The organism is Paenibacillus sp. FSL H7-0331 (assembly GCF_001956045.1).
The window spans coordinates 1-57,671 of sequence record NZ_MRTH01000024.1 but is presented as its reverse complement, the minus strand read 5'-3'; the positions used below and the strand labels follow the sequence as shown (position 1 = coordinate 57,671).

The window sequence follows — 57,671 nt, the reverse complement described above, 5'->3', positions numbered from 1 at the left end:
CCGATACATGTACTACAAGGAGTGGATGGACATTCCGGAGTCGTTCCTGCAGGATGACGGTCATCCCGTATTGCAAAAGCTTCGTCAAAATCACCAGCTTACCTTAGAAAATGTAACGAAGCTGCGTGCCGCTTATTTGGGAATGATCGAAACGATTGACAGCCAGGTTGGGGAGGTAAGGAGCGCTTGGAACCGTTACCTGGAACGCAGCGCTCGTCCAGGTTTGTTTGTGTACATGTCCGATCACGGTGAGCAAGCAGGAGAGCATGGATTGATCGGAAAAAGCACCTTCTACGAAGGGTCGTCTAAAATACCGATGGTCCTTGCAGGAGAGGGAGTTGTAGCTGGGAGAAACATCTCGCAGCCGGTAAGTATCATGGATCTGGGTCCGACGTTATGCGCCTTTGCAGGAGCGGAAACGCCGCCAAGGCAGGACGGTATGAACTTGAAGCTGCTGCTGAATGGAGGAGCGGAGGATGCCGAGCGAATCGTCATAAGCGAATGCATGGAAACGCTTGAAGGCAAGCACATTCCAGGACGCATGCTGCGGAAGGGAAATTGGAAGTTTGTAGCTTACGCCTACTATGAGCAGCACAATCAATTGTTCGATTTGAGCTCGGACCCGAAGGAGCTTCACAACTTAGTTCATGAAAGAGCCGATATTGCCGAGCAATTCCAAGCTCAGTTGGATGCATCATGGAATATTCCTGCGATCATTGAGAAGCATCAGCAGAAGCTGGAGCATCATCAGTTACTGGCTAAATGGGGGAAAGCCGTCGACGTGTCGGAGCATGAGAGGTGGCCAGTGCCGGAAGAGGCAACCAAGCTCCCGGTCGTCGAATAGTAATGAGGAAGCATAGGCGAGGTTAATTTTACAGTATTGATACCAGGGGACATCTCGATCATTATATCCTATCAGGCCTTTCCGTCTTGCGATCTATAGTTAGTCTATTATCAGGGGGACATTCTTCGTGGAAAATAAACCGTCGTGCTGTTCAGCCTCAAGACTTGGTTCTTCGGGTATAATCGTCTCACCCGAAGCTTCGTTATCGGTAACAAAGAAGAGTAATGCTGATCCAAGTGAAGGGATGATTCTGCTGGAAGGCGGCACCTTTCTGATGGGTACGGATGATGCGGAAGGGTTTCCTTCGGACGGCGAGGGACCGATTCGTAGCGTAACGGTTAGTCCGTTTCATATATCGCCTTACACGGTGACAAATGCCGAGTACAAGCAATTTGTTGACGCGACTGGCTATAAAACGGAAGCTGAGCAATTCGGCTGGTCCTTTGTTTTCCATCTTTTAATTTCGAAGGAGACAGCGAGCAAGGTCAAGCAGATGGTTCAGAAAACGCCATGGTGGTGGTCGGTGGAAGGTGCTTATTGGCTGCAGCCGGAGGGCCCGGACTCTACCATTGAGGATCGCTTGGATCATCCTGTGGTGCATGTGTCTTGGAACGATGCGACGGCTTACTGTCAATGGACAGGCAAACGCCTACTGACGGAAGCGGAGTGGGAGTATGCCGCACGAGGCGGGCTCGTGCAGAAGAAATATGCATGGGGAGACATCCTCAAGCCGGACGGCAAGCATATGTGTAATATTTGGCAGGGGAAATTTCCGGATAAAAACAATGCCAGCGACGGCTATATCGGGACGGCACCCGTGAATGCCTTCCCGCCCAACGGATATGGCTTGTATCAAACCGCAGGAAACGTGTGGGAGTGGTGTAAGGATTGGTTCAGTAAGGATTTTCATTTGAGGGAGACGCGGGTCAACCCTAAGGGTCCGACCACTGGGCAGGCCAGAGTGATGCGCGGGGGCTCGTACTTATGCCATAAGTCATATTGCAATCGTTACCGCGTTGCCGCCAGAACGGGCAACACACCAGACAGCTCATCGGGCAATACGGGATTCCGCTGCGCCGCTGACTATACCGAATCCAAGAATGCTGGATGAAAGGTCTAAGTAATCATAAATCGTTGAGATAAGATATCATGCGATTGTGCAACGAAATTATCCACAAATTAAACGGAAAGAAGCTGAATTCAAATGAAGGTTAAACAAATCATTATCCCCGCTGCAAATCAGGTAGAGGTTCGAGAAATGGAGCTGGAATTTCATTTGGCAGCGGATGACATTCTTATTGAAACCGAAGCATCGTTTATTAGTCCGGGGACGGAGCTGGCCATCTTCCAAGCGAAGACAGAACGTGTTTATCAAAAAGGCGCTTGGTGCGAATACCCATGGAAGGCGGGTTACGCGAATGTAGGAACGATCGTCAAAGTAGGCAGCGGCGTGACGAAATTCAATCCGGGCCAGCGGGTATTTACTCACGGTGAGCATGCCTCCATGATCGTAGTGCAGCAAGATAAGATGATCGTTCAGGTTCCCGAGTCGCTCGATTCAGGTACTGCTGCTGCGTCAAGGCTGGCCAGTATCTCAGCCACATCTCTTTACGTTTCTGACATTCCCACCAATGCTTGGGTTGCCGTCTACGGACTCGGGGTTATCGGCAACATGGCCTCTCAAATTTTTCGACTGATGGGCTGCAAAGTTATCGGAATCGACCCTAATGGATCGAGAAGAGCGCTTGCTGAGAAATGCGGAGTCCAATATACCGTTGGCGGCAGCGAGTCGGAGGTATTGGAGCAGATCAAGAAGATTACGAACGGCCAGCTGTGCCACATCTCGATTGATGCTGTCGGACATAGTAAGGTCATCCAACAGGCAGTCAAATCTACGACCAACCAAGGTCAGGTTATTCTGCTCGGGACGCCGCGTGTGCCAGTGGAAGGAAATGTGACCGACATTCTGGCTGAGGTTCATTTGCGTTGGCTAACCCTGCGCGGGGCGCTAAACTTCATGGATACACCGAGACTGCTGGACATTCAAAAAAATACGTTCGATTGGGTAAGTACCGGAAGATTGACGCTGGATCCGATCATTTCCCATCGTCTACAGCCGGAGCAGGTGGCCGAAGCTTATGATGGCTTGCTTCATAAGCAGGAGGAGTACACTGGTGTCGTATTGAGTTGGAAGTAGTAATGGTCATGATATGATCATGATATTTTGAAAAAACAGATGAGGAGAGAAGCGCAATGATTACTTACGCTATAGTGGGAACGGGTCGCATGGCGACACACCATGCAGGGAAGTTAAGCCAACTTGAGGACGCCCAATTAATCGGGGTTTGTGGAACGAGTATAGATAAAGCAGCAGTCTTTACTGACAAATTTGGAGGAACACCCTTTGCAGACCTGGAAGTTATGCTGGAGCAATTGAAACCGGACGCCGTTTACTTAACGACGCCGGCTCGCGGACGAGCAGCTCAGGTCCGTGCCATTGCTTCGCGAGGCATCCATCTGTACATCGAGAAGCCGATAGAGGCAAGCGTTGAAGAAGCCATGGAGATCGTGGACCTGGTTAAGCAGGCAGGGGTCGTTGCTACTGTCGGCTATCATTGGCGCAGTATGGACTTTGTAAAGAAAGCGGCTGAACTCGTAAGCGAGAAGCCAGTCTCGATGGCCGTCGGCCGCTTTTATTGGACGCTTCCACAAGTAGAATGGATCCGCGAAAGACATTTGGGCGGCGGTCAAATGTTTGATCAGACGGCCCACATGATTGATCTGGCGATTCATTTCCTCGGGGATGTCGACCATCTGTTTGCCTCTTACACGCAGGTGGCCACAAAGGGCGAAATGAACAACTGGGACGCTTACAGCATAACCTCGACTTTCAAAAGCGGTGCTGTCGGCAATTTCTATTCGACCTATGCCCTATTCCCAAAATCCGGAGAAGAGCCTTTTCTTGATCTGATTCAAAAAAATCGATTGCTCCGGATTACGAACGGACGCCTCACTATCAAAACGCCTGATGGCGAGGAGGTTTTTATAAGTCAGGATGAGGGGATGGGAGCTGCGCTAGATTTTCATAAGGCCGTTCTGGAGAAAGCCCCCGAACTTTGCCCATGTCCTCTACAAGATGCCATTCGAAGCCATAAGTTTACATTGGCAGCGAGCAGCTCAGCCTTATCCGGCCAGGTTGTGAAACTGGATGATTTCAACCATTTTGGATTGGATCAGCTGCGTAGTGTAGAATGAAAAAAACTATCTCTAGTTAATAAATCAGAGAATCGTGTAACGCTTATTCTATTCCAATCGCCTATGATAGGGATGTAAATATAATTATTGTAAAAATGAAAGGGGAAAAATATGAAAAAGAAGCTACTGGTTTTGTGTGCTCTTATGCTTTCGATAGGCAGTGTCATTGGCTGCTCCAAGCAGGATGCTGGAAGCGCTTCACCACAAAAGACAGACGATAAAACTGCTGCGTCTAACGGTATGGGTGAGAAGCTGACCATCACCTGGATGGCGCGTTCCTTCCAAGGCGGAGGTTGGCCGGACGATAACCCGATGATTAAAGAACTAAACAAAAAGTTCAATGTGGACATTAAAATGCAATGGGTGCCTGCCTCAAACTACAAAGAGAAGCTTAATGTGCTGGCTGCTTCTAATGATTTCCCCGATGTGTTCTTCGTGCTTAATCCGGAGTTCAATAAATGGAAGAAGCAAGGAATCTTTATGGACGTTCAACCTGTGCTGAGCGAATATCCAAACTTGGCGAAAATCCCGAAGGAACCGTTATACTCGCTTAATCCGAAAGGAAAGCTGCTCGGATTCCCTTATTACGTGACTGAAACCAGAGATACGTTATCCGTACGCGAGGATTGGCTAAAAAAGCTCAATTTATCAGCTCCCAAAACGATTGATGAGTTTTACGAGGTAGCGAAAGCGTTTGCAACCAAAGATCCGGACGGCAATGGGCAGCAGGATACAACCGGGTTTTCGTTCTACTATGATCAAACCAACAATACGATTCAAGATGCTCAATTTATTATGGCCGGCTTCGGACTATACAATCAGTGGAAAGACATTAACGGCAAATTGGTTCCTTATCAAACACAAGTGGAGGAATGGAAAAATTTCCTAACCTTTATGAACAAAGCCTTTACAGAAGGAGTCCTTGATAAGGATTTTGCCGTAAATAAAATCAGATCAACTGTAGAGAAGTTCGAAGCAAATAAAGTTGGTTTTGCTTATTTGAACCCGAATGATTGGAACAACCATAAAGCCGCCATTAAAAAGTTGGTCCCTGACGCGGTGCCTACAGCATTGGAGCCTCCGAAAGGGCCGACAGGCTTGACCGGAACCTCAACCTTTGACATGCTCGATAAAAACGTGATCAATTCGAAGATTGACCCTAAAAAGCAGCAGCGTATTCTGAAGATTCTGGATTATTTCCTTTCCCCGGAGGGCTCTGACTTCATTAAGCATGGCATCGAAGGAGTTCATTATCAGAAAGTCACCAATGACAAATATGAGAAACTGGAAGCTGCGGACAAGGATCGTCAAAACCTGCTAAACAATTGGGTATTCCGCCCGTTTGATCCTGGTATTCAAATGTACAAATGGGAGGACCCGTCCTATCACCAACTGATGAGAAATATGTTCACACAAAACGAAAAGAACTCGTGGAAAAATAAGGGCGCGGGCCTTGAATCCGAAACGATGACTCGAGCCGGCAGCAATCTCAATATTAAATTTATGGAATCGGTCTCGAAAATTATCATGGGACGCGATCCCGTTTCTTCCATTGAGAAAGCATCGGCAGACTGGCTGGCCGGCGGCGGTAATAAAATCATTGAAGAAATCAACAAATCTTATACGGAATAAAGGACCAGCTTGATCAGCGATTTGTGCCGAAAATCAGAGAATTGGATAACGACTTCTGTCGGTTCAACTATTATGATTAACCAACATGAACATTAATTTAACGGATGGAGCTGAGACAAAGAATGAGGATGTTGTTTTTGGATTTAGATTCAACAAGTCCGGATCACCTAGGATGCTATGGCTATCATCGGAATACTTCGCCGAATATAGATCGAATCGCAGCGGAGGGCGTTCGATTTACTAATTACTATACCTCCGATGCTCCATGCGCTCCATCTCGAACGGCGCTTATGAGTGGTAAATTCGGTATTGTCAACGGTTTGGTAGGCCACGGTGGTACGGCGGGCGATATGAAGCTTGAAGGAACAGAACGCGAGCTTATGGGGAAATTAACGCGTGGAGGCTCGCTCCCCTCTTACTTGGGTCTAGCGGCCGATATGAACACCGCCTTGATTAGCCCCTTTGCCCAAAGACATTCGACCTTCCATTTTTATGCGGGATTTAATGAGATCTTGAATACTGGCAGATACGGCAACGAATCGGCCGAGCATGTTACACCGGTGGCGATCGATTGGGTTAAACGCAACGCAAGTCAGGATAATTGGTTCCTGTATATCAACTATTGGGATCCGCATACGCCATACCGCGCGCCAATGGAATTCGGCAATCCGTTTGAGTCGGAACCGCTGCCCGAATGGTTGACTGAGGAAGTGCTGGATAGGCATAAGCAAATGGTCGGCTCGCATTGCGTTCATGAGCTGCACATTGATCATAGAGGGAAAAATTACACAAACGAAACAAGCCCTAACTTCCCCCGGCATCCAGGTGAAATTCAATCCATGGATGATATGAGGAAGATGATTGACGGATACGATTGCGGTATTCGATATATGGATGATCATCTGGGTCGGTTATTTGCAGCCTTGGAGGAGCAAGGGGTCATGGACGAACTGATCATTATTATTTCCGCAGACCATGGCGAAAACATGGGACAGCTCGGGATTTACGGGGAACATGCGACAGCGGATCAAGGTACTTGCCGCATTCCGATGATTATCCGTTGGCCGGGCATGAAAAAGGGCGTTGTGGACGAAGGGTTGCATTACCATCTTGATCTGCTGCCGACCTTGGCGGAGATGCTGGATAGCCCTGCCGTACCCGATTGGCACGGCGAGAGCTACGCTCCTGCTCTCAAGGAAGGAGCTGACTGCGGACGCGATTACCTGGTCGTTTCTCAATGTGCACATGTTGTCCAGCGAGCCGTTCGTTTCAAGGATTGGATTTATATTCGCAGCTATCATGACGGCTTTCATTTGTTCGATGAAGAGATGCTGTACAATCTTGCCGAAGATCCGAAAGAGCAGCATAACCTTGCGGCAGAGCGAAGAGACATTTGCTTTGAAGCGGTCTACTATTTAAACGAATGGCATGACGGAATGATGCGGAGAAACAGTGACGCTGTCGATCCATTGTGGACCGTTATGAAAGAGGGCGGACCCTTCCACGCCAAGGGGTATTTGAAAAAGTATATCGATCGGTTAAAGGAAACGGGCAGAGGCCATCTTGTGCCGGAACTGGTCCGCAGGCATCCTGGCGAGTTTCCGACTGAACCGAGCAACGTTTTAGCAAGCTTACAAGCCAAGATTGGTGCCAAGATGACAGGGAAATAAGAACTGTCAAGAATGATTTTGCAGCTTATCTCCCCCAAGAGTCCTCATTGATGGGGGAGATTTTCTTAGGAGCTGCCTGGATAACTAATGTAAGGGGATGAAACCAATGAAAGCGACCACAGACCGACCTAATATCTTGTGGATTTCTTTAGAGGATACGAGTCCGAGATTCGGCTGCTATGGTGATACGCTTGCGCGGACTCCATTTATCGACGAGCTGGCGGCTGCGGGCACCGTCTATTCTAACGCATTTGCTGTGGCGGGCGTGTGTTCTCCCAGCCGATCCGCTATCATTACCAGCATGTACCCGACGGCAATCGGAGCGCATCACATGCGCACAGAGCACGTCAATAAATTTACGCCGGAACTACCGACGCCTTATTTTGCGGTACCTCCGGCACATGTGAAAACGTTTACGGAGTATATGCGAGCCGAAGGGTATTTCTGTACGAACAATTGGAAGACGGACTATCAATTCCCTTCTCCCTTAACCGCATGGGACGAAGATGGAAGGGAAGCACATTGGCGGCATAGGGAGACAGGGCAGCCATTCTTTGCCGTATTCAATCACGTGCTAACGCACGAAAGCAGCATGTGGGGAGATATGATTCGAAAGGCTTATTATCCCGATATGGCGACGGATCGACCGCTCATTACCGATCCTGATCAGGTAAAGCTGCCCCCTTACTTGCCGGATACACCGAAAATCCGTGAATCAATTGCCAGGTACTATGATCTGATTGCCGAGGCAGACAAGTTTGTGGGTGCCCTTCTTCGGCAACTGGAGGAAGACGGTCTCGCCGATAACACGATCGTATTTTTGTGGAGCGACCATGGCGAAGGCCTGCCTCGAGCCAAGCGTTGGCCGTATGACGCGGGAATCCGCGTGCCTCTCATTGTTCGTTGGCCAGGCGTGATGGAACCGGGTCAAGTGAACGATACGTTGGTCAGCCTGATCGATCTGGGGCCAACGGTTCTTTCATTAGCGGGTGCAGCCATGCCAAGCCATCTGCAAGGGCAGCCTTTCTTGGGCGCACACGCAAAATCGAGGGATTATATATTTGCGACCCGCGATCGTTATGACGAATCGTATGACATGGTACGTGCTGCGCGTGACAAGCGATATAAGTATATTCGGAATTACTACCCGGAGAAGCCTTACCTGCAATGGATTCAATTCAGTCACCAGCATCCGGCTTTCCAGGAGTTGTGGAGACTGGAGCTTTCGGGCCAGCTTGAAGGAGATCAGCGATTATTGATGCAGAACACGAGGCCTGTTGAAGAATTATACGATTGCGTGAATGACCCTTACGAAATGCGTAATTTAGCAGTCGATCCCAGTTATCGGGTTGATTTGGAAAGATTGCGCACGGTACTGGACGACTGGCGCGACAAATACGATGTATGGGGCGACATACCGGAAGAACGAATGGTAGCTCAGATGTGGCCCGGCGGTGTTCAGCCGCAAACCGCCGCACCGATCTTCATCCCGATTAATAGCGAGCTGCCAGGTCGATCCGGCGTAACCCAAGGCGAGTATGGGGAGCCGACAGCGATCCTGCTGCACTCCGCGACCCAAGGCGCTTCCATTGCCTACACGACGGAGGAGGGAACGAACCCATCCTGGAAGCTTTATACGAAACCGATTATCCTGTCGAAGGGAACCTTACTCATTCGTGCAAAGGCGGTTCGCATCGGATATAAGGATAGCGGGGAAACAACTGCTTCATTTGTTATTATTGCGTTGTAACTGGGGGGAAAGAGAATAACTACACTCCCTGATTGGGTGCGGGATCTTTTCCTGTCATGAAATGCGAAAAAAAGGATTCGATGCATGCGTTATCCAGGCAGGTTGCTTTGCGAGAGTGGCTGCCCCTTTAACGCCGAATGCTTCTAAACGCGTGTTATACGCCTGGGACGTATACTGGAAGCCTTGATCCGAATGGAGAACAGCTTCCGCTACGTCTCTTTTTCTTGTCCACTGTTCAACAGTGTCAAGTACAAGTTAGATACCTAGTTACTTTATGAGTCGCCATACTTCCTTATGATTGACGAGATGACGCCTGTACCCCTACCTTCAACTGAGCACAGCTTCTAATGTCTAACTTTTCAGCTACTCCTCTATAGCTGGCTAATCCCTTCATACATTCCTCGGAGCAAAGGAACCCCCCATTGTATTTTGTTTGGTGTCGTTGTTTATGTACAATATTTCCCTTCATCGTGCAAAAGAGTAAGAAATGACATTAAAAACATAGTTATAGTTGACGATACTGTGATTGTTCGGCGATTATTAAGATGTGTAGCTAAAATTGATAGAAGCTTTTCAAACCGTTGATGGCCATATCGTTTTGCTGCAGGCGATTATCTGCAATTATTCCTGGATGAGTTTTCGCGTTAAGCGTGTGTTTCAGCTTCATGTAATGCTGTCCCCATCTACTAAACATAAGGATGATTGAGACTATGACTTTTAACATGAACCGACTAATCCGTAAGATCAAGATTCAAAACAGGCTGCTCATCTCCTTTGCTGTTCTTTCCTTGCTCCCCATGTTCATTATTGGAATATTTTCTTATTACATATCAAGCGATGCGATAAGAACGAAAATCAGCACGGCCTCCATCCAGCTGATGGACCAAGTCAGCGAAAATATAGTAAATGAACTTATAAAGCTTGAAAATGACAGCGTTGACATTGCATTCTCCGATCTCGTTCAACAGACGATGGGCGGCTTCAATACAATGAGCGAATGGGAAAGGAACGTGGCGCAAATCAAGATACAGGAAATGCTGGCTAAACGATTTTCTTTTTTTCACAGTGTGTCCGATGTTCTGGTTTATACAAGAAATAAGGAGAAAGTGATTGCCTACGGGGATATTAGCTTCAAATTTAATTTGAAATCCGATTATCTAAACGAACTATTCGAAGAAACGATGATTAAAAACGGCGTTCCCGTCTGGTCAATTCAAAATCAGGATAACGAAGAGCTGGCACGGAATTCTAGCTCTCGCTTCAGTAATTACGGGGAAGCGGGTATTTTGTTGTCCAGAAGCTTTAAGTCGTTTGAAGGACTTCCGATTGGGTATATGATCATGAGAATTGACGTGAAGTATATATTCAATAAGTTCAGAGACATTACTCTGGGAGCTGGTTCCCATATATTTATAGTGAACGGGAAAGGAACCGTTATATCGAGTCAAAATCCGCAGCTTAAGGTCGCCACGCCTTACCCCGATGACACGCTGATTGAAGAGCTTAAGCAGAATAGGGATACCGAAACGTACTCATTCAACACCACGATTGCCGGTAAGCGTCATTTGATCGCGTATACATATATACCACGTGCCGATTGGTATGTAGTAAGCACCATACCCTTTTCCTATTTGGACCATGAATCGGTAAAAATAAGCTTCTATATATTGGTACTCGGTGTTAGTTGTTTTGTGCTCGCGCTGCTTCTGTCTTACTACGTATCCAAGAGCATCTCCTCTCCTCTAAAGCGTCTTATCGATTCGATGAATAACGTGAAGCTGGGCAATTTAGTCGTCCAGATTGACGATAGAAGCAGCGATGAATTGGGGAAAGTGACGACAAACTTCAATCAAATGGTCAGTGAGCTGCAATACTTGATTGATGAAGTCAAAATGAAGGAAAAATTGAAAAGGTTTGCAGAACTAAAATCGTTACAAGCGCAAATCAATCCGCATTTTTTATCGAATTCCTTGAATACCGTCAGATGGCTGGCCAATGTCCAGAAGGCCGACAATATATCCAACCTGCTCACTTCCCTGATCAGCTTGCTTCACGGTTCTATGGGAAAAGGCAGCGAGTTGATCAATATTAGAGAGGAGATCGAATATGTCAAAAACTATTTAAACATTATGGCTTACCGGTATTATGACAAGTTCATGGTGCATTTTGAGATTGAGGAAGATATTCTGGATTGTCATATATTGAAGTTCGCGTTGCAGCCGATTGTGGAAAATTGTCTGCTGCACGGAATTGAGCCTATGGAAGGACAGGGCTTGATTATTATAAAAGGATATCGGGTCCAGAATGAATTAAAAATAACGGTTACCGATAATGGTGTCGGGATGGACGGACATACGTTGAACAGTCTGCTGCAGCAAACAACAACGATTAATCAATCCGGATTCAGTGGTATAGGGATTCGGAATGTTGACGAAAGAATAAAGCTGTATTTCGGTGAAAAATTCGGACTTTCGATTCATTGCGTGCCTAATCTGTTTACGACTGTTGAAATAACAATTCCTGCTGCAGGAGGTGAAGACGATGTCAAATAGGCTGAAGGTGCTCATAGTTGATGACGATGCGGTTTCCAGAACCGTATTGAAGACGATGATCCATTGGGAGAACGCAGGGTTTTATATAATGGAGGATGCCCATAACGGAAACCATGCCGTTCAGCTTATCGAAAAAGAAACTCCCGATATTGTTATTACGGATATCAATATGCCTGGATTAAACGGCATAGGTTTGATCGAGCATTTGGAAAAAAACTTCCCGCAGATCAGTATTATTGCGCTGAGTGCTTATGATGATTTCGATTATGTAAGACAAAGCATGAAGAATGGCGCTATGGACTACGTGCTAAAGCATCGTTTAGATGCGCCATTTTTATTGAATATTTTGAATACGGCGCGGAGCTCCATTCATTCGTATCGGAATGAACGCGACAGACAGAGCGATATCGATAAGGAGCTGACGACCAGCAAGGCTGTTTTACGTCAAACGTTTATCCGAAAGCTGCTAGAGGGGAGCCTGTCGGATGTGGAGGAGATCACAGGGAGGGTACGTGCTCTCGACATGAAGCTGGATACGGAAAACTTGATGGTGACGATAGCCGAAATTGACGATTTCCGATTGCTTGAAGAAAAATTTTCTTCTCAAGAAGTGGACGTAGTGCTCCATACCTTCATGGAAATATCGAAGGAAATACTTAAGGATTGGGAAAAGTCCGTCATCGTGCATATGGCTAAAGGGAAGTTTGCGATGATTTTCTCATTAGGCCCGTTGAAGAGCACAATGTATATCTACAATACCATGTATACGATTTTAAACCGAATGAGATCTGAAATCAAAAAACATTTGAATATAACGGTATGCTTTGGCGTAAGCAAGGTTTGCACGGAATTGACCAAACTGCCTCAGGCTTACAACTACGCGGAGACCCTATTGAGGGACAAGTTTTACAAAGGCAAAAACAGTATTTTTATCGAGAGTACTCCTCATAAAAAGGAGGAAAGCTTCTTCTGCTTGGATATAAAAGATGAAAAAGCCATTTATGCCGCGCTGAAAAACCAGGATGACAAGGAGGTGAAAAGCAGGTTGGATGACATTTTTGGCAAAATCTCGAGTATGAGGCTGGGTAGCAAATCTACCCAGATGATTTGTGCCGAATTGATCAATATTGTAAACAAAATTTGCAAGGATACGGGAATTGAGATAGCCAAGCTGTATACGGCAGAGGACATTCCTTACAATCTGATACAGAAGTACGAAACCCTTATGGATATTAAAGCTTGGGTCGTGAATTTATACGATAAACTGATATCGATGCTAAAGCTAATGAAATTAGAGAGCGGGCTAAGCAATATAACGAAGAAAGCTGTCGAGTATATACATCGCAACTACAGCAGCGACTTTTCCTTGAAGGATGTCGCTGATTTCGCGGGTGCAAGCAGCTCCTATATCAGCAGACTGTTTAAGGAAGAATGCGGAATAGGCTTTGCTGAATATTTGAATCATGTCAGGGTTGAGCAAGCTAAGCAGTGTATCGAGAACGGCGAGCTTAAGCTAAAGGAAATTGTCAGCAGCGTCGGGTTTAACAACTATAATTATTTCTTTAAAGTATTCAGGGAGGTAACGGGCATGACACCGCTTGAATACGAGCAGAGCTGTAGGGAGTGATACAGAAATAAACGGATGCACATATCAAAAATTTATAGTTTATTATAAAAAAATGGAGTTCGACAAAGTGATGTTTGATTTTATAATTAGTTACAGGTAAACAAACGTATTTCGTTTACTTAACAACATCTTTTTTAAGGGGGAACGATTCTATGAGAAAAGCAACTTCTATTGCAGCGGTATCCGCGGTTCTGTTGACAACCATTCTGTCGGGCTGCAGCAGTGACGGGGCCAATCAGGCCAAGGATAGTAATCCGGGTGCGCCGAAACCGGTTCAACTGTCATTGTGGACCTTCCAGGAGCTTCATAAGAAATATTATGAGAAAACGGCGGAGCTTTGGAATAAAAGTAATCCCAATCAGCCGATTGAACTGACGATTGATACGTACCCCAATGCGGAAATGCACAATAAGCTGCTCATCGCCCTTCAATCCGGAGTAGGAGCACCGGACATTAGCGATATCAACATTAACTATTTTCAAAACTTTCTTAAAGGTGATATCCAGCTGGTAGAATTGAACAACATTATCGAGCCTGAGAAAGATAAGTTCATTCAATCCCGATTCGATATCTACAGTAAAAACGGAAAATATTACGGGATCGACTTCCATGTCGGCGCTACAGTTGTGTATTACAACAAGCAACTTCTGGATAAGGCTGGCGTCAATGTGGATGCCATAAAAACCTGGAACGATTATATCGAAGCTGGTAAAAAGGTGCTGACTGCAACCGGCAAGCCGATGACCTCCTTCGAGGTAACAGGCCAAAGACCGTTCTGGCCTATGATCATTCAGCGAGGCTCCGACTATTTGGATAAAAAAGGCGACGTTACGCTTGACAACGAAATCAATATCAAGACGCTGCAGACGATGAAGGATATGATTGATAAAGACAAAATCGCAGTCCCGATGCCGGGCGGCAATACGGGTGCGGAAGAATTTTTTACATTTATGAATAAGGGAGAAGCGGCTTCACTAATCATGCCAATGTGGTACATGAGCAGATTTTTGGAATACATGCCTGATTTGAAGGGGAAAATTTTGGTTAGACCGATGCCTGTTTGGGAAAATGGCAACGTAAGATCCGCAGGTATGGGAGGAACCGGCACAGCCGTTACGAAGCAGAGTAAAAACCAGGACGCAGCCACAAAGTTCCTTGCGTATGCGAAGCTGACCAAGGAATCGAATGTGAGGATTTGGCAGGAGTTGAAGTTCGATCCGATCAGATGGGATGTCTGGAATGATCCGGAGCTGCAGAAGCCCGATCCCTATTTCAGCAATGAGGTTATATTCAATGTACTTCTGGGCATAAAGGACGAGATCAAATCGCCAAATATGAGCGAGCTGAGCTCCGCCGCCCAGGACTTGGTCAATTCCAATGTCATGTTCAAGTCGTTGAAGGACCAATCGCAAACTCCCGAACAGGCATTAAAAGCTGCTGCAGCCGAGCTCCGCAAACAGAAGAAGTAGCCATTCGGCAGATTGTAATGCTGACGGCTGCACAAACGGGGATGTGCAACTGCTTACGGCAGCCGTCATGCTTATGGAGGTGAAATAGTTGAATAAAGAAGCTGTTCGGCAGGCATATGGCCAAAATCCCAAGGCGAAGAAAGCATTCAGCTTGAGAAGAATATTTTTTTCGGAAAAGTTTGCTCCTTATCTCTTCGTAGCGCCGTTTCTTTTATCGTTTCTCATCTTTTTTTTATACCCGACAGCATCCACGATCAGCATGAGCTTTCAAGAGGTGCACGGGCTTAGCAGCAGCAAATTTATAGGTCTCGATAACTACCGGAGAATGTTTGACGAGCATTTTTTCAATGCTCTGCAAACGAATACGATCTACACGATTTTATCGCTCCTGTTATTGATTCCGATCCCGATTGTGTTCGCCGTTTTTCTGAATTCCAAATTGATCAAAGGAAAAACATTGTTTAAGTCGGTCATTTTCATCCCGGCCTTAACCTCTGTTATCGTAGCCGGTGTTTCCTTCAGGCTTATGTTTGGGGAAGCCGATACGGCATTCATTAATTCCGTTATCGCCAAGTTCGGTATTTCTCCCCAAAATTGGATACTTAACTATAGTACGGGAATGATGCTGATGGTCATTCTCAATACATGGAGAACTGCTGGTATTAATATGGTGTATTACCTGGCCGGTCTTCAAAGCATCCCCGAGGAATTATACGAATCGGCTGAAATGGACGGAGCCAGTGTGTTTTCCAAGTTTTACTGGATAACGCTGCCACTCCTAAAGCCAATTATCATCTACACCTTGACGATAGGCATTTTTGAAGGATACAGAATGTTCGGAGAAAGCTATGTCTTCTGGAACGAAGGCATGCCGGGAGATATCGGGCTTACTATCGTCAGGTTTATTTACCAGCAAGCATTTCAACGAAATGATATGGGAATGGGATCAGCAATTGGCATTACCCTGCTCCTGATCGTGCTGACGGTTAATCTGATACAGTTGAAAATGTTCGGACTGTTTAAAAAGGAGAGTGACTGACAATGAATACTAATATTAGAAGAAAGTTATTAATGGTATTAATGATTTCTTTCTTCCTCATCGTATGCTTTATTGTCTTATTTCCTCTCTACTACATGTTTATGGCATCTTTTAAGAGCTCCAAGGAGCTATTCCGAAGTGGTATGGATTTCAGGATTATCCCGAGCCTGATGAGTCTTGACAACTATAAGCTTTTATTCTCAGGCAAGGGCAGCGTTTATTTATTCTGGTACAGAAATAGTCTTGGCATAACTGCGCTTCATACCGTATTCTCTCTGTTGCTTTCTTCATTGGTTGGCTACGGCTTAGGGGCATATAACTTCAAGGGGAAAAACTTGATTTTTATGCTGGTGCTGTTTGTTATGATGGTACCACTTGAAATTTTGATGCTGCCTCTCTATAAGCTCACGGTGAAGATGGGCATAATCAATACGTATTATGGAGTTATCTTGCCGTTTGTCGTTTCACCTATGGCGATCTTTTTCTTCCGGCAGTACGTAACGGGTATTTCCAAGGACTTTATGGATGCGGGAAGGATCGACGGATGCTCGGAGTTCGGGATATTTTTCCGAATTATGGCACCCTTAATGCAGCCGGCGTTCGGCGCAATGGGGATATTGCTGGCGATGCAGAGCTGGAACAGCTTTATATGGCCTTTGATCGTGCTCCGTACCAATACGATGTTTACAATTCCTATAGGTCTTGCTTCGCTGATGTCGCCTTACGGCAACAATTATGACATGCTGATTGCCGGAGCTGTGCTCGCGATTATCCCTATTATTGTTTTGTTCCTGTTAAATCAGAGGGCTTTTATTTCAGGCTTGTCCACTGGCGGCGTTAAAGGCTAAACCATCATAAATCATTTCAATCAGGAGGCTAACAATATGAAAAGCAGCATTAAAATCAAAACGCAAGCGGCAGTTCACAAAATCGATCGAAACATTTACGGACACTTTGCCGAGCATCTGGGACGTTGTATATATGAGGGGATTTGGGTCGGCGAGGATTCCGGCATTCCCCATACGCGAGGAATCCGAAATGATGTTGTTCAGGCTTTGAAGGATTTGAGCATTCCGATGCTGCGTTGGCCGGGTGGGTGTTTCGCCGATGAATATCATTGGAAGGAAGGAATTGGGCCTAAGGAATCGAGAGCCCGAATGATTAACAACCATTGGGGCGGCGTCGTTGAGAATAACCATTTCGGTACCCACGAATTTTTCGATTTGTGCGAGCTGCTGGAGACCGAGCCGTATATTTGCGGGAATGTCGGAAGCGGAACGGTCTATGAGATGCAGCAGTGGGTCGAATATATGACCTTCGACGGTGAATCGCCGATGGCGAACCTGCGGCAAGCAAACGGAAGAGAAAAGCCCTGGAAGTTGACATATTTCGGTATAGGCAACGAAAACTGGGGCTGCGGCGGCCGAATGAGAGCGGAATATTATGCGGATCTTTACCGGCAATACAGCACGTATGTAAGGGATTATGGAGACAATTCCATCTATAAAATCGCTGCAGGCCCAAGGGGGGACAATTACCACTGGACGGAGGTGCTCATGCGGGAAGCGGGACATTTCATGGATGGACTGGCGCTCCATTATTACACGAGATTAAGAGATCACAGCATCGTAATCGAAAATCCCGACGGCAACCGAATTTATTTGAAAAAACCGGATGCGGTGAGAGGACAAGCCGTCGACTTCGACGAAAGCGAATGGTTTGGCATTATGAAGGCGGCCTATTTCACAGAGGAGCTTGTGGTGAAGCACTCGGCAATTATGGATAAATATGATCCCGAGAAGAAGGTGGCGCTGATCATCGACGAATGGGGTACATGGTTCGACGTTGAGCCCGGCACCAATCCCGGCTTTCTGTACCAGCAAAATACGATGAGAGACGCAGTTTCCGCGGCGATCAGCCTGAATATTTTCAACAATCACTGTGACCGCGTAAGAATGGCGAATATTGCGCAGACGATCAATGTGCTGCAGGCCGTTATTTTAACAGAAGGGGAAAAAATGATCCTGACCCCTACCTATCATGTGTTTGAAATGTTTAAGGTACACATGGATGCCATTATGCAGCCGATCGAGATTCAGAGCGGTACCTACACGTTCAATGGGGAAGAAGTTCCGCAGCTAAGCGTATCCGCTTCCATGGATGCGGTAGGCAAGCTGAATATAACCATTTGTAATACGGACCCAAAACAAGCCGCGCCGCTGGATGGCTATACGGAAGGATTCGTCGGCAAGCAAGTTACGGGTAGAGTACTGGTATCATCCTTGATGAACAGCCATAATACGTTTGAACAACCAGATGAAGTCAAGCCCGAGTTGTTCACGGGCGTACAGTTGAACGAAGAAGGATTCCATGCGGATATTCCGCCGATGTCTGTTGTCGTGCTGACAATCTCTTAATCGGGAGGAGGTACCCCGATGACCAGACAGGGGCCATGCAAGGACTGTTCGGAAACGATACATGTCACACCGGAGAAAATAAAGGCTATGCTGCAAATGCTGATTGATTCTCGTCATGTAGAGCTTGCCGACGACGTAACAAGCGCAGGGCGGCTTGCTCAATGTGTCAGTTGCACCGGTTATACACTCGGAGGGACGTGCAAATATTGCGGCTGTCTTGTACAAATTCGGACTAAAATAAAGGATAGGGGATGCCCCTATCCTTCGACTCCTAAATGGTAAGGGCAGGAGAATGAGGATGACTACAATTGACATTAGACTGGGAGAACAGATAGGGCTCATTAATCCTGACATTTACGGACACTTCGTAGAGCATTTGGGAGGAGTCGTATACGACGGAATCTGGGTAGGCGAGAACTCCGAGGTCCCTCATATCCAAGGCTTTAGACAAGAGCTTGTTGAGAAATTGAAGGCTATACAACCGTCTGTTATTCGCTGGCCGGGCGGCTGTTTTGCGGAGACCTACAACTGGAGAGACGGCATCGGTCCGAAAGAGCAGCGTCCGACAACCGTGAACTGGTGGTATATGAACGACGGAAAGTTTGAATCCAACCAGGTCGGCACTCATGAGTTTATCGAGTTTTGCAGGCTTGTGAATGCTGAGCCATATTTGGCTGTAAACGCTACGACAACAACTGTATTGGAAGCCAGAAACTGGATTGAATACTGCAATATGCCGAGAGGAACAACCACACTTGCGATGGAACGCGAGAAGAACGGAAGTCCGGAGCCGTTCAACATCAAATACTGGGGACTTGGCAACGAAAATTGGGGTGGCGGCGGCTGCATGACACCCGAGGATTACTGCCATATTTACCGAAAGTACGGTATTATCAGCAAAAGTGTCGGACCGGAGCTTCAGTACATAGCATGCGGGCCGTACGAAAATATTCCGGAGTGGACGGAAAAGTTTTTTGACAAGTATAAGGAGATGTATACAGTGGGGCGGGTTTCTCCCATGTTTGGATACTCTCTCCACTATTATGTGATCAATACGGGTAAAATGGGCACGGAGTTGGAATATACCGATGCGCAGTGGTATGAAATGATGCGTGTCGGGCTGGAGATGGAGCCGTTTATCCAATCCCAGTATGACATGATTCAAGCTGCAATGCCCGGAGCGTCCATTGGACTCATCGTCGATGAGTGGGGTGTATGGCATTTGCAGAACGGCAGGCATCCACTACCGGGCAAATACTTGTTCGAGCAGCCGAGTACGATGCGAGAAGCAGTTCTGGCTGCGCTTTCCTTGAATATTTTCAACAACCACTGCGATAAGGTTGTCATGGCCAACGTGGCGCAGCTCGTAAACTGCATCCATTCTCTGTTTCTTGCCAAGGGTGATAACTGTGTGGCCACTACAAGCTACTACGTGTTTGATATGTATAAAATTCATCAGCATGGAATGAGCCTTAAAACGGCAGTCGATTGCAGTGACATCACCTATACCATAAAGGGCGAGACGCATTACGTTCCAAGCATCTCCTGCTCGGCATCGGTCAAAGACGGCATACTGGCGGTTACAGTTGCTAACTTAGCCGTCGATGAGGATCAGGAGGTTAAGCTTGATCTGCACGGTGGCGAGTATGCAGGTACAGGGACAATGGTCGTATTGTCTTCATCCAGCCACAAGGATGGCAACAGCTTTGATGAGCCATACAAGGTTACGCCGATGGAACAGCCCGTATCGGCAGCAGGCTCGGAGCTTACGGTGACAATTCCGAAAGCGTCTGTAGTTTTGGTAAGGCTGAACGTTTCAGACGCATTGGGGCGACGTTAGGCCAGCTATTCGACAGAAGACTCCCTTAATTTAAACACTTGACGACTCGCCTCTGTTGGCGGGTCTTTTTATTGCATGCATGGCAAACAAATGTTGGGCCAATCTCAATCCTTGTGAAATTGGCTCCATGATTTGGATGATACGTAAAATTCGCCGTGGCCAGTCGCTAAGTTCATTTAAGACAGTGAGGGTTCGTAGATACAACAACGTTATAGGAAATTGGCGCAAATAAATAATTAGAAGAAGGTGATGTTTTGCTATCGAAGCTAATAAACATACTACCTCGTGATTGGCTTGTTTACATGTATAAACATGTGCCATTTAAGTAATTTAAGGACTGGGTTGTGTACAGAGCTCAAAATAAGTTCCTTGTAACAGTATTGGGAATTATTACGAATGAAACAGGTCAAGTTTTATTATTAAGACATGTATATCGTACAGAGCCGTGGGGAGTTCCAGGCGGTTGGATGGAATTAGAGAAACCTGAAGTTGCTTTAGAAAGAGAAATATCTGAATAACAAAACTGAAAGTAGAAATTACTGGACTAGCTAAAGCCATATTTGGACAAAACCCAGTAAGAATAGATCTAATTTTTAAAGGTAGAATTGTTAATGGAATATTTACACCGAGTGCTGAGATTTCAGAAATGATTTATTGTGATATTGACGATTGGCCAGAGAGGATGCCAAATGAACAAAAAAGGCTAATTAACTACATGAGAAACGAATGGAGACGTTATATTTCAAGCCTTCAATTTCAGAACAACCTATCTTATATATCGATGCAAATGAGGTGACAACTGTAATCGAACTAGTCCAACTCATGCTAAAAATGGAGTTATTTAGTGATATTGCAGAATTAACTGAGAGGGATAAAGATAATTTGATTTGGTTATTTGAAGCATTAGAAAATGAAAATAAAAGAAATTGGATTTGGTCTCAAAGAACCTTAACAGTGTGGAGTAATCAAGGAAGTTCTCGAGACTGGATTGGATGGCTTCGGAATGAGTTTAATAGTTGGGAGAAAGAAAGTAATGAGTTACTTCATAATGAACTGACTCGTTCATTATCCGAGGCTGAATCACAGGATATTAAGTATAAATATAAAATTAGGATTTTTACTAATTCTCATAGTATCCGCCAGAAGCACTTGAACTGGTTCAACGAATTATCGCACTTCACGAAGATGAATTTAGCAGGTAGTAAAAAGAATGAGTTGAGTATAGAACTATCCTTACCTAAGAGAATTACCCCAAGCCACTTCTGGGGGGCTTCGTTGAATTGGAGCAAAAGATTTGTTGTAGCATTAAACATTGCAAGTAAAGGATTTTTTTGGTGGCAACTACCTAAAGATATTTCCGAATTTCATGAGTCAATACGAGATATTGAAAATAATTGTTTAGTAGAAATAGAGCTTTCTCCTGCGTTAAGGATTGATTGGGGTAAAAATAGAGTATTGGATGAGAACGTCTTAGGTAACACTGCAATGATTTTTTTCTTGATGCCTGTGTCAAATGGTAGTGATTCTAATATGCCTTTTGATCACTATGCTACAGCGCTAGCACTACTTGCTAAAAATGATGTACACTTTCAATTTGATAAGAATATATTTTATAATTTTTATAATGCGTTGCTATTAGGAATGCGGTTCTATGGTGATTATAATTACCAATTAAACATTGCTGATAATTTATCCAATATCCTCGCTCCACACGTGCCTAGCTTTGATGAATATGAACATTATGTAAGTTTAGGGGAATGGTCGTCTAAAGTTCATAGCTCTGATGAATTAAAAATTACTTTGTCTGAAGTGGGAATGATGAAAATTATGTGTGATATCTATTTTATACACGTTTTGAATGAGCTTTCTTCAAAAAGGAATGGATGAGACTATAGTGTGGTCTTTTTCAGTTACTTTTATAAAAGACCATCCGTGTCATCTGAGATCCAGATTGAGCGTACGGAGCGAAAACCGCTTTGAAACGGACGCAGTTAGCAAGCAACAGAGCAAAAATCATTACTACGGAACGATTGTATCCCGACATTGAATCGGGAGTAGCCATTTTTTGTATTGATTATTGTCATGAGGGGGGGTTACAAGTACAATTGAAAAAAAGCGGTATCAGCTAATTAGAAAGCGTTACCAGGGAGTGGTTAAATGAAAAGAAGAAAGTTTCTCTTTAAAATTTTTTACGCATACACGGCGATCGTCCTGTTGTATACGTTTGTGGCGACAGGTGTTTTCTTTCAGAAAACCAATCAATTCATGAATTATCAATTGTTAAACAGCCATAAGGAATTTCTGCAGCAGGTTCGTGATAAGAGCGATACGCAAATGAGCGTTGCGCTGAATATCGTACAGCAATTGAAATGGAATCCGAAAATTATGAAGTACTCACAAGATAATGAAAAAAATTTTTATGAGATTACGAAGCTAAGCGAGGACCTGGCAACGACCGTCAATTCATTTTCCAACTATGGACTTATTCTGGGCGTTCAAAAGGCAACCGATAATTTCATTATTACCTCCCAGTTTACGGATGTGGAGGATCATTATTTCCAAACCTTAGGGTGGAGTCCAACCAACTATCTGGAAAGGGAAGCCTATTTGAGCAACAAAACCAAGTATCCGATTTTACTTGTTCATCACTATCAGAATGATACAAATACCAGCAGCAGATACGTCACTTTAGTGAAGAAAGAAGTGACCTCTACAGGTGGGGAAATCATTTTTTATATTTCATTTTATGAAAACATGATGATTCCTAGGCTGGACACCAATGAACAAAGAGGCTTCGCCGTATTGGATGCCAATGGGATTGTCACGATGTCTTCCCCCGACCCCCTGTCCGTTGAAAACGCCATTCTCGGGGAAAAGCTGATGGAAATGAAGTCCTCCTTTGAATACCGGAACATCAAGCGGGGACAGCAGGTGATCCATTTCGTCAGTTCATTGGTTCTGCCGGATACGAAATACGTGTACGTGACGGATATGCATTCCCTGCAGGAGCAGGTTGCCGCTTTGCTGGGAGATTCCATGCTCATTTTTTTAATTCTGCTTTTACTTGGTGCGGTGATCCTGCCTATCGTGTCCATTAGCACGTACCGCCCTTATTCGACCATCGTGCAGGCCAATGAAAAACTGCTGGAAATCGCCGAGAAAAGCAAGCTTTCTTTAAAAGAAAAATATTTGAGAGATCTCCTCTTTGGATACATATCGAGCGATCAAATTGAGCAGCGCAGCAAAGAATTCAGTATGGAGAGAATCAAGCTTCCGGTTACGGTGGTTATTCTGGAGGTATCCCAAAATGAGGATTGGGCAGAGCAGTTTTCGCGGGAAGGGATTCGCAAGATGATTGCGCAGCTGCAAATTATGATCAAGGATAACTTGAACGGAGCGGAGCATGAGCTGCTGGAAATGGATTCATCACGCTTTACCATCATCACCTTTGGCTTACATACGGAGGAACTGGAAGCCGTAATCAAACAAATGGTCTCTTCCTTCCAGCAGCTTGTTCATCTTGATTTGACGGCTCTGATCGGAAAGCCCGCCGAATCTTTATCGGGCGTGCAGGAATCGTATCAAGCGGCTCTGGAGCTGTTGGAATTGCGTTATATGACAACCGTCCATCAGCCGGTTATGACCGTGGAAAGTATCGGAAGTATAGCGGATACAAGCTATTATTACCCCCTGGATATGGAGCGGGAGCTTATTTCCTGTGTGGTTCGTGGAAGGCAGGACCAGGTCATCAGCTTGACGAAGCAGTTGACCCAGGAAAATCTGTTTAAACGAAATTTGACAAAGAGCAGAATATCCGAATTATTATTCGCATTAGCGGCAACGGCGAATCGGATTTTGCAGCAACTGAAGCGGGACCCGAACGATGTATTTGTGAAAGGGTATAATATTTATACCGAGCTTTCCGCCTATGAATCTCATCAAGAGCTTGAAATGAAGATCGAGGGTGTATTTTGCCGCATCGTCAATTATCAGTGCGAGCTTTTGAAGCCGGACGAGCCTGTGTTGGCAGATCAAATGTTAGCTTTTATCCATGGAAATTATCATAAGGATCTGTCCTTAAACGATGTTGCGACCCATTTCAAATTATCGGAAGGCTACACAGGAAGATTGTTCAAAGACCGTACCGGTGAGAATTTTAAGAGCTATCTGAACATGTATCGTGTGCAGGTTGCCAAAAAGCTGCTGGACGAAAAAAATATTAAAATTGATGACTTGGCCAAAATGGTCGGCTGCAACAATGCCATTACGTTTACCCGCATGTTTAAAAAATATGAAGGCATCTCCCCCTCACAGTACGGAAAACAATCGGCGGGGGATTAATTCGGACCAACGAATCTTTCTGAACACGGAAAGGTTCGTTTTTGTTAGATGTACGAAATTGATAAGAGGAGGAGCGAATATCCGTTATTGTTAAGGACGCAGAAAACGATTGTTTTAAACGTAAAAGGGCTATGCTAGAATGCAGTCATCGGGCTCGATACCTATAAATGATTAGATAAAGGATTGAGGGAAGTGTTGCAGCCATGCTAAGACAAATTCGAAGAGATTACCTGTTATATGTATTTCTGATTCCATTTTTACTCTGGTACGCGTTATTTATTTTCAAACCTATGTATGGCCTGCAAATTGCATTTAAGGATTTTTTGCTGTTTCGCGGCATTGCCGACAGTCCATGGGTTGGTCTGGAGCATTTTAAAGTATTTCTTGGAAGCCCTTACTTCACCCGAGTTTTAGTCAATACCTTGATGCTTAGCTTGTACAGTCTCTTGTTTGCATTTCCAATACCGATTGTTCTTGCTCTTTTGATGAATGAAGCGAAGAATGTCATTTTTCGGAGAACCGTACAGACCTTTACGTATTTACCCCATTTTATTTCGGTGGTGATTGTGGCGGGAATTGTAACTAATTTCTTGGCGCCCAACAACGGTGTGATTAACCTTATCATGGATAAATTAGGCGGGTCAAAGGTTTACTTTTTAACTGTTCCGGAGTATTTTCGGTCGATTTTCGTGCTGACCTTTGATATTTGGAAGGAAGCGGGCTTTAGCTCCATTGTCTATTTCGCAGCGTTGTCGGGAATTAATCCCCAACTGTATGAAGCCGCAGTAATCGATGGCGCTAATAAGGGCCGCCAGATGTGGCATATCACCCTTCCAGGCATCCTGCCTACGATCATGATTTTGTTGATCATGAAGGTCGGTCACATTATGGACGTCAGCTATGAAGCCATTATTCTCTTGTATCAACCCGTTACGTATGAAACCTCCGATGTTATTAGCACCTATACGTATCGCGCCGGGCTTCAGGAGGGGCATTATGATTTGGCTACTGCAATCGGTTTGTTTAATGCCGCGATTGCCTTTATTCTCGTCATTGGCGCCAACAAGCTGAGCAAGACATTTACGAATACTGGATTATGGTAGGTGAAACAGCATGAAGCTAACTCGTGGTGAAAAATGGTTTTCTGGATTTAATTATGTCTTATTAAGCTTGACCGCAGTAGCCGCTTTGTATCCATTTCTCTATGTGCTGTCGGCCTCCATCAGTAGTCCTGAGCAGGTTGTGAAGGGAAATGTGCTTCTTTTTCCGAAGGACGTGACGTTCACAGCCTATCGGACCGTTCTGGCCGAGAATGGGATTTGGCTCGGATATGCCAATACGATTTTCTATACGTTGGTCGGAACGATGGTCAGCTTGATGCTGACGATTCTGGGAGCCTATTCCTTATCAAAGAAGCGTTTGATTGGCGTTACCGTTATTAATTTCATTATTGCTTTTACCATGTGGATCAATATGAGCGGGGCCGCCGGCATGATTCCGTATTACCTGAATCTGCGGGATTTGGGCTTGTTGAACAGCCGGTTCGGGATTATCATCGCTTTTGCGATCACTACCTTTAACGTATTTCTGCTCCGCACCTTTTTCACTAGTGTGCCGGACTCGCTGGAGGAGGCGGCAAGGGTGGACGGCGCCAACGACTGGGGCATTATGTGTAGGATTTACATTCCGTTATCTGTTCCGGCTCTGATTACCGTAGGTCTCTTTTATGCGGTGGGGAGATGGAACGCGTATTTCTGGTCGATGATTTTGCTCACAGACCAAAGCAAGATACCTCTGCAGGTGCTGCTCAAGAAGATGATTGTCGAAATGAATGTGAACAGTATGCTGGACAACGGCGGGCCAGTGGATATAGCGAAGGAAACGATTATATATGCCACGATTATCGTTGCCATTTTGCCGATGGTACTTGTATATCCGTACATTCAGAAGTTTTTTGTCCAGGGAATTATGGTCGGTTCAATTAAAGAATAAACATACGGAAGGAAAGATGTACTTTGATGCACGGAAAAAAGCTTGCAAAAATCGCACTTTGTTCAACGCTAGTAGCAGCGCTGGCAGCAGGCTGCTCCAACAGCCCTAAACAGCAAGGCATAGCGGAGGCAGACACCGACAATTCGGGAGCAACCAGTAAAACTCCGTTGGAGCTAAAAATTCATTTGCATTATAACGACTCCCGTGTTTTTGATAATAACTCCCCTGTTTTCGCCAAAGCAGCAGAACTGACCCATGTGACATTGAAGGGAACCGCTTCCCCAACAGCGACAAACAGCAAGGAAACCTTCAATATCATGCTGGTTTCAGGCAATCTGCCTGATATCATTCACGGAAGTAAGGATGACATGAACAAAGCGGCGCTTCAGGGAGCTTTAGTGCCTCTGGATGACTTGATCAAACAGCATGCGCCGCATTTGAAGAAATTTTTGGACGACAATGACTGGGTCAGAAAAGGCTCCGTTGCGTCGGATGGCAAGCTGTACTATATCCCGTTTGTTGCAGATGGCGAAGCATCCAGCGGATTTTTTATCCGCAAGGATTGGCTTGATAAGCTCGGATTGCCGTTTCCTAAAACAGTGGATGAGTATTACAAAACATTAACCGCATTTAAAAACCAGGACCCGAATGGCAACGGATTGAAGGATGAAATTCCTTATTTTAACCGGAATAAGGCCGGTGTTATCGAACTGGCCCAATTGTTCGGAGCCCGATCGGTCTGGTATGAACAGGACGGAAAAGTTCATTTCGGTAAATACGAGAAAGAATACAAGACAGCCATGAGCAACATTGCCAAATGGTACAAAGAAGGGCTCATCGATAACGAAATTTATACCCGTGGCTCCAAAGCAAGGGATGTTCTTCTGGGCAACAACACGGGAGGTTCGACTCACGATTGGTTTGGCAGCACGGCTTCCTACAATGATACGGTCAAAAAGAGCGTGCCGTCGATTCAATTCGTTCCGTTTATGCCGCCAGCGGATATAAACGGAAAGGTGAAAGAAGAACAAAGCCGACCGCTGCTTGTCGCTCGTGGCTGGGGGATTTCGTCTGCTAACAAGCATGCGATAGAAACCATGAAATATTTCGACTTCTGGTTTACGGAAGAAGGACGGCGCTTAAATAACTTCGGGTTGGAAGGAACCCATTATAACATGGTCAACGGCAAGCCGATCTTCAAGGATGAAGTGCTGAAAAACGAAAAGTCGGTTCTGAACCAACTCGTGGAAGTAGGGGCACAGATTGAGATTGGCGTTAATCAGGACTTTTTCTATGAACAGCAGTGGATGAATCCGATAGCCAAGGATGGCGTCAACATGTACATCAATAACAAGACGCTGCTTCCCTTGTTCCCTCAGTTGACCTTTAACGAAGCAGAACAAAAAATCATTAGCCAAAAATGGTCATCGATTGAAACTTTTATTATGGAGAAGGAACAGAAGTGGATCATGGGCGTTGAACAAGTGGACGCCAGCTTTGACTCTTATTTGAAAACGTTAAAGGATATGGGGATGGACGATATCGTTAAAATTTATAACGATGCGTACCAACGGTATCTGAGAAGCTAGGCTAGGTCTGAAATCATGAAGCATAAGGGTGAGTAATATGTTATTAAATGTAATCCATCGGCCGGAAACGGGAAAAAATTATCCGTTCTATAAGCTGCAGCAGGAATATGGCCACAAGTTGAATCTGAAGATTACCTTGATGATCCCCGTTTCCTCCCTAGAGGATGACGAAATGGTTGAAGAAATCAAGCAGTATCATCGCGATTATGGAGATGAGCTTGCGTTATGGCTTTGGCGGATCAATAAGCCGGGATGGGGGGGGAATACCCCCTTTTGGCTGGCAAGCGAGGAGAACAAGCGCAAATCGCTGGAATACGCGCTCCAGCTTTTCCGCACCAAGCTCGGGTGTGAGCCGGTTTCGATTGGAAGCTATCTGTTGGACGCTTTGTCCATGGAAATCGTGAAAGAGCTAAGTCCTGGTACGACAACGGTAACGGCAAGCTGCTTCGAAGAAGGAACGAAAATTTTTCATGGGTGCAACAATTCTTGGTATCTGTTCTCCGAAGGCGTATCGTGGGGACCTTGGTATCCGGGAAAAGGCCATTCCTTCCGGCCAGCGGCGAATGAAGAAGACTGGGCGGGACTTGTCGCCATTCCGCACTTAAGCCGGGATCTGGTGCTGGCTTATGAAGGCAGAAATGATTTTTTTGCAAGCCATCCCGCCAATGTGCAGCGAGGTCTGGCGAATAAAGGTCTGAGCCATGACTACGACTTCAATCTGGTCGACCAGTACCGGATGCAAGAGGATTACAATGATGGGTACTCGTTCTGGATATGTATATGAAAGAATTCGGGGACTGGTTCCGGGACAACATTCCTATAGGCAAGCCTAATGTGGCTTTAGGCAAGGAAATTTTGTTTGGTTCAGGAAAACATTACTTCTGGTATATCGATCCTTATTTCAGAGTATTGATCGATTCGAATCAAGGCGGGTCCATCGGCGATATCAGGCCTTACGCCGGACGATTCGCGGCTCATTCGGGGCCGGATTCTCCGATGAGAGAAATTGCATCCTACCCGTATATCATTCAATCCCAGCTTCGGTCGGGGGCACAGCATCACTCTGCCGATGACGGAGCGAGGACAACCCTGTTTGTTTTGAACGGGGAAGAAAAGCTGGACCTATGCTATTGCAGCACCAAGGTTGCCGCTGTTGAACGCAGTGATGAGGTGACGAAGGTTCGTCTCACGCCCGCATCTTTATCGTTCAAGAATGGTTTACAGGTAGATATCGAAACCATCTATGAGTTTTATCCCAACGGAATCATAATGATTAGACGAAAGCTTGTGCGTACTTCCGACCAGGCGGCTAAAATCGGCATTCAGGAGTATTTCAAAGGATGCTATGGATTTACGGAGTATTCGGAGGATTTGCATGGAATTATACTGGAAGTTGAAGGGGACGACCGAAAAGAGCTGGTTTACGATTACAATTCAGAATGGATTCAGGTCCCTAATGGTACGAAGGCATCCGCCAGCATTCCTCCAATCCAAACGTACATTTCGCTGGAACCTGCTGAAGGAACGGCATTATCGGCCGAGGCAGCTGAAGGCCACCTGTTTAATCCGTATTACTCGTTGAAACTCCACTATGAGCTTTCCGAGAATCGGAAGGAGGCCGTAACATGTCTAACCATCCGAAAAAATTAATGTACCGTTGTCCATTATGCCTGTTTGGCGCAAACGATGTATACCTCAAGCAGACAGGCGAAGTTTACAGTTGTATGAAGTGCAGCTTCACTGGATCGGAGGCGGGTATCATTGACATGTATGATGACTACCGGAAAAGGTATCGTCTGATGGAACATCGAATTACCTTGGACATGCAAAGAAAGATGTAGTGCACTGCCCAAGAGGAATAGATACGTGTCCGCAATCTCGAAGGGTACTTCCCTGCGAGGTGCGGCACGATTTATTTTGAGCAAAAAAATAGGAGGTCGATGAATTTGCTTAAGCGAAGATTACGAAGAAGTATCGGCAGCTTAATCATTTTTTTACAGATTATAGGTGCCTTCAGCGGGTATATGTTTTTCTCTCCCCCGACCGTCCAAGCGGCCCCGGTTAAATTGTATCCGCAAGCGGACGCCGCCGTTGACAGTCAAAATCCTGCTACGACATACACGAATATGAACGGAACGTACCAATTGTCCATAATCGAATCGCCCACAAATACCAAAAGACCTTTCTTGCGATTCGACCTTGCATCGGTAAATGCCAATATTGAAAGTGCGCAGCTTTTTGTAAGCGCTTCACCGAATTCGACCCCCGTAACGGTATCCGTCTATGCGATTGCAGATGATAGCTGGGCCGAAACGACTCCGGGACTTACCTGGAACAATCAGCCGGCGCTGGGCGCATTAATCGGCACCTTGACGCTGCCGTCACAGGCGGCAGGCACTTATGTGGAATACGGCGTTGACATTACCGATTACATTCGCCAGCAAAAGTCGGGAGACGGCCTTGCCAGTCTGGCCCTTGTCGGCGAGGTATCCTTAAAGAACATATATGCGAAGGAAGCTACCGTGTCCAGTCGCAAACCGCATCTGGACATTACTTACGATACAACGGCACCCTTATTCCAATCTGCTTTGGTTGGAGCCGGATTTCGCGACATTACAGTCCAATTCAATGAACCGTTGTTTGATGACACAGGGGACAATTTGAAAAGCAAAGTCCTGCTGTCGACCAACGGTACAACCTTTTCCTCCCTCGGTCCGGGCGATACGGTAAGTCTGAGCGGCAATAACATGATCATTTCCTTGCAATCGCCGCTTCAGGGCGGTCTGAACAAGCTGAAGCTTTTGGGAGGCAGCCTGAAGGATAGGTACAACAATACCAAGACGACCGAAACCGTCACAGGCAGCCTGGTTGGGCAGGAGGACCTGAATCCACCCGGTATGCTTGGCGCCGAGATGAGTGCTGATGGAGAAAGCATTACATTGAGCTTCGATAAAGCCATTGCATGGCATAGCGGTGATGCGGTATCCAACAAAATGAATGTCAAACTTTCCTCCAATAACGGGTCCATCTATAGCGACTTAGCAGCCGGGGACAGCGTATCCATACAAAATGACAGGCTTGTTGTGAGCTTCGCTACTCCGTTGGTGGGCAAAGGCTACAAGGTGAAGGTGCTGATCGATTCGATCAAGGGGTCTTCCAACAATCGGGTACTGTCCGGGGAGACAGTTACCGAGGCGTTAATGGGACGTGTGGTCAAAACGGTCCTTTCAGCGTCTGCGGATGCTCATGTTAACAGCGGAGCCAGTACTGTTGGAACTAATTATGGCAGCCAAACCGCGATGGAATTAAAAGAAGGAGGCACAACGTATAATCGCCGGATATTCTTGAAATTCAATGTGGGCGATATAGGGGTGTTGAACAGTGCCTGGCTACGGCTGTATTTTCCCGATGCTGATACGACTGCACAGCAGCTTAAACTGTACGCCGTTACGGATGACAGCTGGAGCGAGACAGGCATTACCTATAACAACCAACCTTCCTATTCTACCGTGGTCTCCAGCGTGTATGTTGGTGGCGTCAACGGCTGGTATCAGTGGAATGTAACGGATTACGTTAATCAGCAGAAATCGGCTGATGGCACCGTGTCCTTTATGCTGATGGGCTCCAATTCCAGCAAGTACCGAACCGTAAGCAGTAAAGAAAGCGGGGCGAACAAACCGCAGCTCGTGGTTGAATACGATGTTGCTCCACCCGAGCTGATTCAATCTCAAGTTAGCTTCGAGAACAAAGTGATCCAACTTCAATTTAATGAATATGTCAAGGTAGCGGCAGCAGAACAAAACGCTTTGAAGCAAGCGATCGCGTTGGCGAGAGACGGGAGCCATTTTGCACCGTTGGCTGCCGGTGATACCGTAACAATGAACGGCAGCACGTTAACCGTATCGCTAGCGAACCGTCTGGATATTCCGGGAGCGAGGATTCGGCTAGAAGGAGGTTCGTTAAAGGATTGGGCCGAAAATGTAATGGGCTCCGCGCAGATGATGACCGACCTTGTCTACGATGCGGCAGCTCCTGTTTTAAATCCTGTGGCCATGCTCGATGCCGCCAATCAAGAAATCAAAATCACCGGCATGGAGCCATTGTACAGCTGTCTATCCGACCCGGAGGAGCTTAAAGCCGCTATACGCTTTGCCATCGATGGCAATACCTATCAGCCCCTGGGCCAGCATGATTCCGTTACGGTTTCCGGCGGAAATTTGGTTGTCCATTTGGCGCAGAAGGTAAGTGGTACTTCAAGCCGAATTCGGGTTGCGGCAAATACCGTGAAAGATGAAGCCGGTAACGCTGTTTCTACGGAATTTACCAGCGAGGCGATAACTGCCGATTCCATGCCGCCCCAGCTGCTGATTGGATATGCTGTAAATCTGAACAAGAAAATCGTATTGGCGTTTAATGAAACGATAAAAGCGGCATCTACGAATCTTGAAGAGCTGAAGGCTTCGTTGCAAATTTCTACGAATGGAGGCGTCACCTATCAGCCTCTAGGCAGTGATGATTCCGTGCAGATCAGCGGTAGCTCGCTTACCATTAATAAAAAAGAGCCAATCACGGGAACAGCGAACCGGGTCTCCATCTCTGCCGGAATGATTCAAGATCAGGTCGACAATGTGCTGACAGCGGCCACGGAAACAACGGATATAGCGGCAGGACGTACGGACTACCCTTACGCGCCGCCATCCTCCGAAACGTTGGAGCGGGCTTTGATCGATTCGGCGAATATCGTTTTCAGCAATAAGGATGCGGCACAAGGATCAACCTCCGAATTAACTGGTTCCAAATCCTTCGAGGTTATCGCCATATCGGTTATGTCAGGCAACAACGATCCTAAACTGGTCGAGCGGTGTGTCCGAATCATCCGAAAAATGCTGACCAATGAAGTCAACATGCCGAATCTGCAGGGAGGATTGGATTCAAGAGGCCAATCCTCCATGGTTTCCTCCATCGCACTGTTATGGAACAATCAGGAGGTAATGAGTCGATTGACAGAAGCCGAAAAGTCACAGCTGGTGACCTTCTTTAAGGCGGCTTTGATCAGTACGGCATTCACCTCCAGCGACTACGACCAAAACGACAATAAGCGGTCCGGCTCCAGATTGGCTATGAATGGTGATCCTAACACGTATACGAGCAACCCTAATTTTTGGGAGCCGAATATGACCTTGCTTTATGCCTCGGCTTTTGTGTTAGGGACAGAGAATGTCAAGGCAATCCTTCAAAACTATGATCATATGGCCTTTATTCAAGAATTGGCAAATAAGGGATTAACATCTATTAAGTCATGCTATGAGAAAACAACAGGGTTTGGAACCCTTACCGCTAAGGCGGCCAGGGTCGAAGGAATTGTGAAAAGCGATTTATGGAGCTTCAGGACCATATCGATGGATGCATTCCTGGCTAATCCGATGAAGCTTCATGCCCAAACCCAACAGTCAACCTGGGACCGGTATGCGGAGGATGGAGATTACATGGGGAAACTGGGTATGGAGCACGAGTTTGACTCAACGGATGCAAGCGGACCTCGTGAAAGCTCCACATACGCTGTGCTTGGAATCGATCCATCTCTTCAAAACAGGGCACTAATGGATTATTTCGGCTATTGGAATGCGCGAGGCAGCGAAGCATTGCGAGATCAGGTTGACATGCTGCAAAAGGTGGGTGTTTCCGATTATTATGCCAAAACGATAAACGGATATTATTCACAGTCGCGAGGGGGAACGAAAACAGAGCATTTTACCGGCGATGTTTATACCATTGACACCCTGATATCCATTGGAGGCTTGATCCCAGCCTTGTTCCATGACACCTTCGACTATACGGCGGATTCCTATTCCGCTTTGACCGATGAGTGGATACTTGGCAATGGAAACTGGAGCATAAAGCAAGATATCATCATTCCTTACAACATCAAAAGTCCGTTAACGACAGTCGAAGGGGCTAAGGAATCGGACGAGGAGGAGAGATTGCTTCAAGAGACTAGCGGAGGATATGCTTCTGCGTTTACGAAGAAGAGCTATTCCAATGTCAGTTTTCTCGCTTGGGTTCGGATGAACACCCCAGGAGAAATCGGGATAATGGGAAGAGTGCAGGATGCCAATAACGGTTATTTGCTTACCTACGCCAATGGCAGTCTGGCGATCAAGAAGAAATCGGGTGGAACGACTACAACCCTAATCGAGAAGCCTTACACCCTGCAAACAGGTGTATCCTACCGATTCAGAGGCGTATTTACCGGCAGCAATATTGAGTTTTACATCAACGGAAGCAAAGAACTGAGCATAACCGATACTGCGTTTTCATCGGGAGGAATAGGGGTATTTTCCAATCAGGCTTCCGGAAAATTCGATGGCATCCTGGTTCAGCCCACATCCATGCCCGAGCCCGTTCTTAATACCATTGGAATCGGCGATGAGCAAGTAACGTTGCATTTCACCGGGGTTGAAGGTGCACTGTATTACTACATCCGTTACGGAACGGAACCGGGCCGCTATACCCACACTATAAAAACGATCAGCACAGCCCCGATTGTCACGGGCTTAACCAATAACATCTCCTATTTTTTTGCGGTTTCGGCCGTTGGGACCTTAGGAGAGAGTGCTAAATCCGCCGAATTATTGATGACGCCAAGAGCGGCAACGGCAGTATCTCCAAAGTTGAAAAATTTGGTCGCGGACGGAAACAAGATCATTGTCGATTTTACAACCGATTCGGTCAATACGTCTTATGTGATCCAATATGGGAATGCCAGCGGTGAGTACAAATATAAAGTTGAGCGGGTAACGGGCAGTCCTTGGGTTATCCCGGTCGCAATTTCGCAAATGCCCAATTATGTGGTGGTGGTCCCATGGAATGAGAACGGCGCGGGAACGCCTTCCAACGAAATGGCAGTAGTACCGAATGACACGATCCTCTTGAAGGATGATTTTAATGATGGAAGCTACTTAGAGGACTGGCAGCTTTCTGCCGGTACTTTCAGTGTAGACCTTGTCGATGGCGACTATCGTTTGAAAAGCGCTGCCAATAATCCGGACCGCATCTTCGTGGCTCAAGGCTTTCATTGGAAAGATTATTCGATTGCCACCAAGGTCGAAATAACCAACCCGTTTGCCACTACCTGCGAAGAGTACTTGTTGGGGCGCTATTTGGATTATAACAATTATTATCTGCTGGGATATAAGTACGATCAGGTGCAAAATAAAGAATTTATTGCCATTCGGAAAAAAGTAGCGGGAACGACTACAACGATTAGCCAGAAGGAATTTCCAATTGCTCCGAATAGGGAGCATCTGTTTAAAGCCACCTTCGAAGGCAACGAGATTAAGCTATATGTGGACGGAATACTGGTGGTTGAAGTAACGGATTCCGATTTGTCCGTTGGCACTGCCGGAATTTTGTCGGGCAAGGCCGTTACCTTTTATGATGATTACACAGTCGAATTGCTGAACGGTATGGAGACACCCACGATAGAGAATGCCAAGGCCGATGATGGGAAGGCGTTCATTTCATTTACTCCTGTTTCCGGCGCAGAGGGTTATCGCGTGAAATATGGGGAGCAGTCGCACCGTTATACGGAACAGAAAATGGTAACCGAATATGCGTATGCTCCTGTTGAAATAACTGGACTTGTGAATGGTAAAACCTATTATGTTACGGTAAGTGCATACGATGCGGAGCTTGAGGGTGGAAATGCTGTGGAATTTTCGGTAACCCTTCCACCAGTAACACCACCAACGCCATTAAGCAGCAATGCAGATTTAAGCGATTTGGCGCTTTCGGGCGGTACGCTAAGTCCTGCATTCACTGCTGAGGGATTGTCATACAGTGCAGGTGTGACTTATGATGTATCCAGCATAACGGTGAAAGCTACTGCATCCGATAGCAATGCAACGATTAAGTTGAACGGAGCGGCAGTTGCAAGCGGGCAACCAAGCGGTGCGATCAGCCTGAACGTAGGTGGTAACCTGATTAATATCGTAGTCACGGCGCAGGATGGTAAAGAGAAGACATATGCGCTTGCAGTGACACGAGCAGCGTCGACATCGAGATCGACATCATCCGGTGGCGGTGCATCAGGAACGATATCTAACAATACCGTCACCTCAACAGACGGTACACTGACGCTTCAAGTCGGTAAATCGGGTGAGGTTAGCTTGGGCGATGTGATCAAGATTCTAATTCCTGCCGATGCTTTTGGCAAAGAACTGAAATTAACGATAACCAAAGTGGCAGACACGCAAGATCTGATTACGAATAAAGACGTTCTAGTCAGCTCAGTATTCGAAATTCTGAAAAACTTCCCGGAGAACTTCAGCAAGGAGATCACGTTGACCTTTACTTTCGATTTGGTGGACAATCAAAAGCCTTCTGTATTCTACTATGACGAAACGAAGCAGATGTGGGTAGGAATCGGAGGCGAGGTAAACGGCAATACCATCACCGTAAAGGTTAACCACTTTACGAAATTTGCGGTATTCGGTGAAAGCCAAGGGGCAGACACGAAGCCGACGATTAACTTTAGCGATATTTCCGGACACTGGGCGGAGGGGAATATCAAGCAAGCGGTAAGCTCAGGTGTCGTTAGCGGCTATGAGGATGGCACGTTCAAGCCGGATCGTACCGTAACGCGCGCGGAATTTGCGGTCATGCTGATGAATGTGCTCAGACCGCAAGGAGATGGAGTGGCGCTGACGTTCACTGATAAGGCGAAGATCGGCACCTGGGCACAGAAATCGGTCGCGCAGGCGGTGTCTGCAGGTATTACTACTGGCTATGAGGATGGCTCCTTCCGTCCAGATGCCCAAATCACTCGCCCTGAGATGGCTGTGATGATCGCGAAGGCCACAGGCCAGTCTAGTGCAGCGGCTGCGGCAACGGACTTCGCGGATGACAAGGGCATTCCAGACTGGGCGAAAGGCGCAGTGGCAGCCATGAAAAAGCTGAGCATTATCGAAGGCAAAGGCACAAATCAATTTGCTCCGGCCGATAAAACGACAAGAGCAGAGGCGGTAACAGTGCTTCTGAAAATGCAGGTGCAAAAGAGCAAGTAAAAAATCATAAGCAAGGCTGCTTTAAAGTCAATTTGAACTGCATCCAGTCAAGTAGACAGAACAAATAATTAAAATCGGTTAGGCGGCCTTGGTCCTAAATTCCATTGGACTAAGGCCGTTTAAATTTGCCTGTAATCGCTCGTTATTGTAAACTGGATATAGGTGTTAATGTCCTTCTCTAGTTGCTCAAACGTGCTGTATGTCTGCAAATAATACTTCTCGCATTTCAGCGTCCCCCAGAAGGCTTCCATGGGTCCGTTGTCAATGCACCTGCCAACACGTGACATGCTCGGGGGTTATATGTGCGGGCTCTAATCGTTTTTTGAAGCTTGGCGAGGTATTGAAAGTCTCGATCACTATGAAGCATAGGTGTACTGCCAGGCGCTGCTTGTAACGCCTGGTCCAACGTTTGAAATACAAGACTATTGTTATTTGAATTCCCTAAAATATAGGAGACAATGGTGTTGCAGTGCAGATCCAGATCCATGCTGCTGAAGATTTGCTGACCTTCTTGTCCGGCGAAGAAAAAAATTATTATCTTGAAGATTACATACTCCCTGCAGTTAAAATAATAAATGAGTATCTCAAGAGCCAAAAGCGGAAGGCATCGCTAAAAATGGACAATAGTCCCTTTTTAGCGGTGCTTTTTGTTCACATCGTCCTTCACATTGATTGCGTTTACATTATGACAACAATTGGTAAGTAAAGTAAAGAGTTGCACATTGTTAGACTCCTGTGCGGCTCCTATAATGAAAACATACACAGCGCCACTGTGTTAATATTTTAAAAACTGGGTATCGGGGGATGTACATGAAACTAAAAAAGCATAATGTGAAAGCGCTATCTGTTTCTATTTTAGTAATCACAACGCTCTTGTCGGCGTGTACAAGTCAAAACGGTTCGACGAGTACCAATCAGAAAGAAGCTAAGAATGAACCGGCGAGCACTGTGGGAAATAACGATGTGAAGGGTGCAAATACAGAGCCGCTAGGCAAGTATGATCCACCGATCAATGTCTCGTTCGTCCGTAATCTAAGCGACGTCGTAGAAAATAACGTGCTCGGTGTGTTAAAGGGCGAAACGTTAGAAGACAACCGCTGGAGCCGTTTATACAAGGATCAGTTGGGCATCAATATCAAATATAACTGGGTCGTCAAGGGGAATGACACGTCAGATCAGTATTTACAGAAGATTAATGTAACGCTTGCTTCCGGTGACCTGCCTGATGTCATTCCGGTGAACGCAACTCAATTGAATCAGTTGGCTGATTCCGGTCAGATCGAAGATATGACGGCCATATATGAGAAATATGCTTCTCCACTGGCCAAAGAAATCCTATCCCAGGAGGGCACAAGTCCGTTTGATGCCGCTACGTTTGGCGGCAAATTGATGGCGATCCCGCAGGTCGATTCCTCGCTTGAGCGTGCCATGTTTTTATGGATTCGTACAGATTGGCTACAGAAACTGGGGCTGCAGCCTCCAAAGACGATGGCTGATGTGCGATCGATTTCAAAAGCTTTTGCGGAAAATGATCCGGACGGCAATGGGAAAAAAGATACTTATGGTCTTGGTGTAACGAAAAGTTTGTGGGGCGGAGCAATGGGATTGGAAGGGTTTATGGCTGGGTACAAGTCCTATCCGAATATGTGGATGGCAGACGGTTCTGGGAAGCTGGTTTATGGAGGCATTCAACCAGAAGTGAAGAATGCGCTTCTAGCCCTCCAGGGCATGTTTAAAAACGGGGAATTGGATCAGGAATTCGGGATTAAAGACGGAGGCAAGGTATCTGAGCAAATTGCTGCCGGTAAGATCGGCATGGAATACGGTGAACAGTGGAATTCCATCTGGCCGCTCCAGTTGAACCGCAATAACGACCCGCAAGCGCAGTGGAGGGCGTTTCCGATTGTTTCGGAGAACGGGGAGTTACCTAAAGTACCTTTAAAATTCAGTACGACCAAGTTCTTTGCAGTGAAGAAGGGGTTCAAGCATCCCGAAGCAGTGGTCAAGCTTTTCAATCTGCATTTGGAGAAAAACTTTGGTAAAACGGCAGAGTTTGACAAATATTACGCACCGCCTGAAGCTGAAAGCGTATGGCAATTGTCCCCCGTGCAGCCAGCTCCAGTAAAGAAAAACGTGGAGGCGTTTAGAGCGATCGATGCAACCCGTAAATCAGGAAATACCTCGACATTGACAGGCGAAGCCAAGACCATTCAAGGGAAACTAGACGCTTATAATTCGGGCTCGAAAGAAGGGTTTGCACTTTGGGGGTGGGAGCGGATTTACGGCCCTGAAGGCTCCGAGGGTGTGGTTGACCAGTACGATAAAAACAATCAGTTCCTGATGGAGAAGTTCGTTGGATCGCCTACCTCTACAATGGTTGAACGCAAATCTACTTTGGAAAAGATGCAGAATGAGATTTATACCAAAATCATAATGGGCGCAGCTATCGATGAATTTGATAAATTTGTTAAAGACTGGGCGAAGCTTGGTGGAGAACAAATAACGAAAGAAGTAAATGACTGGTACACATCAAAGAAGAAGTAGCGACGAGCAGAGGATGGAGTTGTCTTCCTTCCTCTGCTTAGTTTGCTCCAAACGATGGAGGATGAATATGGTAGCCAGGAAAATGTGGAGAGAGCTTCCGCTGCATCTGATGATATTACCGGGACTGGTGCTGATCGTATTATTTTCATACGTACCTATGGCGGGAATCATCATCGCATTTCAAAAGTTTATACCTGCCAAGGGATTATTCGGTGATCAGAGATGGGTCGGTTGGGATAATTTCAAATATGTCATGCACCTGCCCAGCTTTAATCAGGTTTTGTGGAATACCCTCTTTATTTCAAGTCTTAAGCTTATTCTCGGCTTGATTGTTCCGATTGTATTTGCCATTCTTCTCAACGAATTGAAGAATGAAGTGATTAAAAGAAGCGTACAAACGACCATTTATTTACCCTATTTCCTCTCATGGGTCGTTCTGGGCGGCATACTAATCGATATTTTATCGCCTTCGAGCGGTATTGTTAACGAATTGTTGGGCGCGCTCGGCCTTAAAAAAATATTTTTTCTTGGGGACAACCAATGGTTTCCGTTTACTCTCGTCTATTCGGATATATGGAAAAACTTTGGTTATGGGACTATCATTTATTTAGCGGCTATTACGGGTATTGATCCCGGTTTATATGAATCGGCTACGATTGACGGCGCAAACCGCTGGCATAAGATCTGGCATATCACCATTCCCGGCATGCGTATGGTAATCGTATTGCTGTCTGTTCTAAGTCTAGGGCAGTTGCTGAACGCAGGGTTCGATCAGGTGTTCAATTTGTATAGCCCTCAGGTATATGAAAGTGGCGATATCCTTGATACTTTTGTGTATCGGCTCGGTTTGTTGGATGCCCAATATGGTGTGGCAACGGCGGTTGGACTATTCAAATCACTGGTTTCGCTCATATTGATTTCTGGCTCGTATTTTGTTGCTTATCGTTTTGCGAAATATAGAATTTTCTAGAGGGAGGGAAAACAGTGGCACAGCATTCAACAAGACCTGCATCTGACGCGTTTATCCAGGTACCTTACAGTCGAAGGCGGTTAGAATGGTTTTCCGTTCTAAATGCGTCCTTCCTCATACTGGTATCGTTGATATGCGTCCTTCCGTTAATCCACATCGTCGCTGTTTCGTTCAGTTCAAGTACTGCAGCAGCAGCAGGTTATGTAAAACTGTGGCCGGTCGATTTCACATTGGCATCTTATTCTTATACGGCTAGCCGGGAAGCGTTTTGGCAATCGATGCTTGTTTCTTTGGAGCGCATAGCAATTGGGACGCCATTAAATTTGTTTTTAACCATCCTCGTCGCATTTCCTTTGTCAAAGGAATCGAAATCATTTCGCCTGCGAATGGTTTACGCTTGGATTTTCTTCATGACGATGCTCTTTCACGGTGGTTTAATCCCTTGGTATACTACGCTTAAGCAGTACAATCTCCTTGATACGATCTGGGCACTCGTCTTACCCGGCGCGGTTCCCGTTTTTAGTGTTGTACTGCTGCTTAATTTTTTCAGAGAGCTTCCCAAGGAGCTGGAGGAGGCAGCCGTCATGGACGGCGCTAGTCACTGGACGACATTATGGAAAATTTATGTGCCGATATCAAAGCCTGCTCTTGCAACGCTTGCCTTATTTTCCATGGTGGAGCATTGGAACAGTTGGTTTGACGGCCTTCTACTTATGGGGGACCCTAGCCATTACCCACTGCAGAGCTATATCCAGACGATCGTCATACAGCAAAGTTTATCAAGCATGTCGCGCGACGAAGCGTTGAATTTGGCCCTTATTTCCGACCGAACGCTAAAAGCATCACAGATATTCCTGGGCTCCCTCCCAATCATTTTGGCGTACCCGTTTCTGCAGAAGTATTTTGTAAAAGGAATTGTTCTTGGCAGCGTAAAGGGGTAACAGGTGGATTGGTGCAGGACGAGAATACTTTAGGAAGGTTTCAAGGTTTCAAGCTATAATGGAAGAAAACGTTGGAGGCTTGCTCCTTGATCAAACGTCAGCCCTTCTCTTTGCGAAACACGATTTTTCTTCGGCTGCTCATTACTTTTTTGTTTATCATGCTGCCGATTATTTTATTTGGCGTTTACCTGTATCACTGGATCGTTCAAACGGCAAGCGAAGACATCTCCAAAACGGCGGTTACCCAGATCAGCTTCTATCTAACGGATTTTGAGAAAGAGGTAGAACGGATGAAGCTCCTACAGTATGGAGTTCTCGAGGACGAGGATCTCAATGATCTGACGCTGACCTGGAATACGATGGATGCCTTTAGGCGTACTGAAAAAATCAATTCGCTGCGAAAACGGCTCTACGCCATTCAAAACAGTAGTACGTATATCAAAAATGTGAGCGCACACATCTATCCGATATCAAAAACGATTTCATCTGCCAACGGTCCTCGCGAATTAGATTCCGAGAGGTATTATGAGATTCGCTCGGTTTTTGGCAGCCGCAACAACCAGATGATTGAGTGGAATGGTGGATTATTCTTAAGCGCGGCAAAGCAAAGCGGAACCAATGGGAATCAACCGCTGTTTATCATTGAAGTTGAGCTTGATCAATACAGACTTCAGGAGGCGCTGGGCCAGTTCAACACCTATGCCGGCAGCGGAACTTTGTTGATCTCAGAGAAATCCGGTGTCATTGTGACGAGTGTGCCCGTAGAGCACTTGCAACTGGATATGACTACTGCTGTTCAACAAATAAGGCAAACTACAATTCGTAATGCGGGAACCATTACCATCTCAGGAAGCCGTTATTATACGGCTATTGCAAGCTCGGATTTTCTAAAAATGTCCATTTACCGGTTTATTCCCGAACAAATGATCAAGAAACCGCTGGACAAGTTTTATATGTGGGCATGGCTGTTTGTGTTCGTTGCTGTCGTTATTATTGCGGTTTATGCGTTCTCCACCTACAAGTTTATTCACAAACCGCTATTAACGCTTGTTAAAAGCTTTCGGCGTATGGAAAATGGAGACCTTGACGTTAACATCCGGCATGAGTCTAAGGATGAATTTGGATATTTGTATGGCCGATTTAACCAAATGGTTGCAAATCTACGTTCTTTGATCGATCAAGTCTATAAGCAGAAAATCATGACTCAACGGGCCGAGCTGAAGCAGCTTCAATCACAAATTAATCCGCATTTTCTATACAACAGTCTTTTTATTCTGAATACGATGTCGAAAACGGGAGATATTGAACGAATCGGACAGTTCACAACACAGTTAGGTGAGTATTTTCAATTTGTTACCCGGAATGCTTCAGACGATGTGCTGTTGAAACTAGAAATTCACCATGCCAGAATGTACACAGAGATTCAGGAGCTTCGCTTCTCAAGGCGTATTGAAGTACAGTTCGACTCCTTACCACAGGAAATCGAGCAGGTATCGGTTCCACGATTAATTGTCCAGCCCATTATTGAGAACGCATTCGAACACAGCCTGGAACAGATGGCGCATGGCGGAAGGATTGTTATCCGCTTCGAGATTGAAAAGACTGAAATTCACATCGTGGTGGAAGATAATGGTGAAAACTTGACAGACATGGCATTACAACGTATTGTGTCTTCTCTTCATAATGGTGACGAGGAGACGACGGGGTTGGTAAATATTCACCGCCGAATGAAGATCACTTTCGGTGAATATTACGGGCTCAGGGTATGTAGAGGTGAGAGCGGGGGGCTGAAAGTGATCATTTGTATTCCCTTTAAAGGGGGTGATGCCCGTGAATAGAATGCTAATCGTCGATGACGAAGAGATCATTACCGACGGGCTGTTTGAAGTATTTCGTAAACTGAATCTCGACCTTGATTTGTACAAAGCCTACTCCGGGTACGAAGCTTTGGAGCTACTGAACCGGACCAGGGTTGATATCGTGTTATCCGATATCCGCATGCCTGGTATGGGGGGGCTGGAGCTCATGGAGAACATTCGCCGGAAATGGTCGCATTGCAAGATCATATTTTTAACAGGCCATCACGATTTCGATTATGTCTATCGAGCGATCCAAACTCCGGGCGTCAATTACCTGCTCAAGAGTGAAGGATATGAGAAAATCATCACAGCAGTTAGCGATGCCATCGAAGAACTGGAAAACAGTCTGCGTTTGAACAATTTGATTCAGCAGTCGAGAGAGAGCCTCACGACGCTGGAAACGCTAGCTCAAGGCAATTATTTTCGGCACTTGCTCCAAGGTGCGCGTGCTGCAGATGTGATGGTTGAGGATTTCCATAAATTAAACATTCCCCTCGATCCTTCGCTGCCCGTACTCATGGTTCTTGGTGGTTTGGCTCCTTCCTTTTCAAATTCGTTAGCTGATAGGCAGGAAGCGGCGTTAGCCGTCAAGATATTGGCGGAGACGTTCCTGACAGAAAAAACGACAAGTCTCGGAATGATTGATCGCTACGGTGATCTCGTCTGGTTCATCCAATCGCGTCCGAGCAGTGGACTCGCAATAGCGGATGATTATGCTAGAACGGTAAGATTTCTGGAAGGTGAATTTGAGCTGATTCAACGAGCCTGCAAGGAGTCTCTACAAGTATCGGTTGCTGTAACGATAGGCGCTGAGCCTTGCGAGTGGAAGTGGTTGTCGACGGCCTACGACTCGATTAGGCGGTGGCAGCATCTGAGGGCAGGTGATGGAGCTCAGATGGTGCAGCTGGCAGCTATGAAAGCTTCCGAATCGTCGGAATTGGCAAGAGAACGAGCTTCCCGGGAAAAGGCGGAGGCGTTAGCGGCGCATCTGGAAGGAGGTCGGAGGGACGAGTTTCTTAGAATCTTTGACGAAGTGACAACACCGCTGCTCGATGGCAGGAATACAGGGAGTAATTTTTTGAAGGAGCTCTATTTCATGATAGCGCTTGTCCTGTTATCTTACATGAATCGCTGGGAGCTTCATGATAAAGTAGAAGCCGTTGGCCTTATTCAGATTGACGAGCATGCATCGTGGTATGAGAGCTTCGAGTTTCTGAAACGGACGGCGGAATCCTTGTTCGCTGTCAGACGAACGGGTGAACGAAATCGGGCGGCCGAGGTGGTCGAAAAGGTTCGTTTATACATCGAACAGCATCTAGCCGAGGATCTGTCACTAGTGCGTTTGGCAAGTGAGTTTCATTTTAATCCGTCATATTTGTCCAGACTTTTCAAACAAGAATGCGGCAGGAATTTATCTGACTATATTGAGGAAGCAAGGATTGGAAAAGCAAGAGAGCTGCTCAAGCAGGATGAGTTGAAAATTTCGGAGGTCGGTGTTCGTGTGGGGTATGATGCGGCTCACTCGTTTACCCGATTTTTCAAGAAAATGACTGGGTTGACACCATTGGAACAGCGGGAAGCCCTACGAGCTAAAAAGTGTTGAGAAAGCCGTTACGACTATTGAACATAACTGTTTTATTGAAGGAACTAAATTAAGGATAGGGGAAATGCAGATGTACCCGAATCCCATTATATGGGCTGACTATCCGGACCCCGATGTGATCCGGGTTGAGGATACTTATTATATGGTCAGTACAACCATGCATTTTATGCCGGGGTGTGTAATATTGCGATCGTATGACCTGATCCATTGGGAAGTGGCAGCATATGTATATGATGCTTTGGATCATACACCGGATCAGAGACTGGAGGGTGACCGACAGATCTATGGAAAGGGAATGTGGGCGGCATCTTTGCGTTACCATCAAGGCCAATATTATGTATGTTTCGTAGCAAATGATACGCATCAAACGTATTTGTTTTCTGCTTTTGAAATCACAGGACCATGGACGAGACACCCGAATATTGAAGGATTCTATCATGATTGCTCACTTTTGTTTGATGATGATGGTAGAGTTTTTATTATATATGGAAATGCAGAGATTCATCTTACAGAATTAAAGGAAGATTTGACCGGTCCCAAGCCTGGTGGATTAAACCGGATCATTGTAAGGGAGACAGAACCTTATCATCTTGGTTATGAAGGTGCCCATGTCTATAAGATTAATGGAAAATATTACGTATTTCTCATACACATAACAAATTCCAGACACAGTCGCAGAACACAAGCCTGTTTTGTAGCAGCTTCCCTGGAAGGGGACTTTGTTGGCGGAGAGGTGTTTGATGATGACATGGGGTATTTTAATGCAGGTATAGCACAAGGCGGAATCGTTGATACTCCAGATGGTAACTGGTATGCCGTATTGTTTCAGGATCATGGTGCCGTTGGCCGTATCCCTGTCTTGGTGCCTTTGCATTGGGAACATGATGTTCCGGTATTCGATAGGAAACCGCCCTCATATATCGACATACCGAGCACTAAGCCCGGATATGAATACAAACCATTGGTCGGAAGCGATGATTTCTTCTACAGGCCGGATAAGAACGGCAACGTCCATCTGAAAGACTTCTGGCAGTGGAATCATATTCCGACAAATAATTTGTGGTCCGTAACGGATAAGCCAGGTACATATCGAATTCAATCTGGAAAAATTAGTGCAAATTTAATATTTTCGGCAAATACGTTAACACAGCGTGCAATGGGGCCTGCATGCGAAGCTATCGTTACTTTGGATGGAAGCGAGCTAAAGGATGGCGATTATGCAGGCTTGTGCTTCTTGATCAGCACCTATGGCTTCATTGCGCTTACCAAGGAAGCTGGACATTACTATTTGGTCATGTTGGCAAGGACGACAGACGATAAAACGATCTTCGGAAACCTGGTAGACAAAGATACCGGTGTAGAATTTGCAAGGATTCCTGTGGACAATAACAAAGTTACTTTGAAGGCTTATGGCAATTTCGTATACAATACGGACGAGTGCGAGTTTTATTACATGGACGGAGAAGATTGGAAGAAGCTTGGTATTACCCATAATATGGTCTGGAAAATGGATCAATTTGTAGGGGCGCGTTACGGACTGTTCCTCTACTCTACCAAGGAGATTGGAGGAACGGCACAGTTTTCTAGGTTTGCGTACAATGTGATGAAATTCCGCAGATGAACTTAGAAGATTACTGGACGCATGTCCACATCTTACTTGACTTGCGTATCCGCTTGCACCTCTTATCTTGAGAATCATCTAATTGCTCTTGGAGTCAAAATGATCGCCCAATGGACAATCAGCAACGGGAATTCGGTGCAGTACTACCTTCATAAGGAGCTGAAAGGGATTATCACCATACCAAGCGATCTGCCATTTACATTACCATGAAGGGGGAGATTGGCAATGTCTTTTACGGAGCAAACGAAAATCGGTGTGATCTGGGCGAATCCCGAGGCACGGGCAGTGCTGCTCAAGCATGTTCCCGATCTTACGGATTCTCTTTATTTGTCGTTTATGAAAATGCAGACACTTCCCCAGCTTGCGGCTTCCAATAAAGCGTATACTTGGATGCCGGAGCTGCTGCACGTGATCCTGCAGGAGCTGGCGACGATCCGGGACGAGCTGGTCATGGAGGTGGACATCGCGCCGTCCGCACTTTACGAGGAGGCTACGGTTCCCGAAGGCTCCGCAACCGTGCAGGGGACTCCGCAGGCGGAGCAGTGGGGCGTATTCGAGCTGGAGCTGCATGGCCCGAGCCACGGGAATCCGTTCGTGGACGTTGCGCTGAGCGCCGAGTTTCGCTGTGCCGATCGGGCGGTCGAAACCGCGGGATTTTATGACGGGGAGGGCATCTACCGCATCCGGTTCATGCCTGACGCCGTAGGAGAGTGGACTTACCGGACCCGAAGCACGGCCCGCTCCCTGAACGGAATCGAAGGCCGGTTTGCAAGCACCGCCCCGGCGTCCGGCAATCACGGTCCGGTCCAGGTGAAAAACCGGTTCCACTTCGGGTATGCCGACGGAACGCCGTATATCCCGGTGGGCACCACCTGTTACGTATGGACGCATCAGGACGAGGAGTTGGAGCAGCGGACGCTCGATACGCTTCGGACATCGCCGTTCAACAAGCTGCGGATGTGCGTATTTCCGAAATCTTACCAGTTCAATGCCAACGAGCCACAGCATTATCCGTATGAAGGTTCGCTCGAGGAAGGATGGGATTACACCCGGTTCAACCCTGCGTTCTTCCGTCATCTGGAGAGCCGCATTTTGGATCTACTCGGGCTTGGGATCGAAGCGGACCTGATCCTGTTCCATGCGTATGACCGCTGGGGTTTCTCCGAGATGAGTCCGGCCGCTGATGACCGGTACTTGCGCTATATCGTGGCGCGGCTGTCCGCCTACCGGAATGTCTGGTGGTCGCTGGCCAATGAATACGACCTGATGTGGGCCAAGCAGCCGGACGATTGGGAACGCTTCGCCAGGATCATAACCGGGCAGGATGCCTACGGTCGGCTGATATCGATTCATAACTGCTTTGTTTTCTATGATTACAGCCGGGACTGGATTACACACTGCAGCATTCAGCGGATCGACGTGTACAAAACGGCCGAAAACACGAACGAATGGCGGGACCGGTGGAACAAACCGATCGTCATCGACGAATGCGCTTATGAAGGCGATATCGATCAAGGCTGGGGCAACATCAGCGGACAGGAGATGACACGCCGCTTCTGGGAAGGAGCGGTGCGTGGTGGCTATGTCGGGCATGGCGAGACCTATCTGCATCCGGATGACATCCTCTGGTGGTCCAAGGGGGGCAAGCTTCATGGAACGAGTATGGAACGGATCGCCTTCCTGCGCTGGATTATGGAGGAAGGGCCGGCCGAAGGGCTCAATCCGCTCCAATCCGAATGGGATGTACCCTCGGCAGGGATCGCCGACGAGTATTACTTGTTCTATTACGGCTTCAATCAACCACGTTACCGGAAGTATAGCATGAAGCCGGGCATCTGGTATCATGTGGACGTGATTGATACCTGGAATATGACGGTGAAGAGACTGCCGGGCACCTACGAAGGCGCATTCCTGATCGATCTTCCAGGCATTCCGTACATGGCGGTGCGCCTGACGAAGGCTTGAATAACGGTATTATCAAGTATGCGGATCGGATATTATGGGTTTACTTCCGGGTTCTTCATAGGAACGAAGTCAACCTGAATTTCCCTGAATGTGCCCTGGGCTTCATGGTGAATGAATACATCCTTGGCCACCATTTTTTCCGCTGATTCTGGCGCGCAGGCTGAAACTATCATCTTCGTAATTGCCCGGGTAAAATCTTTCGTCAAGGTGCGTCCAGCAGACTGCCATGGAACAACATGCAGAAGCCAATCAGCCTATGGTTATAAAATCCGGTATTTTAGTTTTTGCAGTCTCCACAATTTGGAGCGGCCTCCAGCTGATCCAAATAAAGTTTGATGAAAATATAGACGGGAAAAGCAGCCGGGTTAAAGTAGGTCATAAATGTTGACTTCCGGTTCAGATATTTTTTGCTATACCCGAGCATCGTAAGCAGAGTTACCCAATAAAAAAGCAAGTGGAGAGTTGTAAAAGCAAAGCCCGACTGACTTCCGACTGTGTAGATCTCCCGGAAAAGCAGGGTTGTCCCTATTAACGTGCTCAATCAGGTCCATGATCCTATCATTGGTCGCCATGCAGAAGCCTAAAATAAAGTACCCGACATAGAGAAAAATGTTCTTGCCGCTCATATCAGGCAGGCGGCACGCACTGTAAAACGGGATATTTATGGGCGTACGAATTTGTTGGACCTATGCAACGCTACAGCAGGTTCTTCCGTTCCCATGCCTTCGCACAAGCGCTTAGGTCTACGGCAGCGTATAGCGCCCGCATGCAAAAAAAACGAACAAGAGCATCGATTCATAAAGAAAGTCATTAAACCCATGCTTGGATTCAAATCATTCAGTACTGCAGAGAAATCATCCGTCTGTCCTTTCTACAGTTAAATTTATCAATAAATTGTTTGGTTTGACAGCATAACAAAACCAAAATCGCGGATATCTTTGATCAGTTGCGATGGTTGCACCAAAACCAGATGACGATACTCATCGCAAAATATTTGAATGATATGCGTTCTCAGTGAATCGAAGTTGGAAACCGCGCTGCTCGGAGCGTGGGGCGGCAAGATGGCATAACGGATCATAATGACATATTCGGCCAAATCAGCCTCGGGATTGCCTCAAGTGAAGAATCGAGTAAACGAAATTGAATGCGCGGCAGGATTTACTTGAACAATTTGAGGATGAACTATTTAACGCGTTGGTAGAGAAGATAACCATTCTCTCGCCAACGCGTTATTTATTTACCTTGAAAAGCGGGCTGGTGATCGAGGAAAGCACCGGCTAATCTCCAGCCCGAATAATATAATCTCCATTTCGACAGATGGCATGGGAAGTCCATGCTGTTTGATCATCAAAATTCCAGCTGATTTTCCTTCAAAAAAAGCTTAATCTCTTTGACCATCCCCATACCATCTTTAACCCCACGTAAATATAACCATTCCTTTTCAGCCGATTGCTGATATTGAACAGCGTCTTCCCACTCTAGCAAAATACCGTGAGTAGATTCATCCAATTGATTTTTCAAATCCGTTTACAATTTTGATGATTTTTCAATCAATGGAGCGATATGTTCCTGCTGTTTAACAGATAGAGATAGTTCATTAAACCTCTTGTGTAAACCTTTCACTAGCCATTCCGGCCAATCTTCCACAATGCTACCCCCTTCCCGTTGTTTGAGTGTGTGTATGTTAACTCTGATGGGAAGGGATGGCAAGTTGTTATTTCATTTCACGGATTCAGATTAAATTGAGTATTGGAATTATTGGGAGTTCGAATATATACTGGAATATGGATAGGCAGAGATATTTTGAACGGTTTTCACTATGGTAATAAGACTTCTACTGAAGTGTAGATTCGATGAAACACGGATTTTATTTTACAATGACTACGAGTTGGTGGTGTCTAATGGAACTTGTTGAGAAGAATCACCTTAAAATAAATTACCCGAAAGGCTTTTATTTAGTTAAACAGATTATAGATGAATTAGATCCTGTTGATTTACTTGATATGGGCGCGCCAGAAGATGAACACGATTTTTTGACAGCTGATGTACTAAAAATACTTATAGATGATCGTTTAGAAGAAGTGAAGCAGTTATTAATTAATGCTTATTCAGATTACGGGTTTGGAGTTGAAAAAGTAGTAGACGAACACAAAGAATCATTTTACAAAAAAATTGAAGATACAACAATTAAAATTAATAGTATATACAATGCAGTTAAGGAAGAGGCTATTCTTTCATAGGTGCGCAGGCTATAAAAGACTGGTTTTATAGGGAGATGGAAAATGATTGAGTTTTGACAAAGACTACCCGAATCGTAAGGATAAACGAAAGAAATATTACGGTGCGAAATCAATTGATAGAACATGCCGCAATCACGGGTCTTGTCCGCGATGCAAAGGGAATAGATTACATAAATACAATAAAAACAATGCCGATGATGGTAATTTTAGATTTGAGAATACCAATTTGGGGCAATAAGAGAATTAATAAAGTACTAGATTTATGGGGAGGGAAATTTATGAAAATGGATCATCGTAATTTTGGGAATATTGTGGAAATTCATCAAGAAGTAAGTCCCAAAGAAGTGAATCGCTATTTGGCTTTAGGATGGATTCTACTTAATGTGCATACAACAGATTATGGTCATCCTGTAGAGCGTCATCAAAATACAGAATTCACATTAGGTTGGAATAAAGAGAACGGAGAAGTTCAAAAACCACAAAAAGAAAAATCACAAATTGATGATTTTATTTCAGCTTGGGAATTGAAGAATTCTGATGAAAACTGACTTTCATGAGGAGAGAGGCTAGTTATGAATACTAATAAAGTGATTTTCTATCTAGGAATCGGTGAATTTATATTTGCTTTTTTATTTATCGGTTTGCTATTTTTAGATATCCACCCTGAGAATATTTGGACTAAGATTTGCTTGGGGATTTCTGCTGTAGCCTTTATCTATAATGGTACAAGTAAATTAAAAAAGCAAAGTAGAAACAGAAGCCGATAAAAGTTCACTTTTATTAAAAGAAAAAGGAGAAGATGAAATGGAAATTTGGGAGTATAAAACAATTAAATTTGGTACGGACGGTTATTTGGGAGGAGTAGTTAATACTCAAAAATATGAAGCTCAACTTAATAGTTTAGGTGCAGATGGATGGGAATTAGTATCAGTTGTTAGTTCAAATCAACATCACGGAGCTTCGAGAGAAATCGTAAGCGTGCTTAAGAGAACAAAGTTAACTCAATAAAATGTCAGTTTTATTTATGGAGGAAAATTGATGACTGAAGACAAGCTGCAAAGAATTAATGGCTTTCTTGAAGCTCTCGGTCTTATGAACTCTATTTATGGGGTATGCTACGGACACGAATATAAGTTTGTGAAAATTGATTCTGCGATTGATAAGGCTGTCTCTGTATTTAATAAAGATGGCAATCTTTCGGGCCATTCAGATGTTAAAGTAGAAGGATTGGAATTGCCTCAAAATTGGGAAGATGATTTATTTAGACTAAGCACTGATTGGTTCTTTTTTTTGATAGAAGCATCTTCTAAACGAAATGATGATTTAATAAATGTAATAAACCCCATTTTATATAAAAAGGAAATTAACATAGTATCAGAAAAGTTAATTCAAATGATAAAGGTTTTTTTCCAAGATATTGATTTAAAAGTATACAGATTAAAGACAGATCCTCCGTATGGGGAAGACGAGTTTGAATGGTGTCAAACTTATTTTGACTTTGGTAAAGATGAAACATATGTCTTAGAATTCTATCAATATGGTTAGCCAATAAAAAATCCTTTTCATTAGAAATGAAAGGTTAAAATGGAAAAAACTTATAGAACAAGAGAATTCATGAGTGATCGTCCGGAAACAATTGATACCGAAATAAACGATTTTCTAGGGAATCAAGATAGGAAAGAGTTTCGATTAGTTGACATCAAATACAGGATTATTGAGAAGGACGGTAAAGTATATTCTTATGCATTAGTAATTGGTGAATATACTTGGGATTAGAAAGACTATTTCATTGTCAGGGAGAGCTAAACTTTGGCTGTGAGTAAAAAGTCTAAGCGAAAAATAGTTCATCAAGGAAAAGTTTTTTACTGGTACGTGAATTCGGATTACGATGATGAAGGAAGAATCAAAGTCCACATTTTATCTGAAGATAAGAAATTTATTGTTGCTTATGAGATTGGGCAAGTAAGTAAGCAAAAGAAGAGTCCATTTCTTGTAGTCATGGGGAAGGAATTTGTTGGGTTTAGTGGAGATCGCATGGGTTATATAAGAGTCCAAACTCCTCCTATATGGGATGACTTATCTGCTACACCATCTTTAGTGGGAAAGATAATTGATTGGTGTTATTCAGAAAAGAAAGAGATTGTCTTGGTAAACTGGAAGGGTGAATTGATTTGAAAATATACGGTTCACGATAAAAGGACTCTTTTAAAGGAAGTATGACGAATGAGAAATATCAACGAACCTGATGATTGGTTGGACGATGAGTATGACAAGCGACAAATCCAACGTACGCATAGGTTTGTTAAAATTGCGTTTATTGGCATTATTATATTCATCGTAATATTAACGTTACTGTATTTTTTTGTATTACATATTATACATGAATTATTTGAAGGCTTGTTTGGTAATGAAGATAATTTTTGATGAAATAACGGATTTATGCTGAAATCGGAATGTGAAACGATGATTTTAAAGGGAGAGTTATCAATTGAAGACAGAAACAGGAGAATTAATCGTAGGTGCTTATCTTAAACAGATTGAAGGCTGCGATTTCATTGAATATAACGCTCGTCCGCGCGGTGGAGGTATTAAGGGTTTAGATGAGTTAGACGTAATAGGGATGAATTTTGTCACTAAAACTGCTTACTTGTGTGAAGTCACAACTCATCTTCTTGGAGCTTTATACATTGATAATAAGACTACAGTTGAAAAAATCTCTAAGAAGCATTTAAAACAGAAAGAATACGCTGAAAATTATCTTAAAAGCTTTGAGCACATTCGCTTCATGTTTTGGAGTCCTTATGTGCCAGTTGGGTATATTACCAACGGTTTAGCGACTTTGCCTGAGTTAGAGTTGATTATTAATAAGGAATATACCAGTAAAATTAATGAATTGAAGGAACTGGCAAGAACAACAACAAATGATTCAGGGAATGATTTCTTTAGAGCTTTACAGATTCTTGAACATTTAAAATAAAAACGATTTTATAGGAGACAATGATGGATAGCATAATTGAAAGAATTGAAGTTTTAAAAGGGGATATAACCAGTATATCCGCTGATGTAATTGTAAATGCTGCAAATTCAAGTTTACTTGGTGGTGGAGGCGTTGATGGTGCTATCCATAAAGTTGGAGGTAAAGAAATACTGGAAGAATGCAAGAGAATTCGTGATAAGCAAGGTGGATGCAAGACAGGAGAGGCAGTTATTACAACAGCAGGCAAACTTTCTGCTAAATATGTAATTCATACTGTGGGGCCAGTTTGGAATGGTGGTAGTAATGGAGAGGAAGTCTTGTTAAGAAACTGCTATCGAAACTCATTGAGACTCGCTGTAAAAAATAATGCAGATAGTATTGCATTTCCCAATATTAGTACTGGTATATTCAAATTCCCAAAAGATAAGGCATGTACAACCGCAGTAGACGAAGTCTTAACGTTTTTAAAAGAAAATGAAACAATATCTAACGTTTTATTCGTCTGTTATGATGAGGAAAGTTACAAACTTTATGTAGAGATACTAAAAGATATTTAAATAAAACAAGATTTTATAAGGAAGTGTGAACTTGAGCACTTGGAGAAGAAAAGCCATTGAGAATTTTTCTATCAAATTTGGTCCTATGCATCATGATAGTATTTATGAAGTATTCAGAACCCTTCTAGAAATGGTGGTAGAAGCTCATAAGAATAAAGATGAGAATTTATTGAAAGATATTTATGACTATGCTGAGTGGTGTTCTGATCAGAAGGCACATGACCTATGGAATGCAGCAGGGGTATCATTTTATGAGCATTTGATTGATTCGGAAATTACACTGAAATCTATTCCATATTGGATAAAACCTGAGATTTTCATGAATATAAAAGGGCTTCTTCAGTGGAGACTTAAATCGGAAGAAGATTTTCGAAGGCTTGTTGATTGCTATAATAAAGTTAACGGAACTAATATCGAGTATTAAGGCTATTAAAATATCGTTTCATTAAAAAGAAGAGTAAGGAGCGTGTTATGGATATACTTTCTGGGTTCTTAATTTTAGGAGCTTTGTTTGGTATTTTTATTGCTATTCAAAAGCTTGATTCTAATGTAATTACTCAAATTGACCAAAATGAGAAAATTATTGAGTTATTAAAGGAATTGAAGAATAAATGAAATCGGCTTTTCAATGATGCTCACTAAATTTATATTCCTTTCACTGTCTCCACACAAGTGGAGTGCTTAATATTGATTGTACTGAAACAATAGATGAGATGTGACAGTGTGGCTCAAATGAAATAAGTGAATAAGCTGTTTATGACCTTGCAAAAATCCTTCCTTTGAAACTAACATCAACAAAGCATGGGTGGGAGGGTTTTACTTATAGTTGCTATGAACGAAAAGATCACTCTGACACTCATCGATGAAGCTGGAATCCAAAATCGCTATTCCCTGATCGGACTGGAAGTGGACGATGCTTCATCGGTGCTAATATACCGACTGAAGCGGACTCAGCGATAAATTCTTGTTCCTTTTCCGCAGTTTTTGATAAATAGGTCGTTAATGCTGGTCGTAGCAAGTCAAATGCGAGAAAGACGAAGGAATTTACCGAAAAATAACCTAATAGCCAGAAATCATGGCGTATGCTACCGCAAAGGATCCTCTTAATTGAATAATATGGAAGGAAATGAGGCGGGCAGCACTAAATGATTATACTCCTGCTTTTTTTTGTATTTAGGTGAGTTTTCATCGTATTTATTCGTATTCTAAAATAATGCTGCAATCCAGTGAACCAATGACTAGGTTGTTACAATATATAGGTGAATGGCATTCGGAGAGGAGTAGCTACTTGGATATCGAAGAGTTGAGTAATCTAGTAAAGCAGCACGGTAAAGCGATATACGGATTCTGCTACAGGCTTGTGGGAAATAAAGAAGATACAGATGATCTCTATCAGGAAACCTTCCTTAAAGCGATGGAAGTTCGTCATAAAATGGATGTGAATCAAAATCCAAAGGGGTTTCTCATCTCAATTGCCATTCAATTGCGCAAAAACAAGCGCAGGAAATTTGCCTGGAGGCAGAGGATTGCGCCCACAGCTGAGCTTAATGAGGCTGTGGACAAGGTCAACTGTACGAATGATGAAACAACACCTGAGGGAGCTGTGTTATCCAATGAGCTTCGCAGCATGATCCAAGCTGCAACAGACAGGCTGGATGATAAGTTGAAAATTCCACTACTAATGTACTATACCGCAGAAATGTCTGTGGATGAGGTTTCGTTAGCACTAAGGATTCCACAGGGCACAGTGAAAAGCAGGCTTTTCAAGGCGCGAAAGGCTTTGAAAAAGATATTGGAGGTTGAATCCCTATGAATGATTCTGAAAAGTGGGACGGGCTGCTCAAGCAAGCCCTTGCTTCGGCCGTGGAACCCGAGGAGGAATTGAATCAAAGTATTATAAATCGGTTTAAGGAGAGAGCTCGAATGAAACGTAGTAATAGAAGGGGGGGGGCCGTAGGGCTGTTAGTTGTCGTATTCACACTTGTCTTGTCCATAACGGCTTTCGCGGCCACTCAGCTTTTCAACTCCAAGGAGATTGCTGAACATCTTGGAGATCGTAGTCTGGCCGAGGCCTTTGAAGGCAGTCAAGCCATCGAAATCAATCAAACGATCTCTTCAGGCGATTTCAACATTACATTGCACGGCATCGTCTCTGGGACAGGACTGAGCGAATTCAGCAGTTCTGCTCAGGATGTTTACCCCGACAGAACGTATGCTGTTGTATCTATCGCCAGACAGGATGGAAGTCCAATGCCGAATACAAGCGACCCAGAATACGGAAAGGAGCGGTTCTTAGTTTCGCCTCTCGTTAAAGGTCAGAAGCCGTGGCAGGTAAACATCATGACGATGAATGGCAGCTACAGTGAGATTGTACGAGACGGAATTATGTATAGATTGATCGAATGTGATGGAGTGGAGATATTTGCAGATAGAGGAGTATATATAGCCGTCAGCAGCGACAATTTCTTTAACAACCAATCGTTTGCTTATAACGAAGACACAGGTGAAATAAGCCTTAAAGCTGATGCCGGAGGAATCTCGGTTGTATTCGATCTCCCGTTGGACAAATCCAAAGCAGATCCAGCTAAGGCTGAAGCCTATTTGAAGGAGTTGTTAAAAGAACCGTCAGCCGACACCACAAATGAGGAGGCCTCTATTGATAATGAGCAAGCGGGATGGGCAATTAACTTTGAACAACTGAAGAAAAGAATACCTGATGGAACGGTCATCCTCGAATCTGTTAAAGAAGTGACCTATGACGGTAATGGCTTTATCAACTATGAGTATAAAGATGAGAGCGTTAAGATATCCCCGGATTTGTTGTTTGCGGAAGGTCAAACTGGTTTATCCGATAAAGTTAGCATCAGTGGGAGCGAAGGGCATTACACTGCACTTCAATTTTCCAGGGATGAACACGGTGTTATTACTGGCAGAGTAGTAGATTTGAATTAGGATACTCCGACAAGAGTAATGCTGCCTTTGTCGGTTTTTTATGAAAAAAATATTTGAGTAGTTTGATTTTAACTTGCTGGTAGTGAAACCGTCTCACGAGGGAGAGCACATCGCTGGCAGCGAAGAGGTCATGTAGAGAAAATAGTGTTAGTATAAACGGATATTGGGGATCTTTTAAACCGAAGATGAAGTCGAAAAGCCGCATCAAACAGGCATACTGTTCATGTGGCTTTTCATCGTATGAAATTCATGCTATATAAGTTGAACTAAAGGAATCCATTTCCACATCGTCGAATAAAGAACTACAACCTAAAAGTGACGGTGAAATGATGGAAACGACACCAACGTATATTGAGATTG

At 45.0% G+C, this 57,671-nt stretch carries 51 protein-coding genes and 1 pseudogene (1 of these 52 running past the window's edge); 49 read left to right on the top strand and 3 right to left on the bottom strand.

From position 1 onward, the window contains the following. From BK127_RS27955 to BK127_RS27835, 25 genes are all read left to right on the top strand, one after another. On the top strand, positions 1-844 hold the 3' portion of the coding sequence (locus tag BK127_RS27955) for a sulfatase family protein (RefSeq protein ID WP_076235308.1). 596 nt of this gene lie to the left of the window's left edge; only the last 844 of its 1,440 coding nucleotides appear in the window; the start codon falls outside the window, past its left edge; its stop codon occupies positions 842-844. A gap of 127 nt (positions 845-971) precedes the next feature. Further along, positions 972-1,955: a formylglycine-generating enzyme family protein gene (locus tag BK127_RS27950; protein WP_076235306.1), complete on the top strand. Its 984-nt coding sequence runs from the start codon at positions 972-974 to the stop codon at positions 1,953-1,955. 93 nt (positions 1,956-2,048) lie between these two features. After that, entirely contained in the window at positions 2,049-3,041 is a 993-nt protein-coding gene (locus BK127_RS27945; protein ID WP_076235304.1) for a zinc-dependent alcohol dehydrogenase, read from the top strand. Positions 3,042-3,097: 56 nt separating this feature from the next. Next, positions 3,098-4,099: a Gfo/Idh/MocA family protein gene (locus BK127_RS27940; RefSeq protein ID WP_076235301.1), complete on the top strand. Its 1,002-nt coding sequence runs from the start codon at positions 3,098-3,100 to the stop codon at positions 4,097-4,099. A gap of 111 nt (positions 4,100-4,210) precedes the next feature. Beyond that, the gene (locus BK127_RS27935; protein ID WP_076235299.1) at positions 4,211-5,731 is read left to right on the top strand and encodes an extracellular solute-binding protein; all 1,521 of its coding nucleotides are present in this window, start codon (positions 4,211-4,213) and stop codon (positions 5,729-5,731) included. A gap of 122 nt (positions 5,732-5,853) precedes the next feature. Next, the gene (locus BK127_RS27930; protein WP_076235296.1) at positions 5,854-7,401 is read left to right on the top strand and encodes a sulfatase family protein; all 1,548 of its coding nucleotides are present in this window, start codon (positions 5,854-5,856) and stop codon (positions 7,399-7,401) included. 106 nt (positions 7,402-7,507) lie between these two features. Continuing rightward, entirely contained in the window at positions 7,508-9,151 is a 1,644-nt protein-coding gene (locus BK127_RS27925; protein WP_076235294.1) for a sulfatase family protein, read from the top strand. Positions 9,152-9,861: 710 nt separating this feature from the next. Continuing rightward, on the top strand, positions 9,862-11,703 hold the full coding sequence (locus BK127_RS27920) for a sensor histidine kinase (RefSeq protein ID WP_218639046.1): 1,842 nt from the start codon (positions 9,862-9,864) through the stop codon (positions 11,701-11,703). Beyond that, positions 11,693-13,330, top strand: coding sequence for a response regulator transcription factor (locus BK127_RS27915; protein WP_076235289.1), 1,638 nt, complete (start codon positions 11,693-11,695; stop codon positions 13,328-13,330). The genes BK127_RS27920 and BK127_RS27915 overlap by 11 nt, the downstream gene beginning before the upstream one ends. A gap of 152 nt (positions 13,331-13,482) precedes the next feature. Next, positions 13,483-14,799 (top strand): ABC transporter substrate-binding protein, encoded by a 1,317-nt coding sequence (locus tag BK127_RS27910; RefSeq protein ID WP_076235286.1) that lies wholly within the window; start codon positions 13,483-13,485, stop codon positions 14,797-14,799. An 88-nt stretch (positions 14,800-14,887) separates the two neighbouring features. Beyond that, positions 14,888-15,838, top strand: coding sequence for a carbohydrate ABC transporter permease (locus tag BK127_RS27905; RefSeq protein ID WP_256711483.1), 951 nt, complete (start codon positions 14,888-14,890; stop codon positions 15,836-15,838). A gap of 2 nt (positions 15,839-15,840) precedes the next feature. Next, on the top strand, positions 15,841-16,686 hold the full coding sequence (locus tag BK127_RS27900; RefSeq protein WP_076235284.1) for a carbohydrate ABC transporter permease: 846 nt from the start codon (positions 15,841-15,843) through the stop codon (positions 16,684-16,686). Between the two features lie 36 nt (positions 16,687-16,722). Next, on the top strand, positions 16,723-18,255 hold the full coding sequence (locus tag BK127_RS27895; RefSeq protein ID WP_076235281.1) for an alpha-N-arabinofuranosidase: 1,533 nt from the start codon (positions 16,723-16,725) through the stop codon (positions 18,253-18,255). Positions 18,256-18,273: 18 nt separating this feature from the next. Next, positions 18,274-18,537: a DUF6171 family protein gene (locus tag BK127_RS27890; RefSeq protein WP_076235278.1), complete on the top strand. Its 264-nt coding sequence runs from the start codon at positions 18,274-18,276 to the stop codon at positions 18,535-18,537. Positions 18,538-18,553: 16 nt separating this feature from the next. Beyond that, on the top strand, positions 18,554-20,095 hold the full coding sequence (locus tag BK127_RS27885; RefSeq protein ID WP_076235276.1) for an alpha-N-arabinofuranosidase: 1,542 nt from the start codon (positions 18,554-18,556) through the stop codon (positions 20,093-20,095). Between the two features lie 344 nt (positions 20,096-20,439). Further along, a complete protein-coding gene (locus BK127_RS44990; protein WP_256711482.1) occupies positions 20,440-20,613 on the top strand; it encodes an NUDIX domain-containing protein in 174 nt (57 codons plus the stop codon). Between the two features lie 208 nt (positions 20,614-20,821). Next, positions 20,822-21,982: a hypothetical protein gene (locus BK127_RS27875; protein WP_076235273.1), complete on the top strand. Its 1,161-nt coding sequence runs from the start codon at positions 20,822-20,824 to the stop codon at positions 21,980-21,982. A 270-nt stretch (positions 21,983-22,252) separates the two neighbouring features. Then, on the top strand, positions 22,253-24,436 hold the full coding sequence (locus tag BK127_RS27870) for a helix-turn-helix domain-containing protein (RefSeq protein WP_076235271.1): 2,184 nt from the start codon (positions 22,253-22,255) through the stop codon (positions 24,434-24,436). 203 nt (positions 24,437-24,639) lie between these two features. Beyond that, complete coding sequence (locus tag BK127_RS27865; RefSeq protein ID WP_076235268.1) at positions 24,640-25,539, top strand: ABC transporter permease; 900 nt, start codon at positions 24,640-24,642, stop codon at positions 25,537-25,539. A gap of 10 nt (positions 25,540-25,549) precedes the next feature. Then, positions 25,550-26,428: a carbohydrate ABC transporter permease gene (locus BK127_RS27860; RefSeq protein WP_076235265.1), complete on the top strand. Its 879-nt coding sequence runs from the start codon at positions 25,550-25,552 to the stop codon at positions 26,426-26,428. Positions 26,429-26,454: 26 nt separating this feature from the next. After that, complete coding sequence (locus BK127_RS27855) at positions 26,455-28,017, top strand: extracellular solute-binding protein (protein WP_083689645.1); 1,563 nt, start codon at positions 26,455-26,457, stop codon at positions 28,015-28,017. Positions 28,018-28,054: 37 nt separating this feature from the next. Then, a complete protein-coding gene (locus tag BK127_RS27850) occupies positions 28,055-28,801 on the top strand; it encodes a hypothetical protein (RefSeq protein ID WP_076235263.1) in 747 nt (248 codons plus the stop codon). Next, positions 28,792-29,667, top strand: a complete 876-nt coding sequence (locus tag BK127_RS27845; protein WP_179097636.1) for a hypothetical protein — start codon at positions 28,792-28,794, stop codon at positions 29,665-29,667. Before BK127_RS27850 ends, BK127_RS27845 begins: the two co-directional genes overlap by 10 nt. Further along, positions 29,643-29,858, top strand: coding sequence for a hypothetical protein (locus BK127_RS27840; protein WP_076235258.1), 216 nt, complete (start codon positions 29,643-29,645; stop codon positions 29,856-29,858). The genes BK127_RS27845 and BK127_RS27840 overlap by 25 nt, the downstream gene beginning before the upstream one ends. A gap of 105 nt (positions 29,859-29,963) precedes the next feature. Next, positions 29,964-37,082, top strand: coding sequence for a CBM96 family carbohydrate-binding protein (locus BK127_RS27835; RefSeq protein ID WP_179097635.1), 7,119 nt, complete (start codon positions 29,964-29,966; stop codon positions 37,080-37,082). A 78-nt stretch (positions 37,083-37,160) separates the two neighbouring features. On the opposite strand, the pseudogene BK127_RS45770 reads toward BK127_RS27835, so the two are convergent. Then, positions 37,161-37,333, bottom strand: a pseudogene (locus BK127_RS45770) (IS3 family transposase). Between the two features lie 218 nt (positions 37,334-37,551). Between BK127_RS45770 and BK127_RS42605 the strand changes: the two are divergent. The 8 genes from BK127_RS42605 to BK127_RS27790 all read left to right on the top strand — a co-directional run bounded on the left by BK127_RS42605 (position 37,552) and on the right by BK127_RS27790 (position 48,585). Continuing rightward, the gene (locus BK127_RS42605; protein WP_083689643.1) at positions 37,552-37,788 is read left to right on the top strand and encodes a hypothetical protein; all 237 of its coding nucleotides are present in this window, start codon (positions 37,552-37,554) and stop codon (positions 37,786-37,788) included. 104 nt (positions 37,789-37,892) lie between these two features. Beyond that, the gene (locus BK127_RS27825; RefSeq protein WP_076235252.1) at positions 37,893-39,626 is read left to right on the top strand and encodes an extracellular solute-binding protein; all 1,734 of its coding nucleotides are present in this window, start codon (positions 37,893-37,895) and stop codon (positions 39,624-39,626) included. A 67-nt stretch (positions 39,627-39,693) separates the two neighbouring features. Beyond that, complete coding sequence (locus BK127_RS27820; protein ID WP_076235249.1) at positions 39,694-40,596, top strand: ABC transporter permease; 903 nt, start codon at positions 39,694-39,696, stop codon at positions 40,594-40,596. Positions 40,597-40,649: 53 nt separating this feature from the next. Then, positions 40,650-41,537, top strand: coding sequence for a carbohydrate ABC transporter permease (locus BK127_RS27815; protein WP_076235389.1), 888 nt, complete (start codon positions 40,650-40,652; stop codon positions 41,535-41,537). Positions 41,538-41,623: 86 nt separating this feature from the next. After that, positions 41,624-43,375 carry a sensor histidine kinase gene (locus BK127_RS27810; RefSeq protein ID WP_076235246.1) on the top strand — a complete coding sequence of 584 codons (1,752 nt, stop codon included), beginning with the start codon at positions 41,624-41,626 and terminating at the stop codon, positions 43,373-43,375. Between the two features lies 1 nt (position 43,376). Then, a complete protein-coding gene (locus BK127_RS27805) occupies positions 43,377-44,999 on the top strand; it encodes a response regulator transcription factor (RefSeq protein ID WP_256711487.1) in 1,623 nt (540 codons plus the stop codon). A gap of 70 nt (positions 45,000-45,069) precedes the next feature. After that, positions 45,070-46,620 (top strand): glycoside hydrolase family 43 protein, encoded by a 1,551-nt coding sequence (locus BK127_RS27800; RefSeq protein ID WP_076235242.1) that lies wholly within the window; start codon positions 45,070-45,072, stop codon positions 46,618-46,620. Between the two features lie 225 nt (positions 46,621-46,845). After that, entirely contained in the window at positions 46,846-48,585 is a 1,740-nt protein-coding gene (locus tag BK127_RS27790) for a DUF5605 domain-containing protein (RefSeq protein WP_076235236.1), read from the top strand. Between the two features lie 32 nt (positions 48,586-48,617). Here the strand turns inward: BK127_RS27790 and BK127_RS43950 are convergent, their stop codons facing one another. After that, positions 48,618-48,791, bottom strand: a complete 174-nt coding sequence (locus BK127_RS43950; protein ID WP_179097634.1) for a hypothetical protein — start codon at positions 48,789-48,791, stop codon at positions 48,618-48,620. Between the two features lie 20 nt (positions 48,792-48,811). Between BK127_RS43950 and BK127_RS43945 the strand changes: the two genes are divergently transcribed. Next, complete coding sequence (locus tag BK127_RS43945; protein ID WP_179097633.1) at positions 48,812-48,973, top strand: hypothetical protein; 162 nt, start codon at positions 48,812-48,814, stop codon at positions 48,971-48,973. A gap of 752 nt (positions 48,974-49,725) precedes the next feature. Continuing rightward, a complete protein-coding gene (locus tag BK127_RS27780; protein ID WP_076235231.1) occupies positions 49,726-49,866 on the top strand; it encodes a recombinase in 141 nt (46 codons plus the stop codon). A gap of 66 nt (positions 49,867-49,932) precedes the next feature. Here BK127_RS27780 and BK127_RS43940 read toward each other — a convergent pair whose 3' ends face one another. Then, positions 49,933-50,106 (bottom strand): hypothetical protein, encoded by a 174-nt coding sequence (locus BK127_RS43940; RefSeq protein WP_179097632.1) that lies wholly within the window; start codon positions 50,104-50,106, stop codon positions 49,933-49,935. A 380-nt stretch (positions 50,107-50,486) separates the two neighbouring features. On the opposite strand from BK127_RS43940, the gene BK127_RS27775 reads away from it, so the two are divergent. The 14 genes from BK127_RS27775 to BK127_RS27715 all read left to right on the top strand — a co-directional run bounded on the left by BK127_RS27775 (position 50,487) and on the right by BK127_RS27715 (position 57,311). Then, positions 50,487-50,825, top strand: a complete 339-nt coding sequence (locus BK127_RS27775; protein WP_076235229.1) for a hypothetical protein — start codon at positions 50,487-50,489, stop codon at positions 50,823-50,825. A 53-nt stretch (positions 50,826-50,878) separates the two neighbouring features. Next, positions 50,879-51,373: a hypothetical protein gene (locus tag BK127_RS43935; protein WP_179097631.1), complete on the top strand. Its 495-nt coding sequence runs from the start codon at positions 50,879-50,881 to the stop codon at positions 51,371-51,373. Between the two features lie 24 nt (positions 51,374-51,397). Continuing rightward, a complete protein-coding gene (locus BK127_RS27760) occupies positions 51,398-51,592 on the top strand; it encodes a hypothetical protein (protein WP_076235223.1) in 195 nt (64 codons plus the stop codon). Between the two features lie 37 nt (positions 51,593-51,629). Continuing rightward, entirely contained in the window at positions 51,630-51,833 is a 204-nt protein-coding gene (locus BK127_RS27755; protein WP_076235221.1) for a DUF4177 domain-containing protein, read from the top strand. A 30-nt stretch (positions 51,834-51,863) separates the two neighbouring features. Continuing rightward, positions 51,864-52,370 carry a hypothetical protein gene (locus tag BK127_RS27750; protein WP_076235218.1) on the top strand — a complete coding sequence of 169 codons (507 nt, stop codon included), beginning with the start codon at positions 51,864-51,866 and terminating at the stop codon, positions 52,368-52,370. A 270-nt stretch (positions 52,371-52,640) separates the two neighbouring features. Continuing rightward, entirely contained in the window at positions 52,641-53,000 is a 360-nt protein-coding gene (locus BK127_RS27745; RefSeq protein ID WP_256711486.1) for a hypothetical protein, read from the top strand. A 48-nt stretch (positions 53,001-53,048) separates the two neighbouring features. After that, complete coding sequence (locus BK127_RS27740; protein WP_076235214.1) at positions 53,049-53,249, top strand: hypothetical protein; 201 nt, start codon at positions 53,049-53,051, stop codon at positions 53,247-53,249. 64 nt (positions 53,250-53,313) lie between these two features. Next, positions 53,314-53,802 carry a hypothetical protein gene (locus BK127_RS27735; protein ID WP_076235211.1) on the top strand — a complete coding sequence of 163 codons (489 nt, stop codon included), beginning with the start codon at positions 53,314-53,316 and terminating at the stop codon, positions 53,800-53,802. Positions 53,803-53,825: 23 nt separating this feature from the next. After that, on the top strand, positions 53,826-54,359 hold the full coding sequence (locus BK127_RS27730; RefSeq protein WP_076235208.1) for an O-acetyl-ADP-ribose deacetylase: 534 nt from the start codon (positions 53,826-53,828) through the stop codon (positions 54,357-54,359). 31 nt (positions 54,360-54,390) lie between these two features. After that, complete coding sequence (locus BK127_RS27725; RefSeq protein WP_076235206.1) at positions 54,391-54,783, top strand: DUF7674 family protein; 393 nt, start codon at positions 54,391-54,393, stop codon at positions 54,781-54,783. 47 nt (positions 54,784-54,830) lie between these two features. Beyond that, the gene (locus BK127_RS43930) at positions 54,831-54,974 is read left to right on the top strand and encodes a hypothetical protein (RefSeq protein WP_179097630.1); all 144 of its coding nucleotides are present in this window, start codon (positions 54,831-54,833) and stop codon (positions 54,972-54,974) included. Positions 54,975-55,190: 216 nt separating this feature from the next. Next, on the top strand, positions 55,191-55,319 hold the full coding sequence (locus BK127_RS44980) for a hypothetical protein (RefSeq protein ID WP_256711481.1): 129 nt from the start codon (positions 55,191-55,193) through the stop codon (positions 55,317-55,319). 328 nt (positions 55,320-55,647) lie between these two features. Continuing rightward, positions 55,648-56,172: an RNA polymerase sigma factor gene (locus tag BK127_RS43925; protein WP_076235203.1), complete on the top strand. Its 525-nt coding sequence runs from the start codon at positions 55,648-55,650 to the stop codon at positions 56,170-56,172. Next, a complete protein-coding gene (locus BK127_RS27715; protein WP_076235200.1) occupies positions 56,169-57,311 on the top strand; it encodes a peptidoglycan binding domain-containing protein in 1,143 nt (380 codons plus the stop codon). Before BK127_RS43925 ends, BK127_RS27715 begins: the two co-directional genes overlap by 4 nt. The last annotated feature ends 360 nt before the right edge of the window (positions 57,312-57,671 follow it).

What these genes read in the sequence shown, in the direction of transcription:
- BK127_RS27825 (WP_076235252.1), top strand. Translation starts at nt 37,893, where the DNA reads ATGAAACTAAAAAAGCATAATGTGAAAGCGCTATCTGTTTCTATTTTA.
- BK127_RS27870 (WP_076235271.1), top strand. Translation starts at nt 22,253, where the DNA reads ATGAAAAGAAGAAAGTTTCTCTTTAAAATTTTTTACGCATACACGGCG.
- BK127_RS27920 (WP_218639046.1), top strand. Translation starts at nt 9,862, where the DNA reads ATGACTTTTAACATGAACCGACTAATCCGTAAGATCAAGATTCAAAAC.
- BK127_RS27750 (WP_076235218.1), top strand. Translation starts at nt 51,864, where the DNA reads ATGACTGAAGACAAGCTGCAAAGAATTAATGGCTTTCTTGAAGCTCTC.
- BK127_RS27845 (WP_179097636.1), top strand. Translation starts at nt 28,792, where the DNA reads ATGTATATGAAAGAATTCGGGGACTGGTTCCGGGACAACATTCCTATA.
- BK127_RS44980 (WP_256711481.1), top strand. Translation starts at nt 55,191, where the DNA reads ATGAACGAAAAGATCACTCTGACACTCATCGATGAAGCTGGAATCCAA.
- BK127_RS27740 (WP_076235214.1), top strand. Translation starts at nt 53,049, where the DNA reads ATGAGAAATATCAACGAACCTGATGATTGGTTGGACGATGAGTATGAC.
- BK127_RS27885 (WP_076235276.1), top strand. Translation starts at nt 18,554, where the DNA reads ATGACTACAATTGACATTAGACTGGGAGAACAGATAGGGCTCATTAAT.
- BK127_RS27760 (WP_076235223.1), top strand. Translation starts at nt 51,398, where the DNA reads ATGAATACTAATAAAGTGATTTTCTATCTAGGAATCGGTGAATTTATA.
- BK127_RS27850 (WP_076235263.1), top strand. Translation starts at nt 28,055, where the DNA reads ATGTTATTAAATGTAATCCATCGGCCGGAAACGGGAAAAAATTATCCG.
- BK127_RS43930 (WP_179097630.1), top strand. Translation starts at nt 54,831, where the DNA reads ATGGATATACTTTCTGGGTTCTTAATTTTAGGAGCTTTGTTTGGTATT.
- BK127_RS27730 (WP_076235208.1), top strand. Translation starts at nt 53,826, where the DNA reads ATGGATAGCATAATTGAAAGAATTGAAGTTTTAAAAGGGGATATAACC.
- BK127_RS27820 (WP_076235249.1), top strand. Translation starts at nt 39,694, where the DNA reads ATGGTAGCCAGGAAAATGTGGAGAGAGCTTCCGCTGCATCTGATGATA.
- BK127_RS27755 (WP_076235221.1), top strand. Translation starts at nt 51,630, where the DNA reads ATGGAAATTTGGGAGTATAAAACAATTAAATTTGGTACGGACGGTTAT.
- BK127_RS27890 (WP_076235278.1), top strand. Translation starts at nt 18,274, where the DNA reads ATGACCAGACAGGGGCCATGCAAGGACTGTTCGGAAACGATACATGTC.
- BK127_RS27805 (WP_256711487.1), top strand. Translation starts at nt 43,377, where the DNA reads ATGCTAATCGTCGATGACGAAGAGATCATTACCGACGGGCTGTTTGAA.
- BK127_RS27860 (WP_076235265.1), top strand. Translation starts at nt 25,550, where the DNA reads ATGAAGCTAACTCGTGGTGAAAAATGGTTTTCTGGATTTAATTATGTC.
- BK127_RS27935 (WP_076235299.1), top strand. Translation starts at nt 4,211, where the DNA reads ATGAAAAAGAAGCTACTGGTTTTGTGTGCTCTTATGCTTTCGATAGGC.
- BK127_RS27925 (WP_076235294.1), top strand. Translation starts at nt 7,508, where the DNA reads ATGAAAGCGACCACAGACCGACCTAATATCTTGTGGATTTCTTTAGAG.
- BK127_RS27915 (WP_076235289.1), top strand. Translation starts at nt 11,693, where the DNA reads ATGTCAAATAGGCTGAAGGTGCTCATAGTTGATGACGATGCGGTTTCC.
- BK127_RS43945 (WP_179097633.1), top strand. Translation starts at nt 48,812, where the DNA reads ATGGAACAACATGCAGAAGCCAATCAGCCTATGGTTATAAAATCCGGT.
- BK127_RS27840 (WP_076235258.1), top strand. Translation starts at nt 29,643, where the DNA reads ATGTCTAACCATCCGAAAAAATTAATGTACCGTTGTCCATTATGCCTG.
- BK127_RS27930 (WP_076235296.1), top strand. Translation starts at nt 5,854, where the DNA reads ATGAGGATGTTGTTTTTGGATTTAGATTCAACAAGTCCGGATCACCTA.
- BK127_RS27790 (WP_076235236.1), top strand. Translation starts at nt 46,846, where the DNA reads ATGTCTTTTACGGAGCAAACGAAAATCGGTGTGATCTGGGCGAATCCC.
- BK127_RS27855 (WP_083689645.1), top strand. Translation starts at nt 26,455, where the DNA reads ATGCACGGAAAAAAGCTTGCAAAAATCGCACTTTGTTCAACGCTAGTA.
- BK127_RS27865 (WP_076235268.1), top strand. Translation starts at nt 24,640, where the DNA reads ATGCTAAGACAAATTCGAAGAGATTACCTGTTATATGTATTTCTGATT.
- BK127_RS27900 (WP_076235284.1), top strand. Translation starts at nt 15,841, where the DNA reads ATGAATACTAATATTAGAAGAAAGTTATTAATGGTATTAATGATTTCT.
- BK127_RS27800 (WP_076235242.1), top strand. Translation starts at nt 45,070, where the DNA reads ATGTACCCGAATCCCATTATATGGGCTGACTATCCGGACCCCGATGTG.
- BK127_RS27940 (WP_076235301.1), top strand. Translation starts at nt 3,098, where the DNA reads ATGATTACTTACGCTATAGTGGGAACGGGTCGCATGGCGACACACCAT.
- BK127_RS27945 (WP_076235304.1), top strand. Translation starts at nt 2,049, where the DNA reads ATGAAGGTTAAACAAATCATTATCCCCGCTGCAAATCAGGTAGAGGTT.
- BK127_RS27715 (WP_076235200.1), top strand. Translation starts at nt 56,169, where the DNA reads ATGAATGATTCTGAAAAGTGGGACGGGCTGCTCAAGCAAGCCCTTGCT.
- BK127_RS27875 (WP_076235273.1), top strand. Translation starts at nt 20,822, where the DNA reads ATGGAGACGTTATATTTCAAGCCTTCAATTTCAGAACAACCTATCTTA.
- BK127_RS27775 (WP_076235229.1), top strand. Translation starts at nt 50,487, where the DNA reads ATGGAACTTGTTGAGAAGAATCACCTTAAAATAAATTACCCGAAAGGC.
- BK127_RS27895 (WP_076235281.1), top strand. Translation starts at nt 16,723, where the DNA reads ATGAAAAGCAGCATTAAAATCAAAACGCAAGCGGCAGTTCACAAAATC.
- BK127_RS27910 (WP_076235286.1), top strand. Translation starts at nt 13,483, where the DNA reads ATGAGAAAAGCAACTTCTATTGCAGCGGTATCCGCGGTTCTGTTGACA.